Annotated in this window: 40 protein-coding genes, 1 other RNA gene, 1 pseudogene, 1 riboswitch and 1 other annotated feature (2 of these 44 cut by a window edge); of the genes and pseudogenes, 35 read left to right on the forward strand and 7 right to left on the reverse strand. The window is 28.0% G+C overall.

Annotated elements, in window-relative coordinates; all coding sequences use genetic code 11:
• The 8 genes from HCG70_RS02365 to HCG70_RS02400 all read left to right on the forward strand — a co-directional run.
• Positions 1 to 1,902: the 3' portion of a fructose-specific PTS transporter subunit EIIC gene (locus HCG70_RS02365; protein WP_221697448.1), read on the forward strand. The gene continues 30 nt to the left of window position 1, outside the view; the window shows 1,902 of its 1,932 coding nt (coding positions 31-1,932); its start codon lies off the left edge, out of view; the stop codon is at positions 1,900 to 1,902.
• 164 nt (positions 1,903 to 2,066) lie between these two features.
• Positions 2,067 to 3,233, forward strand: coding sequence for a Na+/H+ antiporter NhaA (nhaA, locus tag HCG70_RS02370; RefSeq protein WP_042397827.1), 1,167 nt, complete (start codon positions 2,067 to 2,069; stop codon positions 3,231 to 3,233).
• 101 nt (positions 3,234 to 3,334) lie between these two features.
• Positions 3,335 to 5,011 (forward strand): GH3 auxin-responsive promoter family protein, encoded by a 1,677-nt coding sequence (locus HCG70_RS02375; protein WP_156327822.1) that lies wholly within the window; start codon positions 3,335 to 3,337, stop codon positions 5,009 to 5,011.
• 115 nt (positions 5,012 to 5,126) lie between these two features.
• Positions 5,127 to 5,993: an EamA family transporter gene (locus HCG70_RS02380; protein ID WP_055291278.1), complete on the forward strand. Its 867-nt coding sequence runs from the start codon at positions 5,127 to 5,129 to the stop codon at positions 5,991 to 5,993.
• A 395-nt stretch (positions 5,994 to 6,388) separates the two neighbouring features.
• Positions 6,389 to 8,017, forward strand: a complete 1,629-nt coding sequence (locus HCG70_RS02385; RefSeq protein WP_042397822.1) for an alpha-glucosidase — start codon at positions 6,389 to 6,391, stop codon at positions 8,015 to 8,017.
• Between the two features lie 125 nt (positions 8,018 to 8,142).
• Complete coding sequence (locus HCG70_RS02390; RefSeq protein ID WP_052330649.1) at positions 8,143 to 9,147, forward strand: putative ABC transporter permease; 1,005 nt, start codon at positions 8,143 to 8,145, stop codon at positions 9,145 to 9,147.
• 143 nt (positions 9,148 to 9,290) lie between these two features.
• A complete protein-coding gene (locus HCG70_RS02395; RefSeq protein WP_221697449.1) occupies positions 9,291 to 9,779 on the forward strand; it encodes a hypothetical protein in 489 nt (162 codons plus the stop codon).
• Between the two features lie 141 nt (positions 9,780 to 9,920).
• A complete protein-coding gene (locus HCG70_RS02400; RefSeq protein ID WP_221697450.1) occupies positions 9,921 to 10,823 on the forward strand; it encodes a GNAT family N-acetyltransferase in 903 nt (300 codons plus the stop codon).
• Between the two features lie 148 nt (positions 10,824 to 10,971).
• Here HCG70_RS02400 and HCG70_RS02405 read toward each other — a convergent pair whose 3' ends face one another.
• Positions 10,972 to 11,799: an AraC family transcriptional regulator gene (locus HCG70_RS02405; protein WP_042397814.1), complete on the reverse strand. Its 828-nt coding sequence runs from the start codon at positions 11,797 to 11,799 to the stop codon at positions 10,972 to 10,974.
• A 132-nt stretch (positions 11,800 to 11,931) separates the two neighbouring features.
• Between HCG70_RS02405 and HCG70_RS02410 the strand changes: the two genes are divergently transcribed.
• Together HCG70_RS02410 and HCG70_RS02415 are read left to right on the forward strand one after the other, a co-directional pair.
• On the forward strand, positions 11,932 to 14,118 hold the full coding sequence (locus HCG70_RS02410; protein WP_055275007.1) for an alpha-galactosidase: 2,187 nt from the start codon (positions 11,932 to 11,934) through the stop codon (positions 14,116 to 14,118).
• A 13-nt stretch (positions 14,119 to 14,131) separates the two neighbouring features.
• Positions 14,132 to 15,571: pseudogene (locus HCG70_RS02415) on the forward strand (PTS transporter subunit EIIC).
• A 67-nt stretch (positions 15,572 to 15,638) separates the two neighbouring features.
• On the opposite strand, the gene HCG70_RS02420 reads toward HCG70_RS02415, so the two are convergent.
• The 3 genes from HCG70_RS02420 to HCG70_RS02430 all read right to left on the reverse strand — a co-directional run bounded on the left by HCG70_RS02420 (position 15,639) and on the right by HCG70_RS02430 (position 18,499).
• On the reverse strand, positions 15,639 to 17,339 hold the full coding sequence (locus tag HCG70_RS02420) for an FAD-dependent oxidoreductase (protein ID WP_055275011.1): 1,701 nt from the start codon (positions 17,337 to 17,339) through the stop codon (positions 15,639 to 15,641).
• Positions 17,340 to 17,415: 76 nt separating this feature from the next.
• The gene (locus tag HCG70_RS02425) at positions 17,416 to 17,736 is read right to left on the reverse strand and encodes a rhodanese-like domain-containing protein (RefSeq protein WP_221697451.1); all 321 of its coding nucleotides are present in this window, start codon (positions 17,734 to 17,736) and stop codon (positions 17,416 to 17,418) included.
• A gap of 91 nt (positions 17,737 to 17,827) precedes the next feature.
• Positions 17,828 to 18,499 (reverse strand): Crp/Fnr family transcriptional regulator, encoded by a 672-nt coding sequence (locus HCG70_RS02430; protein ID WP_055275013.1) that lies wholly within the window; start codon positions 18,497 to 18,499, stop codon positions 17,828 to 17,830.
• Positions 18,500 to 18,674: 175 nt separating this feature from the next.
• Here HCG70_RS02430 and HCG70_RS02435 point away from each other — a divergent pair, with 175 nt between their 5' ends.
• From HCG70_RS02435 to smpB, 16 genes are all read left to right on the forward strand, one after another.
• Positions 18,675 to 19,490, forward strand: a complete 816-nt coding sequence (locus HCG70_RS02435; protein ID WP_082425206.1) for a 4Fe-4S binding protein — start codon at positions 18,675 to 18,677, stop codon at positions 19,488 to 19,490.
• Positions 19,491 to 19,743: 253 nt separating this feature from the next.
• On the forward strand, positions 19,744 to 20,358 hold the full coding sequence (locus HCG70_RS02440; RefSeq protein ID WP_260457716.1) for a YeeE/YedE family protein: 615 nt from the start codon (positions 19,744 to 19,746) through the stop codon (positions 20,356 to 20,358).
• 92 nt (positions 20,359 to 20,450) lie between these two features.
• On the forward strand, positions 20,451 to 20,930 hold the full coding sequence (locus HCG70_RS02445) for an NUDIX hydrolase (protein WP_055275018.1): 480 nt from the start codon (positions 20,451 to 20,453) through the stop codon (positions 20,928 to 20,930).
• A gap of 221 nt (positions 20,931 to 21,151) precedes the next feature.
• Positions 21,152 to 22,399 (forward strand): flagellin lysine-N-methylase, encoded by a 1,248-nt coding sequence (gene fliB, locus HCG70_RS02450; protein WP_055275020.1) that lies wholly within the window; start codon positions 21,152 to 21,154, stop codon positions 22,397 to 22,399.
• Positions 22,400 to 22,656: 257 nt separating this feature from the next.
• Positions 22,657 to 24,264, forward strand: a complete 1,608-nt coding sequence (locus HCG70_RS02455) for a family 20 glycosylhydrolase (RefSeq protein ID WP_055275106.1) — start codon at positions 22,657 to 22,659, stop codon at positions 24,262 to 24,264.
• Positions 24,265 to 24,463: 199 nt separating this feature from the next.
• Positions 24,464 to 24,805, forward strand: a binding site (T-box leader).
• Between the two features lie 169 nt (positions 24,806 to 24,974).
• A complete protein-coding gene (locus HCG70_RS02460; RefSeq protein WP_042397789.1) occupies positions 24,975 to 25,457 on the forward strand; it encodes an Lrp/AsnC family transcriptional regulator in 483 nt (160 codons plus the stop codon).
• Positions 25,454 to 26,620 carry an aminotransferase class I/II-fold pyridoxal phosphate-dependent enzyme gene (locus HCG70_RS02465; RefSeq protein ID WP_055275022.1) on the forward strand — a complete coding sequence of 389 codons (1,167 nt, stop codon included), beginning with the start codon at positions 25,454 to 25,456 and terminating at the stop codon, positions 26,618 to 26,620. The genes HCG70_RS02460 and HCG70_RS02465 overlap by 4 nt, the downstream gene beginning before the upstream one ends.
• 128 nt (positions 26,621 to 26,748) lie before the next feature.
• Positions 26,749 to 27,906 (forward strand): alpha/beta hydrolase, encoded by a 1,158-nt coding sequence (locus HCG70_RS02470; protein ID WP_055275024.1) that lies wholly within the window; start codon positions 26,749 to 26,751, stop codon positions 27,904 to 27,906.
• A 204-nt stretch (positions 27,907 to 28,110) separates the two neighbouring features.
• Entirely contained in the window at positions 28,111 to 29,097 is a 987-nt protein-coding gene (locus HCG70_RS02475) for a LacI family DNA-binding transcriptional regulator (protein ID WP_055275025.1), read from the forward strand.
• Between the two features lie 246 nt (positions 29,098 to 29,343).
• Positions 29,344 to 30,582, forward strand: a complete 1,239-nt coding sequence (locus tag HCG70_RS02480; RefSeq protein WP_221697453.1) for an IS256 family transposase — start codon at positions 29,344 to 29,346, stop codon at positions 30,580 to 30,582.
• A 590-nt stretch (positions 30,583 to 31,172) separates the two neighbouring features.
• The gene (locus HCG70_RS02485; protein ID WP_042395695.1) at positions 31,173 to 32,255 is read left to right on the forward strand and encodes an MGDG synthase family glycosyltransferase; all 1,083 of its coding nucleotides are present in this window, start codon (positions 31,173 to 31,175) and stop codon (positions 32,253 to 32,255) included.
• Positions 32,256 to 32,257: 2 nt separating this feature from the next.
• Positions 32,258 to 32,941, forward strand: coding sequence for a polysaccharide deacetylase family protein (locus HCG70_RS02490; RefSeq protein WP_042395697.1), 684 nt, complete (start codon positions 32,258 to 32,260; stop codon positions 32,939 to 32,941).
• Positions 32,934 to 34,010, forward strand: a complete 1,077-nt coding sequence (locus HCG70_RS02495) for a lysylphosphatidylglycerol synthase transmembrane domain-containing protein (protein ID WP_042395698.1) — start codon at positions 32,934 to 32,936, stop codon at positions 34,008 to 34,010. Before HCG70_RS02490 ends, HCG70_RS02495 begins: the two co-directional genes overlap by 8 nt.
• A 109-nt stretch (positions 34,011 to 34,119) precedes the next feature.
• Complete coding sequence (gene secG / locus HCG70_RS02500) at positions 34,120 to 34,350, forward strand: preprotein translocase subunit SecG (protein ID WP_042395700.1); 231 nt, start codon at positions 34,120 to 34,122, stop codon at positions 34,348 to 34,350.
• Between the two features lie 229 nt (positions 34,351 to 34,579).
• Positions 34,580 to 36,835, forward strand: coding sequence for a ribonuclease R (gene rnr, locus HCG70_RS02505; protein ID WP_042395703.1), 2,256 nt, complete (start codon positions 34,580 to 34,582; stop codon positions 36,833 to 36,835).
• 106 nt (positions 36,836 to 36,941) lie between these two features.
• Positions 36,942 to 37,412 carry an SsrA-binding protein SmpB gene (gene smpB / locus HCG70_RS02510; RefSeq protein WP_042395960.1) on the forward strand — a complete coding sequence of 157 codons (471 nt, stop codon included), beginning with the start codon at positions 36,942 to 36,944 and terminating at the stop codon, positions 37,410 to 37,412.
• Between the two features lie 29 nt (positions 37,413 to 37,441).
• On the opposite strand, the gene HCG70_RS02515 is transcribed toward smpB, so the two are convergent.
• Positions 37,442 to 38,353 (reverse strand): amidase domain-containing protein, encoded by a 912-nt coding sequence (locus HCG70_RS02515; RefSeq protein WP_042395705.1) that lies wholly within the window; start codon positions 38,351 to 38,353, stop codon positions 37,442 to 37,444.
• A gap of 388 nt (positions 38,354 to 38,741) precedes the next feature.
• Between HCG70_RS02515 and HCG70_RS02520 the strand changes: the two genes are divergently transcribed.
• The 8 genes from HCG70_RS02520 (at position 38,742) to ssrA (ending at position 55,657) form a co-directional block, all read left to right on the forward strand.
• Positions 38,742 to 39,740 carry a LacI family DNA-binding transcriptional regulator gene (locus HCG70_RS02520; RefSeq protein WP_042395707.1) on the forward strand — a complete coding sequence of 333 codons (999 nt, stop codon included), beginning with the start codon at positions 38,742 to 38,744 and terminating at the stop codon, positions 39,738 to 39,740.
• A gap of 338 nt (positions 39,741 to 40,078) precedes the next feature.
• Positions 40,079 to 41,458: a sucrose-specific PTS transporter subunit IIBC gene (locus HCG70_RS02525; protein ID WP_042395709.1), complete on the forward strand. Its 1,380-nt coding sequence runs from the start codon at positions 40,079 to 40,081 to the stop codon at positions 41,456 to 41,458.
• 145 nt (positions 41,459 to 41,603) lie between these two features.
• Positions 41,604 to 42,260: a MarR family winged helix-turn-helix transcriptional regulator gene (locus tag HCG70_RS02530; protein WP_221697454.1), complete on the forward strand. Its 657-nt coding sequence runs from the start codon at positions 41,604 to 41,606 to the stop codon at positions 42,258 to 42,260.
• Between the two features lie 206 nt (positions 42,261 to 42,466).
• Positions 42,467 to 42,551, forward strand: a riboswitch (cyclic di-GMP riboswitch).
• 196 nt (positions 42,552 to 42,747) lie between these two features.
• Complete coding sequence (locus HCG70_RS02535; RefSeq protein WP_221697455.1) at positions 42,748 to 50,097, forward strand: NPCBM/NEW2 domain-containing protein; 7,350 nt, start codon at positions 42,748 to 42,750, stop codon at positions 50,095 to 50,097.
• Positions 50,098 to 50,355: 258 nt separating this feature from the next.
• Positions 50,356 to 51,327, forward strand: coding sequence for a carbohydrate kinase (locus HCG70_RS02540; protein ID WP_042395712.1), 972 nt, complete (start codon positions 50,356 to 50,358; stop codon positions 51,325 to 51,327).
• Positions 51,328 to 51,329: 2 nt separating this feature from the next.
• Positions 51,330 to 52,757: a glycoside hydrolase family 32 protein gene (locus HCG70_RS02545; protein ID WP_221697456.1), complete on the forward strand. Its 1,428-nt coding sequence runs from the start codon at positions 51,330 to 51,332 to the stop codon at positions 52,755 to 52,757.
• 380 nt (positions 52,758 to 53,137) lie between these two features.
• Entirely contained in the window at positions 53,138 to 54,655 is a 1,518-nt protein-coding gene (locus HCG70_RS02550) for a WG repeat-containing protein (protein WP_042395715.1), read from the forward strand.
• A gap of 668 nt (positions 54,656 to 55,323) precedes the next feature.
• Positions 55,324 to 55,657: a transfer-messenger RNA gene (gene ssrA, locus HCG70_RS02555) on the forward strand.
• Between the two features lie 316 nt (positions 55,658 to 55,973).
• On the opposite strand, the gene HCG70_RS17635 is transcribed toward ssrA, so the two are convergent.
• Both HCG70_RS17635 and HCG70_RS17640 read right to left on the reverse strand, forming a co-directional pair.
• The gene (locus HCG70_RS17635) at positions 55,974 to 56,222 is read right to left on the reverse strand and encodes a hypothetical protein (RefSeq protein ID WP_311776460.1); all 249 of its coding nucleotides are present in this window, start codon (positions 56,220 to 56,222) and stop codon (positions 55,974 to 55,976) included.
• Positions 56,200 to 56,388, reverse strand: coding sequence for a hypothetical protein (locus tag HCG70_RS17640; RefSeq protein WP_311776461.1), 189 nt, complete (start codon positions 56,386 to 56,388; stop codon positions 56,200 to 56,202). Before HCG70_RS17640 ends, HCG70_RS17635 begins: the two co-directional genes overlap by 23 nt.
• Positions 56,389 to 57,144: 756 nt before the next feature.
• Here HCG70_RS17640 and pflB point away from each other — a divergent pair.
• Positions 57,145 to 57,671, forward strand: partial view of a formate C-acetyltransferase gene (gene pflB, locus HCG70_RS02565; protein WP_042395864.1) — the 5' end (the start) only. Its footprint extends 1,726 nt past the window's final position; the window shows 527 of its 2,253 coding nt (coding positions 1-527); its start codon is at positions 57,145 to 57,147; its stop codon lies off the right edge, out of view.

The raw sequence follows: 57,671 nt of genomic DNA on the forward strand, positions 1-57,671 counted from the left end.
GGTATAGCACTTAATCCTAATGTAAAAACAAAGGAAGAAGCTATTAATAAACTTGTTGATTTAATGAATGAAACAGGAAGATTAAATGATAAGGAAGCTTATAAAGAAGCAGTATTAGCAAGAGAAAGCTTAAGCACAACGGGAATCGGAGATAATATAGCAATTCCTCATGCTAAGACAACTGCAGTAAAAGAAGCTGGTCTTAGTGCAATGGTACTTACTAATGGTATTGATTATGATTCATTAGATGGTGAACCGGCAAAATTATTCTTTATGATTGCTGCACCAGAAGGAGAAAATAATCTTCATTTAGATGTGTTAGCAAGATTATCTATGATGTTAATGGATCCTGAATTTAAAGATCAATTAATTAATGCTAAGAGTGTTAATGAATTCTTAGAACTTATTGATTCTAAAGAAAATGATAAGTTAAAGGCTGAAAGTGATAAAGAAGAAGCTCAAAAAGCACAAGCTAGTGGATATAGAGTATTAGCAGTTACAGCATGTCCTACAGGAATTGCTCATACATTTATGGCAGCAGAAGCTTTAGAAAATAAAGCTAAAGACATGGGAATTACAATAAAGGTTGAAACTAATGGTTCAGGTGGAGCTAAAAATGTTTTAACTGATGAAGAAATAGCTAATGCAGATTGTATAATAGTTGCAGCTGATAAGAAGGTTGAAATGGCTAGATTTGAAGGAAAGAAAGTTATTCAAACTAAGGTTGCAAATGGAATTCATAAAACAGAAGAATTATTAACTAGAGCTACTAATGGTGATGCTCCAGTATATCATCATGCAGGTGGAAGTGATAGCGAAGGCTCATCATCAGATGAAGGAGAAAGCTTTGGAAGACAAATATATAAGCACTTAATGAATGGTGTATCTCATATGTTACCATTTGTTATAGGTGGAGGTATATTAATAGCTATAGCATTCTTACTAGATAATTATAGTATAGATCCATCTAACTTTGGTAAGAATACACCAATCGCAGCATTTATAAAAACTATAGGTGAAACATCATTTGGATTTATGTTACCAGTACTTGCAGGATATATTTCAATGAGTATTGCAGATAGACCAGGTCTTGCAGTTGGTTTTGTTGGTGGTATGTTAGCTAACTTAGGTACAACTTATGCAAGTGCATTTGATTCTTCAGTATCTGTTATTAGCGGAGGATTCTTAGGAGCATTATTTGCAGGTTTTGTTGGTGGTTACTTAGTATTAGGATTAAAGAAGATATTTGATAAATTACCACAATCATTAGAAGGTTTAAAACCAACTTTATTATATCCACTAATAGGTATAGGTTTAATGGGAGCAATCATGATATTCGTAAATCCTTTCTTTGGTGGAATAAATGAAGCAATCACACATTTCCTTAACTCAATGGGTGGAACAAGTAAAGTATTATTAGGTATTGTTGTTGCAGGTATGATGTCAATTGATATGGGTGGTCCTTTCAATAAAGCAGCATATGTATTTGGTACAGCATCACTTGCATCTGGAAACTATGAAGTAATGGCAGCTGTAATGGCTGGTGGTATGGTTCCACCACTTGCTATAGCTTTAGCATCAACATTCTTTAAGAATAAGTTTACTAAGAGAGAAAGACAATCAGCTCTTACAAACTATATTATGGGATTATCATTCATAACAGAAGGAGCAATTCCTTTTGCAGCAGCAGATCCATTAAGAGTTATACCTTCATGTGTAATAGGTTCTGCAACAGCAGGAGCACTTACAATGTTCTTTGACTGTCAATTAAGAGCTCCTCATGGTGGAATATTCGTATTACCTGTAATCGGAAATCCATTTGGATTCTTAGCAGCAGTTGTAATAGGTTCTGTAGTAGGAATGGCAATGTTAGCAGTATTAAAGAAAAAAGTAGTAGAATAATTTTAAAAGTCTGAAACATTAATTGAATTTAATTAATGTTTCAGACTTTTTTTATTTAATCATATCCAATATCACAATCACAAGTGTTACGCAAAGGATAAAAAGAAAAGAACTGTGCAAAATATAACAGTAAGGAAAAATAAGAATGTATTAGGAGCACAGTTATGGAAGATAGTAAAAAAGATTATAAAAGTATAGTAAGTTCAGAAGCATTTCCAGGAATATTGCTATTAGGAGCTACAATATTAGCATTAATATTAGCAAATACTGAATTAGATAGATATTATAATTATATTTTATATGATTTGAAAATTGGAGAAGAATTTAATTTACATGTTTTCATAAATGATTTTTTAATGGCTATATTTTTCTTAGTTGTAGGATGTGAAATTAAAAGAGAGATTGTATATGGAAAACTTTCAAATATAAAAGAAGCATCATTTCCAGTGTTAGCTGCTATAGGGGGGATGCTCGTACCTGCATTAATATTTACTTTATTTAATTTTAAAAGTGGATTTGAAATTGGGGCAGGGATACCACTATCAACAGATATAGCATTTGCAATAGGTATTTTTTCAATTCTTGAAAGTAAGCTGAAGTTTTCACTAAAATTATTTTTGCTTACCTTAGCTGTAGTAGATGATTTGCTATCAATAGTTATAATAGGTGTTTTTTATTCTTCTCATATAAGAATTTCTGGAATAATTATTTCATTGATTTTAATAGCAGCTTTATTTTGTGTTAGATTTTTTAATAAAAGAAATAGATTATATCCATATTTAATATTAGGATTAGCATTATGGATAGCTATATTTTATAGTGGAATTCATTCTACTTTAAGCGGAGTAATATTAGCATTTAGTATACCTGTTTTACATGAAAAGGATAGGGATAAGGATTTAAGTTATAAGATTGAGCATAAGTTTGAGCCGTTTTCAAATTTTGTAATACTTCCTTTATTTGCTTTTGCTAATACAGGGATAACTCTAGGAGGAAGTTTGAATTTAGCAAAGGATTACCCTTTAATGATTGGAATAATATTAGGATTGGTTATTGGAAAACCATTAGGAATTATGATTTTTGGATATTTAGGAAGCTTAATAGGCATAACTAAAAAGCCTACAGATGCATCTTGGTATGATGTATTGGAGGTTTCAATACTTGCAGGAATAGGATTTACAATGTCCTTATTTGTATCAGAGATAGCATTTAAAGGAAGAGAAATTGAGCTAAGTGTATCAAAGATTTCAGTTTTAATTGCTGCTGTTGTTTCAATAATATTAGCAAGTATTTTAACATTTGTTGGAGATAGAGTTAAGCATAAAAAGTAGTTTAAATTATATAATAATAAAATGAGTTTGAAATATATAAGCAATTTATAAAGCACTTTCATATATTATTTATGACAAAAATATATAGGAAGTGCTTTATTATGAGCATAATAAGTAAAGTGTTATATCGTACTATGATTTCAGCAGGAGGAATTCTAGAAAAAAAGTTTAATAAATATACATTAAACTCAAAAAGTGTAAATGAAGAAGTATTATTTAAAATAATAAATAAAAATAAGAAGTGTAAATATGGAGAAAAATATAATTTTAGTTCAATAAAATCTATAAATGAATATAAAGAAAAAGTGCCAATTACAGATTACTCAGCTTATGAGCAATATATAAATGAAATGTTAAAGGGAGAAAAAAATATATTGATTAGTGATGAGGTTGAATATTTTGGACATACATCAGGAACAACAGGTAAACAAAAATTAATACCTGTCACTAAAAAATCAAGAGAAGTTGGAAGTAAGTATATGGCTCTTTTAATAGAAAGGTTTGCCTATAATAATCTAAAAAAACAATGGAATTATGGACGAGGGTTGATGTTAGCAGATACTGTTATGACTACTTACTCTGATGGAGGGGTACCTATATGTTCTGCAACGTCAGGTGGGATGGAATCAATAAAAAATATACTGCCTAAGATATATACTTCTCCATATGAAGTAATGAAAATAAAAGATAAAAATGCAGCATTATATTTACATCTATTATTTGCTCTTGAAGATAGAAATTTAACTTATATAAGTGGTGTATTTATTTCAAATGTTTTAGATGCATTAAGGATTCTAGAAGATAAAAATGAGTTATTGGTAAAAGATATTAGAAGGGGAAGCATTAATAGGAATTTAAATATTGATGATGAAACAAGAAAAAAATTAAATAGTTATTTAAAAGCAAATGCAGGAAGAGCTGATGAAATAGAAAAAGAATTTTCAAAGGGGTTTAGAGGGATATGTAGGAGGCTTTGGCCAAAGATAACTTATATCGCAGCTGTAACAGGTGCTAATTTTTCAATATATGATGATATGGTAGATTATTATACTGAATCATTACCAATTTATTCTCCAGCATATGCAGCTACTGAAGCTATGATAGGAGTTAATCCTTATATATCTAAAATAAGATATGTAGTAATACCAGATACAGTATTTTATGAATTTATGCCAATAGGAGAAGGTAATAAAGACAATCCTAAAACTTATTGTATAGATGAATTAAAGGTAGATGAAATGTATGAGGTTATAGTAACTAACTATGCTGGACTTTATAGATATAGATTAGGTGATGTAATAAAGGTAGTTGATTATTATAATAATTCACCAGAAATTGAATTTTTATATAGAAAAAATCAAGTTATTAATATGGTTTCTGAAAAAACAACAGAAGAACATTTAAGATCTTCAATAGATAAAACTATGAAAGAACTTAAGTTATCATTAATTGATTATACAACATTAGCAGATAATACAATAACACCTGGGAGATATGTTTTTTATTTTGAATTAAATAAAGAAATATCTAAAGATAAGATAAAAGAGATTGAAAGGGTTTTAGATTTAGAACTTCAAAAAGCTAATTTAGCTTATGGAAGATTTAGAAAGAATAATAAATTATCATGTATAAGCATTAATATTGTTAGAAAGAATACATTTGATAATATAAAGAAATTTTTAATCTCAAAAGGAGTTTCAAAAAGTCAAATTAAAATTCCAAGGGTGGCAACTAATAAGAAAGATATTTTAAGAATTTTAAATGATAATAGAATATAAATGAAGCAAAGAAGTGGTATAGTTAAATTTTCATATCACTTCTTTTAATTTTAGTTAAGAATAAGATTAATGTAATGTTATAATAAGAATTATGCAAAGAAAGGAAATAAAAAATATGTGGATATTATATGCATTTGGATCTGCATTTTTTGCTGGTGCAACATCAATTTTAGCTAAGATAGGGGTTAAGGATATTGATTCTCATGTTGCTACTGCAATAAGAACTATAGTAGTATTGATTTTTTCATGGATTATGGTATTTATAGTAGGATCACAAGGAACTATAGGAAATATAAGTGGAAAAACATTGACATTCTTAATATTATCGGGATTTGCAACAGGAGCATCATGGTTATGTTATTTTAAAGCATTGCAATTGGGTGATGTAAATAAGGTAGTACCTATTGATAAAAGTAGTATAATCTTAACAATGGTATTAGCCTTTATTTTTCTAGGGGAAAATATAACTATAAACATGGTAGTTGGGATGATTGGTATAGGTATTGGTACTTATTTGATGATTCAAAAAAAAGAAAGCATAGAAAAAGTAGTTAAAGGAAAAGCTTGGTTAGTATATGCATTATTATCGGCTATATTTGCTTCATTAACTTCTATATTAGGTAAAGTTGGGATAGAAAATGTAGAGTCAAATTTAGGAACGGCAATTAGGACAATAGTCGTACTTATAATGGCATGGATTATTGTTTTTGCTACTAAAAAACAAAGTGATGTAAAAAAGATAGATAAGAAAAGTTTGTTATTTTTAATATTGTCAGGAATAGCAACAGGAGCATCATGGTTATGTTATTATAAGGCATTACAAGATGGACTAGCTTCTATAGTTGTTCCAATAGATAAGCTTAGTATTTTAGTAACTATATTATTTGCTTATGTGTTTTTAAAAGAAAAATTATCAAAAAAATCAATAGTTGGGTTAGTATTAATTGTAGTTGGAACATTGATATTATTAATAAAGATTTAGTAAATAACCTTTTTAGATAAACTTATTTTAGTGAGGTAATTAACAAATGAAAAAATTTAATTTAATAACAAAGAAGATACAAAAAAGAAAAGATTAGAGAAAGTTATAGAAATGTTGGAAAAGAAAGAGAAGATGAAGTAAATAGCATTATTGTGTTAAAAAAAGCCTATATTTTGCAAGAAAAATAGTAATATTATTATGTATAATCACATTATAAACTGAATTCTTAGCTTAATATTGATGTTATTTACACATTAAGTTAGAATTTGGTATCTAAAGGCTTGCAAGTTGTTATCTTTTAATTAAATGAGGTGGGAATATTACAATGGCTAGCTATTAGATAAATTAATATGTAAGAAAAAGAATTGAGTTTTTATAATGTGGAGGTAACAAATATGGAAAGACAATGGTGGCATAGCTCAGTAGTGTATCAAATATATCCAAGAAGCTTTAACGATAGTAACGGTGATGGAATAGGTGATATCAATGGGATTAGAGAAAAATTAGATTATCTAAAGGAACTTGGTATAGATGTTATTTGGCTTAGTCCAGTTTATAAATCTCCAAATGATGATAATGGGTATGATATAAGTGATTATTGTGATATCATGGATGAATTTGGAACAATGGAAGATATGGACAACCTTTTAAAAGAAGCTAATGAAAAAGGAATAAAGATTCTTATGGATTTAGTTGTTAACCATACTTCTGATGAGCACAAATGGTTTATTGAAGCAAAAAAATCTAAAGATAATGAATATAGAGATTATTATATATGGAGAGATCCAGTAGAAGGACATGAGCCAAATGAATTAGGATCTTGTTTTAGTGGAAGTGCATGGCAATATGATGAAACAACAGGTCAATACTATTTACATTTATTCAGTAAGAAGCAACCTGATTTAAATTGGGAAAATGAAAAAGTAAGAAATGAAGTTTATAAAATGATGAATTTCTGGGTTGATAAAGGAATTGGTGGATTTAGAATGGATGTTATAGATCTTATAGGTAAAGTTCCAGATAAGATGATAACAGGAAATGGACCAAAACTTCATGATTATCTACAAGAAATGAATAAAGCAGCTTTAGAAGGTAATGATTTGTTAACTGTAGGGGAAACATGGGGAGCTACTCCAGAAGTTGCAAAGCTGTACTCAAATCCAGAGAGACATGAATTAAGTATGGTATTCCAATTTGAACATATAGGATTAGATCAAATTGAAGGAAAAGAAAAGTGGGATCTTAAACCATTAGAATTACTTGAATTAAAGAAAGTTTTATCTAAGTGGCAAACAGAACTTGAAGGACAAGGTTGGAACAGTCTTTTCTGGAATAATCATGACCTTCCTAGAATAGTTTCAAGGTGGGGAAATGATAAGGAATATAGAGTTCTAAGTGCTAAAATGCTTGCTACACTTCTTCATGGAATGAAAGGAACTCCTTATATATATCAAGGTGAAGAACTAGGAATGACTAATGTAAGATTTGAAGATATTAATGAGTATAATGACATTGAATCTTTAAATATGTATAAAGATAGAATTTCAAAGGGATATACTCATGAAGAAATAATGGAGTCTATTTATGCTAAGGGAAGAGATAATGCAAGAACTCCAATGCAGTGGGATAATTCAGAAAATGCTGGATTTACAACAGGAAAGCCTTGGCTTTCTATAAATGAAAATTATGAAGTTATAAATGCAAAACAATGCCTAGAAGATGAAAATTCAATTTTCCATCATTATAGAAAGCTTATAAATATAAGAAAGCATAATGATACTATAATCTACGGAGATTACACTTTATTATGTGAGGATGATAATAATATATTTGCATATGTTAGAGAATTAAATGGTGATAAAATATTAGTTGTTTGCAATTTCTATGATAAAGAAGTTGATTTTAATTTTGAGGGAGATTTCAATCATTCTGAAATCTTATTAAGCAATTACAAGGATTCAAGTACTTTATTAGAAAATTTAACTTTGAGACCATATGAAGCTATAATGTATAGAATTAAGTAATATAAGTTTTTTAATGCCTATAGTATAAACTAAAGAGTTAGATTTATACTATAGGCAATTTTTTTATTTTTAATATAATACAATATATGTTAATATGGTATAAAAAGGAAAGAGGAGGAGGCATATTGTATACAATACACCAATGGCTTTTATTATTTTATTTATATTGCTTTGCAGGATGGATATGGGAATCATGCTATGTTTCATTAAAAAAGCGTAAATGGATAAATAGAGGTTTTTTAAAAGGCCCTCTACTACCTATTTATGGTTCAGGAGCAATAGTCGTATTAGTTTCAACTATAATGGTGCAAAATAATACTTTTTTAATATTTATTATAGGAATGATTGCAGCAACTATATTAGAGTATATTACTGGAGAGTTAATGGAAAGGATATTCCATGTTAGATATTGGGATTATAGTGATAAGCCATTTAATATTAATGGACATATATGTTTATTATCATCTTTGGCTTGGGGAATATTTTCGGTGCTTTTAGTAAAGATAGCTAATCCTAAAATAGCTAATTTAGTTGTAATGATACCAAATCAAGTTTCTGAGATAATAGCTTATCTAGCTACTATTTTTATTACCGTTGATGCAGTCCAATCATTTAATGAAGCAATTAATTTAAAGAATGTATTAGTTAAAATAACTGAAAGAAATGAAACTGTAAGTGTTATAAAAAAGAGATTAGAAATTGTTGAAGCTTTTATTAATGAAGATATCAAGGATTTACAAGGAAGAATACTTGATAAACTTGAAATCCAACAAGAAAGGAAGAGTGAGAAAAAGACAAAAAAAGCAATGCATATAGAAGCTATTATAAGAAAGAATTTATCTATAACTGAAGAAAAAATCAGAGGCTTATCTGAAAAAATATCATTGTATATGGATAAACTTGAGGGTGTGCCTTTCAGGGGTTCAGAAGATACTGAGCATTTAAAGTTAGAATTTAAAGAGTATATTAATAAATTAAGAATGCATGAAAGTAGAATTCATAATACTGAAAATAATGTGTATATAAAATCAATAAAAATATTACGAAGAAATCCAAATGCTAAGGCAAAGAAGTATGAAGAAGCAATGAATGAAGTTAAAAATTTAGATAAGGAATTAAATGATAAATAAAGAAAGATATATAATATAATATAATACTGAATTAAGCTAAATCAATTAGATAGGATATAATTTTGAGTCATAATGGAGTTTATGGCTCGATTTTTTTAGAATAAAAATTATAGATGAAATACTATATTGGGGGTAGGAGAAAAATGAGAAAAAGAATTAAATATTTATTTTTATGTATTGTAACAATAGGATTATTAGTGGGATGTACTAATTCGTCAAAAGAGCAAAATGTAGAAAGTTTTATTAGAAAGTTAGTATCATATGATACTTATAAAGATATATCAAGTCTTGAAGAGTCAGGACGATTCATTGAAGATTGTAAATCAATATTTGGTGAATATATTACTAATGATGCTTTTGATTTATTAATGGCTAATAGAATATTTACTAGATATAGCAGTGTTATATCAGAAGCAAGTGCTGTTACAGATATTAATTTTACAAAAACTAGTGAAACAGAAAATGATGGATATATTCATTTTGAGTATGAGGTTTCATATAAACTAGAACTTAATGGTGAAACTGTTGATATGAAAGATTATATGGCTTTTAATGTACTTGATGAAAAAGGATATAAGATTGAAAAGGTATCAATATCAGATAAGACAAGCAGTATTTTTAAAGCATTTTAAAGAAGAATATATAATATAGTGATAAGGTTGAATAATGATTAAGTTTATGGCTCAACTTATATTATTAAAAGTAATATAGATATGCTTATGAATAATATTAAAATAAAATACTTATAGGGGATATGTTAGGGGAGTGAGAAAATGAATGAGAAAGTATTAATTAATAATAAAGAATATACTTTTGTAAAAGATTATAGAGATGATAAAAACTTAAGAACAAGATTAAATGATTTAACTGATAAAACCTATGGATTTAACTTTAAAGAATGGTATGAAGCTGGTTATTGGGAAGAAGGATATATTCCATATTCATTATTAGATGGAGATAAATTAATAGCAAATGCATCTGTAAGTATTATGAAAATGAATGTTTTAGGTAAAAAGAAAAACTATATTCAAATAGGAACAGTAATGACTGATAATGAGTATAGAAATAAAGGTTTATCAAGATATTTAATTGAAAAAATAATTAGTGAATATAAAGAAAAGAGTGATTGTATTTATTTATCAGCAAATGATACAGTATTAAATTTTTATCCTAAGTTTGGATTTGAAAAAGTTAATGAATATAAGTATTCAATAAGTAAAATTAAAGAAGCTACTAATATTAAGAAGAGAAAATTAAATATAGATAATAAAGAAGATAAAAAAATATTAGAAAGTATTCTTGATAACAGTATAGTAAATTCAAAGCTTTATGTTGAAGATAATAAGAATTTAATTATGTTTTACTGTTTAGGATTTTTAAAAGAATGTATTTATTATATTAAAGAATATAACTCAGTTGCTATTTGTGAGTATGAAGAGGATGTATTAAATATTAATGGTATATTTTGTGATAGAAATTTTGATTTAGATAAAGTAATAAATGTTTTAATGGACAGTAAAACTAAAAAAGTAAATTTAGGATTTACACCTATTGATACAAATGGATATGAGAAAAGTATATTGACTGATGATAATAATACTTTATTTATTTTGAAGGATACAGAAAATATTTTTAGAGAGAATTATCTAATGTTTCCAGTATTATCTCATGCATAAAATGAAATGAGTACTAATTTAGAAGCAATATTAAGAATTAATATTCTAGTTGAGTTACAAGGAAGAGTGTGTTCAATACGTAATTTATTTTAGTATTTTACAATTTCATTAAATATTTAATTTAACAATCATAGCTAGTAGAAATACTCTAGATATGATTGTTAAATTTTCTATATAAAGAAGGTGTACAGCCATTATGTTTTTTAAACGTTTTAGAAAATAGCATAGTATCATTATAGCCTACAGAACGTGATATATCTCCTATAGTTAAAGAAGTTGTTGATAATAATTCAGCAGCTTTTTCTAATCTTAAGTTTAAAATATATTCTTGTGGAGATATATTTAAATTCTTTTTAAAAATCCTATGCAAATAAGATCTATCAATAGATAGATGAGTTGCAATATCAATAATAGAAATATTATCCTGAAAATTTAATTGAATATATAGTAATGCTTCCTCTAAATAAGTTTGTTGAGTATTTTTATTATTATTTGCTGTATTAGGAAATTCATTTAATAACTCAAAAAGAAAATTATATAGTGTGGATAATATTTTCAAATTTTTATTAGTATCAATTTTAGTACTATCAATTATAGAATTAATGGAATTTACCAATAAACTATCATCTCTTAAAGTAAATATAGGATTTGACTTAGAGATTGATGTTTTATTTAAATAATCACAAACCTTAGTACCAACAAGTCCAACCCAAATATATTCCCATGGATCATCTTTATCAGCCTCATAATATATAAGTTCATTAGGATAGATTAAAAAAGCATCTCTAGCAGATAATGTATATACAGTGTTATTAATTTTATAAGTTCCCTTACCGCTTAAAACTATATGAATTAAATGACCACTTCGTATAGCAGGTCCATATGAATGCAAGCTTTTACAAGCTTCATGCCCACAAGTATAAAGATTTAATTCAATATTATCGTAAGGGTTTCTATAGGAAAAATTAAAGGTCATAATATCCTCCAGAATCAAATATTTAGTCACAAAAATCATAGGTTTTGTCAACATAATTCCATATTAATATATTTTAAAAATGTTTACAATAAGTTCGTGGAAAAAAATAAGATATGAAGAAAGAGGGAAGGTATGGGGATTAAGATAGATGATAAAAAATATTTATTCCATATACAAGGGAAAAATACAAGCTACATTATGCAAGTTTTAGAAGGTGGATATTTAGCTCACTTATATTATGGTTCAAGGGTAAACGAATATAGAGGAAGTAATAAGATTATTTACTTAGATAGGGGGTTTTCACCAAATCCATATGATAAAGATAGAACTTTTTCTTTAGATACAATACCACAAGAGTATCAGGGATTTGGGAATGGTGATTTTAGAGTTCCAGCATATCAAGTTAAGCTAGAAAATGGGACAAGGATTTCAGATTTAAGGTATTCGGGATATAAAGTGTTTAAAGGTAAAAGGGGATTAGTGGGATTGCCGTCAACTTATGGGAATGATGATGAGTGTGATACTTTAGAAATATATTTAGAAGATAAAATAATAGGATTGAAAGTAATATTAACTTATTCTGTATTTAATGAGTTAGATGTAATAACAAGAAGTGTTAAATTCATTAATGAAGGAGCAGAAGATTTAAGACTTTTAAGAGCATTAAGTATGAGTATTGATTTTAGAGATGATGATTTTGAAATGATTACTTTATATGGTGCTCATAATAATGAGAAAAATATTGAAAGAAGAAAAATAGTATCAGGAATTCAAATGGTAGAGAGTACTAGAGGAGCAAGTAGTCCTCATCAAGCTCCATTTGTGGCATTAGTTAGAAAAGATACCAATGAGGACACTGGAGAGGTTTATGCATTTAACTTTGTATATAGTGGGAACTTTACCGCACAGGTACAAGTTGACCAATATAGAAATACAAGAGTCGCTATGGGAATTAATCCATTTGATTTTTCTTGGTTATTAAAACAAGGTGAGGAATTTCAAACACCAGAGGTTGTGATGATTTACTCCAATAAAGGAATAGGAGAAATGTCAAGAAAGTTCCATAATCTATATATAGAAAACTTATGTAGAGGAAATTTTAAGCATAAGGTTAGGCCTATATTGATAAATAATTGGGAAGCTACTTATTTTGATTTTAATGAAGATAGGATTATTAAAATAGCAGAAGAGGGTAAAAAACTTGGAATGGAACTTTTTGTTCTTGATGATGGATGGTTTGAAAAAAGAGATGATGATAATACTTCTTTAGGAGATTGGATAGTAGATAAAAGAAAATTACCTAATGGAATAGAAGGTATTGCAAATAAGATTGTAGATATGGGAATGGAGTTTGGATTATGGTTTGAGCCAGAAATGATTTCTATTGAAAGCAATTTATATAAAGAGAATCCGGATTGGTGTATTCATGTGCCAAATAGACCATATACAATGGGAAGAGGACAGTTAGTTTTAGATTTATCTAGAAAAGATGTTTGTGATTATATAGTTGAATCAGTATGCAAGATATTGGATTCAGCACCTATAACTTATGTTAAATGGGATATGAATAGACATATTACGGATATAGGTTCGGCATTATTACCGGCAGAAAGACAAGAAGAAACAAGTCATAGATACATGTTAGGATTATATGAGGTTATGGAGAGAATAACTAGTAGATTTCCTGAGATATTATTTGAAAGTTGCTCAAGTGGAGGAGGAAGATTCGATCCAGGAATGCTTTATTATATGCCACAAACATGGGTAAGTGATAATACTGATGCTATTTGCAGAACTAAAATACAATATGGGACTAGTTTAGCATATCCGCCAATAACTATGGGATGCCATGTATCAACAGTAGCCAATCATCAGGTTGGTAGAATAACACCACTTGAAACAAGAGGAAATGTAGCTATGGCTGGAAATTTTGGATATGAATTAGATTTAACTAAATTAACTGAAGAAGAAAAGGAAATAGTTAAAGATCAAATAAAAGAATATAAGGATATAAGAGAAATAATTCAATTTGGTGATTTATATAGAATATTTAATCCTTTTGATGGAAATGAATCAGCATGGAATATTGTTTCAAAAGATAAGAAACAGTTTGTTGCTACATACGTAAGGGTTTTATCTTTGCCAGCAGCTCAAATTAGAACTATAAAATTTAAGGGATTAAATCCAGAATATTTATATAAGGATGTTGAAACTGATGAGATATTTGCTGGTGATGAGCTTATGAATGTTGGGATAACAATTGAAAGAGTAAAGCAAGATTTCTATAGTAAAAAATGGATATTTAGGGTTATTAGTTAAGGGGGAATTTGTAATGAGTAAGGTTATTAATAAAAATGAAAGATATATAAATATAACTAGTGAAATTATTAAAAATATTGGTGGTAAAGAGAATATTAAAGGGGTAGCACATTGTGCAACAAGGCTTAGAATTGTTTTAGATGATGATAGTAAAATAAATATGAAGGCCTTAGATGAAGTAGATATGGCTAAGGGAGTATTTATGGTTGGAGATCAACTTCAAATAATTTTTGGAGCAGGATTAGTTAATGAAGTATATGAGGTGTTTGCAAAAGTTACTAATATGCAAAATATGTCCCTTGCAGATATAAAGACTAAATCGGCCGAAAAGCAAAATATATTTCAAAAAGGAATTAAATCAATTTCAGATGTATTTATAGAAATAATGCCGGCAATTCTTGCAGCTGCTTTATTATTAGGATTATCAGGTCTGTTAGGACAACAAGGTATCTTTGGTGATCAATCTGTAGTTGAAATGTGGCCTTGGCTTGAAGGAATAAATAGATTTATATCAATAGTATCATCAAGTGTATTTGATATTTTACCATTAATAGTTGTTTACTCAGCGACTAAAAGATATGGTGGTAGACCAGTATTAGGACTTGTTATAGGTGCTATAATGCTTAATTCAAAATTAACAGATGCTTATTCAGCAGCATAAGGAACTATTATACCAGAAACAATTAGTGTGTTAGGATTAAAAATACAATTAGTTGGATTTCAAGGTGGAGTTATTATTGCATTAATGATGGGAGCTGTTGTAGCTTATTTTGATAAATTATTTGAAAAGAAGGTTGCAAACAGTGTTAAATTATTAGTTTCTCCAATGCTTACAGTATTTATTTCTGCATTATTATTATTTACTATAATTGGACCTATTGGTCGTACATTAGCAAGTTTAATCACTACAACATTAGTTTGGGCTACTACAAACTTAGGGATTTTTGGATATATGGTGTTTGCAGGATTACACCAAATTATTGTAATAACAGGATTACATCATATATTTGGAGCTATAGAAAGTCAATTATTAGTTGATACAGGAGTGAACTTCTTAAATCCGATATTCTCAGTAGCTGTTGTTGCTCAAGGTGGAGCAGTTCTAGGATATTTAGCATTACATTGGAATAATGTAAAGGCAAGAGAAATGTGTATTCCAGCATTTACATCAACGTTATTTGGTATATCAGAACCGGCTATTTTTGGTGTTACTTTAAGAAATAAGTATCCATTAGTTTGCGGATGTCTAGCAGCTGCATTAGCAGGAGGATATATTTATATAAGTAAGTTAACTGCAATAGGATTTGGTACAACTGCAGTACCAGGATTTGCAATAGTTAATTCAGCTAATAATGGATATGTTAATTATATAATAGCTCATTTAATTGCAGTTTTAGGTGGTATATTACTAACTATGATGTGGGGAAGAGTTAAGGTTAAAACTAGTAAATAACTATAAAATGCTGAATCATATTTTAATTTATGATTCAGCATTTTTAGGTTTAGAAATAATAATATTATTATTTAAAATTATAATTTGTTAATATACTTTCTCTATTTTTTAATTTATCATTATAAGCTTCATAGAAGGATAAACCTAAAAAGCTTCCAGTTATATTTACTACATTATTAAAGCCTAAATGTTGTAATGCTAGGACTGCATTATAGCTTCTTTGCCCAGTTCTACAATGAAGATAAACTGTTTTATCCTTTGGAATTTCATTTACTCTTTCCCTTAGCTCACTTAAAGGAATATTAATAGCACCTTTAATATGACCATTTTCAAATTCTGCTCTTTCTCTTACATCTACTATATAAGCACCAGATTCAACTAATTCTCTTACTTTATCAACGTTAATTTGTTTAAATGAACCATTTAAAAGATTCGAAGCAACATAGCCAGCATAATTTACTACATCTTTAGCAGTTCCAAATGGTGGTGCATAACATAATTCCAAGTCTTTTAAATCGTAAGCAGTAGCTCCAAACTTAATAGCAGTTGCAATTACATCAATTCTTTTAACTGCATCACCTTTACCAATAGCTTGTGCGCCCAAAACTTTTCCGGTTGGAACTTCAAATAGAAGTTTAAAGTGTAAAGGTGCAGAATTTGGCATTATACCAACTTTATCATTTGTTGAGATTCTCACTATATCATAGTTAATATTCATTCCTAATGAATTAATTAAAGATTCGTTTAAACCTGTTGATGCTGCATTATAATCAAATACTTTAATTGCACTTGATCCAATATAACCTTTATTTGTAGTTACCTGTCCACTTATATTATTAGCAACACTTCTTGCTGCTTTTTGAGCAGGACCTGCTAACGATAATTTAGTAAAACTATGAGTTAATGCATTATATACTTCAATAGCATCTCCAACAGCATAAATATCATTATCACTAGTTTTATAGTTACCGTCAACTTTTATAGCCCCAGTTTGACCAATTTCAAGGCCTGCATTTTTTGCAAGTTCTATTTCAGGTGTTACTCCTATTGCCATAACAACAGCATTAGCTTTAATTTTTGTGCCGGAGGCTAAAACTACTGTGTCTTTTTCAAATTTAGTAACTTTATCATCTACAATTAAATTAACATCGTGATCTGTCATTTCTTTATGAAGTATTTGAACCATATCATAATCAAAAGGTTTTAATATTTGAGGTGTAGCTTCTATTAAAGAAGTATTATATCCACCTTCAATTAAATTTTCTGCTGCTTCAACTCCAATAAATCCACCACCAATAACGGCAATATCTTTAGCTTGCAATTTCTGTATAAATTTATTTAAATTATCTATATCAACAACATTTCTTATAGTAAAAACATTAACGTTTTCTATACCAGGAATATTAGGAATAATAGGTCTTGCCCCTGGAGAAAGAATAAGTTTATCATATTTTTCTTTGTAAATTTCACCAGTTAATAAATTTTTAACTTTAACTTCTTTATTATATTTATCTATTGATAAAACTTCACTACTAACTCTTGCTTCTATATTGTATTGCGATTTGAATTTTTCAGGACTCATTAATACTAATCTATTTGCACTTTGTATTGTTCCACTTAAACGATATGGAAGCGCACAGTTTGAAAATGACACATGTGGACCTTTTTCAAACATTACAATTTCATATTCTTCGCTATTTCTTCTAAGTCTTGCAGCAGCTGATGCACCACCAGCAACTCCACCAACAATTAAAACTCTTTTTTTCATAAATTTATACACCTCATTTGGATATAGTTAATTATTAAGATTTCAATATCTAATGATTAAATTGTTACAGTTAATTTTAACTTCTATGTTTACCTAAATAAGAGCCAACGCCACCTGCAACATTTATTACATTAAAGCCTTTTTGTCTAAGACTATTACAAGCCATAGAACTTCTTCCACCAGATTGACATACTAGATAATATTCTCTATCTTTTTTTAGGTATTTATCAGGATTACCTAAAAGTGTTTGCATCGGTATATTTTTTGCGCTTTTTATAGAACCTCTATTATATTCATTAACTTCTCTTATATCTATTAGTTCAATTTTACCTATTAAATTATCAATATCATTAACATTAATTACTTTGCCATTATTTTTATTAAAAAATCCAAACATATTATCCTCCATTAAATTTAAAAACATTTAAATTTATAATTACTTTATGCTTATATAATAGCTGTTAAGGTTAATTTAGTTTGTGACTATATCACTTTAACAACTCATTTAAATCTTTTTCTATCTGTATTTTTCCTCGGCTTAGTTTTAAATATCCCATTTTTTCTAGCTGCTTTAATTTTCTACTAATTACTTCCCTAGCTGAATCTAATTCAAATGCCAAATCATTATGAGTTACATAAATATTTTTACTGTTTTTAGATATAAGTAATTTAATTAATCTATTTGTTAATGGTTCATGCTTAACTTCTTCTTTAACATTGATTATTACATTAAATTTACTATATAAATCTTTGTATATATATTGTAAAAATAAAGTATTATTAAGCAAATAAGTATTCACAATATCAAAAGGGATGATACATATTTTAGAATTTTGCATAGCTCTTCCTATAATATTTAATGAAGTGCAATTTAGAAAACAACTTAATGCTTCATGACATATTTGTCCTTTTTCTATGTTATAAAGATTAGTTTCTTCACCTTTTTCATTAATCTTTTGAATTTTTATAGTTCCACTTATAACAAATAGAAATCCTACACATTTATCTTCATTAGTATTTAGCAATTCATCTGCTAACAATTCCTTAAATAGAGCTCTTTCAACTAAAGCACCTTTATTATAATTATCTATTTGCTCCAAAATTGGATAAGCTTTATAAAGTTCTTTTATATAATAATTTCTATTATTAATAACTTTCATTTAAATCCTCCAGTTTTATAATAATTATCTTATCTAATATTTTATATGATTATTATATATTTTAAGTGACTTAGTCACATAATACAAATTTTGGGTGATTAAGTCACGTACAGTTACGAATTCAGTATATATACTGTAGTTAAAGTTAGTTATTATTTAATGGAGGATTAATGAGGTGGAAAATAAAATAATAAAGAAAAAGGCTAATGTTGATGAAAGATATTGTGTTGCTTGTGGAAGATGTGAGAAAGAATGTCCATTTAGTGCAATATCTATTTATAAAGGTATTATTTCAAAAGTAGATATTAATAAGTGTGTAGGGTGTGGTAAATGTGCAAAGGCATGTCCTGCAAATGCGATAGAAATTAAACCTATAGAAGTGAGTGATAGCAAAAATAAAATTAATGTGAAAAAGAAAATAAAAAATAAGAAGCATTGGTCAGATTATATGTGGATAGTTTCTACATTATATTTAGTTCTTGGACTATTTAATATTTTATTTGCATGGCTTGGTTTATTATGCTTTTTAATTCCATTACTTATTTCAATCTTTGGAGGGGGAAAAAAATATTGCAATAAATATTGTGGTAGGGGACAGATATTAAATATATTAGGAAATAAGTTTAAGTTATCAAGAAATAAGTCAATGCCTAAATTTTTAAAAGATAAATATTTTAGAGTTGGATTTTTAATATTTTTCTTAGCTATGTTTTTAAATATGTTATTTATTACTTACTTAGTATTTAATAATACAAATAGCTTACGAGAAGTTATAACATTATTTTGGATATTTAAACTTCCATGGAATTTTATAGATTATTCTTATGTAACTCCATGGGTTGTACAATTTGCATTTGGATTTTATAGTATGATGTTAACATCAACTCTTTTAGGGGTTATTACTATGATTTTTTGTAAGCCTAATTCTTGGTGTGTATATTGTCCTATGGGTACAATGACTCAAGGCATTTCAATAATTAAAAATAAATAGTAAAATCATATATGTTTTAAAATAAGAAAGCTAGTATAAAATGATTTCATATAATTGTTTTATACTAGCTTATTTACTATTTTTTTTGATAAAGCAAAATAATAAGTAATTATATTTTTAAGTAATGACATAATATTTCATTAAATACAAAATATATAATATATATGTAAATTTAAGATTTTTATTATGTGATTATATCACTTTAAATATTTGTTTTTAATTGTATAGTATAAACGAATTAGAAATAAAATTTTTGGAGGAATATAAGATGAATAAAAATAATTGGATAAAAGGTGCAATGATATTAGGGTTATCATTTTTTATAGCCATTTTTCTTGTAAAACCAATAGGAGTATCAACTCAATTTTCTGTATTGTCAGGAATTATACATAGCACAATAGATAGTGATGTAATAGTTGAAGATTCAAATAGAGAAAGTGGTTACGCAAGTTCAAATGCATATTATGATAAATCAGAAGGAAAATTAGCTAAAGCTATAAAAAATCCTATAAACTACGACTTTATATTTGTATTATCTATACCAATTGGTGGACTATTAGGGTATATGTTATCTAAAAACAAAAGGAAAAATGGTGAAGAAGATGCTAGTAGAGATATAGAATATTGTACACTAGATGATAATAAAAAAGGATTTCTAGGTAAATATGCTCCAAGCTTTATTGGAGGATTTATATTACTTTATGGTGCTAGAATGGCTGATGGATGTACTAGTGGACATATGATCAGTAGAATGATGCAAGGTAGTGTTAGTGGTTATGTATTTGCAGCTGCTGTTTTTGCAACAGCAATACCAACAGCGATAATAGTAAAAAAGATATTGTATAAATTTTGTACAAAAATATTTTAGTTAGTAGTTATATAATATATTTATAAAAGATAATAAAATTTTAATGATTTATTAGGTTATTAATAAAATTAAACAATATGGAGGTATAGGGAATGGTATTTCCAACACATATAGTAGCAGCAGGAGCATTGGTTACTAATGAAAAGGATGAGGTTTTATTGGTCAAGAATCCACATAGGGGATGGGAGTTCCCAGGTGGACAAGTTGAAAATGGAGAAGATTTAATTGAAGGCATAACTAGGGAGGTATTTGAAGAATCAGGAATAAAAATTAGTGTTAAGAAGCTTGCTGGGGTTTATTCTAACACAAAATCATATATAGGGTGGGATAATAAAACATTTGTACCTACTAAGGTGATATTTGATTTTTTGGCAGTAAAGGTTTCAGGAGAATTGAGAGAAAGTGAAGAAAGTACTGAGGTTGGGTGGTTTAGTAAAGATATAGTTCTAGATATGATAAGGGAGCCTTGGATAAAGGAAAGGGCTAAGGATATGATAGATTTTGATGGACAAGTAGTTTACAGGGTATATTCATCAAGGCCTTATGAAATTTATAGGGATGAATATATTTAATTAATAAATTTAATGGGTGTGTAATTTAAAGTATAAGTTATGCACTCCTTTTTATTATAAGATAAATGTTAGGTTAGGATAATTTATAGATAACTATAAAAAGTTTGATATAATGGTGTTAATATTGGAAATAACTTAATTAATAATAAAAAAGCATGTAAGAAAATATTAATTAACTTTATAACGAGATTATTATAGAGAAAGTTTAAAGGAAGTAAACAATGGTGAAAAATATTAAAAAAATATATCCAAGATATTTTGAAGAGTTCAAATGTATAGGAGGAAAATGTGAGGATAGTTGCTGTATTGGTTGGAATATTGATATAGATAAAATAACATTTAAAAAATATTTTAAAGTTAAAGATCCAGAAATGAAGAGAATGTTTCAAAAGAATGTTCAAAACAATGAAAGATGTAGTAGTGAAGATATTGATTATGGAATAGTTAAATTGAAAAAAGATAAGAGATGTCCGTTTTTAGATGAAGAAAATTATTGTGTCATTCATTCAAATTTAGGTGAAGATTATCTTTCAAATGTTTGCACATGTTTTCCAAGAGTAACTAATAAAATAGATGATACTTATGAAATGTCTCTTGATGTAGCATGTCCAGAGGCAGCAAGACTTATTTTATTAAATAAAGAAGGCATAAAATTTGTTAGTAAAGAAGAATCGATTGGCAAACATATAATATCAGCACAAATAGATAGCAAAATTAAAGAAGTTCAAAATTCACCTTTAAGATATTTTAGAGAAATAAGAGATTTTTGTATAGATATAATTCAAAATAGAGATTTTAAGCTAAATGAAAGATTATATATTTTAGGTGATTTTATAAATAAGCTTGAGGATCAGTTTAATAATAATTTAGAGGACATAGATAAATTTATAAGTACATATAATGTTAAGAGGGTAGCTAAAGAATATTCAAGTGAGGATATAAATTCACTTTTAGGAAACGATAATATGAATTATATTATACAAATGAATTTCTTTATAAAGATGCTTAAGATTTTAAAGGTAGATAAAGAAGTTGAAAGTATTACATTTAAAAAGTATACAAAAGAAATACTAGATGGATATAAGATTGAAAGTGATAAATCTATAAATGAAAATTCAAATTTATACATAAAAGCATTTAAAGAATATGAGGAAATTATAGAAAATGAATATAATTATATATTTGAAAATTACTTAGTTAATTTTATTTATAATAATATGTTCCCATTTAATGAGATATTAACACCATTTGATAGTTATATAATGTTATTGATGAGAGTAGCTTTTATCAAATTTTATTTAGTAGGATTATATTTAAATGGGGAGGATAATAATAAAGAGAAAATAGTTGGGTTTATACAAGTGTTTTCAAAGACTATAGAACATCATAAAGTATTTTTAATTGATGCTTTAGCATATATAAAGAGAAATGAATTTAATAACATGGAATTTGCAAAAAATCTGTTATAGACTAAGATACTGCTAATATTGAATATGATATTAGCAGTTTTTTTATTAGTTATAAGAATTAATATTAAAAAAATGGCAAATAATAAAATTTATGAAAGCTATTAATTAAAAGAAAACTATTCTAATATTCTTCCAAGAAGTACATTGAATGTAAATTAAACTAGCTAAATTAAAGACTTTAAGTAGTTTTGATAAACTAAATTAAATATGTTCCTTTGGGTGAAGTTTAGAATTTTATTTAAGGATGTGAACAAATGATGAAAAGAAAAAAAATTCCTCATTTTTATATTGCATTAGTTCTTATAGTAATAATAACAGTTACCACTTTTGGTACAATGAAAATGCAAGAAGATTTAGATAATGAAAAATATTTAGTTAAAGAGACATTTAATGCAGAAGGAAGTGAAGCTAAAATTAGTATTATTCCAAAACCAATAAGTATTGAAACTAATGAAGGAAGATTTATTTTAACTAATGATACTTCAATTTATGTCAAGGGAATTACTGATGAAGAAACAGAAGAGATACGATGGATAGCTGATTTTCTTAGAGAAAAGTTAAGTGCAGCTACTGGGTTTGAGTTAAATATTATAAAAGGGGATAAGCCACCAGAAGGTAGTATTTACTTAACTACAATTAATACAAATCCTGAACTAGGAATAGAGGGATATAATATATTATCCACTCCTAAAATAGTTAAAATATCAGCATATAAACCAGAGGGAATAGCAAGAGGAGTACAAACATTAAGACAAATGCTACCAGCACAAATTGCTAATAGTACAGTAGTTAATAATGTAGAATGGACTGTTCCAGCATCAATTATTAATGATAAGCCAGTGTATAGCTATAGGGGCTTAATGATTGATGTAGCAAGGCACTTTTTTACTGTAGATGAAATTAAGAGACAAATAGATTTGGCAGCACAATATAAGATAAATAGAGTACATTTACATTTAAGTGATGATCAAGGATGGAGATTAGAAATTAAAAAATATCCAGAATTAACCCTTATAGGTGGAAGTACAGAAGTTGGTGGAGGTCCAGGAGGATATTATACACAAGAACAATTTAAGGATATTGTTAGTTATGCTATGCAAAGATATGTTGAAATAGTTCCTGAGTTTGATATGCCAGGGCATACTAATGCAGCGCTAGCTTCTTATGGATTTTTAAATCCTAATGGTAAAAAGGCTCCTTTATATACAGGAACTGATGTAGGATTTAGCTCATTTATGGCGCATAGTGAAAAAACTTATGAATTTATAGAGGATGTAATAAAAGAAGTTGTTCAAATTTCACCTTCTAAATATATTCAAATAGGTGGAGATGAAGCACTTAATACTAAAAAAGAAGATTATGATTATTTTGTAGGAAGAGTTGCTAAAATAGCTCAAAAGTATGGGAAGATACCAATAGGTTGGGATCCAATAGATACATCCCCAGAAATAAATTCAAGTGTAATACTACAAAATTGGAAAGATTCTAATGAAGAAGCTGTAAAAAAGAATATGAAAATAATAGTATCAATTGCAAGTAAAGCTTATTTAGATATGAAATATAATGAAAAAACACCATATGGACTTGATTGGGCAGGGTATATTCCAGTAGAAACAGCATATAAATGGGATGTAACAGATTATGCACCAAAGAATTTGGCTTTAGGATTAGAAGCACCTTTATGGACTGAAACAATTTCTACACAAGAACAAATGGACTATATGATATATCCAAGACTTCTTGGATATGCAGAAATAGGTTGGACTCCTAAAGAAAATAGAAATTGGGAAGAATATAAAATGAGATTAGAAATGCAAGAAGAAAGACTAGGATATGAAGGGGTGAACTATTATAAAGAAAGTTAGGGGAAGTTAGTAAATGGTAAAATTTAAAGTGAATTATAGAGTTTTATTATTGACTTAAAAAAGGATATAATAGATAATATTATAAAGAAACATCTTAATATTTTAGATAAAAGAGAAAATTTAATTTCTTAAATTAAAAATTCTTGATTTTCTTTAAGAAGTTCTTAAACTTTTAGTAAAATATTATTTAATATTAGAGTTAAAGATTATGATAAGGAAGAGTATTTTAAGCTATTATTTTTAGAGAGCTAAGGTATGGTGAAACTTAGTAATAATACTTTTAAGAAGCAGCCTTTGAATCGCTTTGTTGAGAACTAAGAATTTTCTTAATGTAGGCAAAGTCGTATTTCCTAACGTTATAAGGAATAAAATATGAATGTGTCTCCAAGTTTTACTGAAAGTTATATATGAAATTTGGCAAGACGAATGTACAGCTCACTTATTGATAGAAAAGAGCTTAATTAATTTATATTTTACTGAGTGAGTAAAGCAATTTACTTATTAGGGTGGTACCGCGGAATTTTATAGCTTCGTCCCTTCTATTTTATAGAAGGACGAGGCTTTTTTTAGTTATGAGTTAATAATTAATAGTTAGAAGTAAAGGAATAAAATCAGCTAATGCAGATTTTAAAATATATTAAAAAACTTTTTAAGGAGTTTTAACATTAACTAATAACTCTAAATTACTAACTATTTAAGGAGGGTTTATCATGGAAGAAATTTTAGAGATTTTAGAGCAAAACAGTAGATATACTGATGAACAAATAGCTGTTATGGCAGGTAAAACAGTAGAAGAAGTTAGAGAAGCAATTAGAGATTATGAAGAAAAAAGCATAATTGCGGGATATACAACATTAATAAACTGGGAAAATACAGGAAAAGAAACAGTTACTGCATTAATTGAAGTTAAGATAACGCCTCAAAGAGGAGAAGGATTTGATAAGGTAGCTGAAAGAATATATAACTTTGATCAAGTTAAAGCCTGTTATTTAATGTCTTCAGGAGGATTTGATTTAACGGTTATAGTAGAAGGAAAAACAATGAAAGAAGTTGCAATGTTTGTATCAGAAAAATTAGCAGTTCAAGATAATGTAATAGGTACAGCAACTCATTTTGTATTAAAGAAATATAAAGATCATGGAACTATATTTAAAGAAAAGAAAGCTTCTAATAGGGAGGTAATATTTATATGATGCTAGAAAATATGATAAGAAAAGAAGTTAGAGAAATGCCTCCTTCAGGTATAAGAAAATATTTTGACATAGTAAATGAAATGGAAGATGTAATATCTTTAGGGGTAGGAGAGCCAGATTTTGTTACACCTTGGAATGTTAGAGAAGCGGGAATATATTCTTTAGAGCAAGGTGATACTCACTATTCTTCTAATGCTGGATTTATAGAACTTAGAGAAGAAATAGCTAAGTATTTATATAGAAAATTTGATTTAAAGTATAATCCTAAGGATGAGATTTTAGTTACTGTTGGTGGTAGTGAAGGTATTGATATTGCATTAAGAGCATTAACAGGACCTGGAGATGAAGTAATTATTCCAGAACCAAGCTTTGTTGCATATAAAGGATGTACTGCATTTACTGGAGCAACTGCAAAGATAATAAATCTTAAAGCAGAAAATGACTTTAAGTTAACAGCACAAGAATTAGAAGAGGCAATTACTGAAAAAACAAAGGTAGTTATAATTCCATTCCCAAATAATCCAACAGGGGCAATAATGACAAGAGAAGAATTAGCTCCGGTAGTGGAAGTATTAAAAGATAAGGATGTAATAGTTATTTCTGATGAAATTTATGCAGAATTATCTTATGATAAGCCACATGTATCTATAGCAAGTTTCCCAGAAATTAAGGATAAAACACTTGTTATAAATGGATTTTCAAAATCTTATGCTATGACAGGATGGAGACTGGGATATTTATGTGGACATCACATTCTTTTAGATGCTATGAAGAAAATTCATCAATATGCAATAATGTGTTCACCAACAACAGCACAATTTGCAGCAATCGAAGCATTAAAGAATGGCGATGAAAGTGTTAGTAAGATGGTGAAGGAATATAATAGAAGAAGAAGGGTCTTGGTTGATGGATTTAGAAAACTTGGATTAGATTGTTTTGAACCATTAGGAGCTTTTTATGTATTCCCATGTATTAAGTCAACAGGAATGACATCTGATGAGTTCTGTGAAAAGTTATTGCTACAAGAAAAGGTACTAGCAGTTCCAGGTAATGCATTTGGTGAATGTGGTGAAGGATTTATTAGAGCATGCTATGCATCATCTATGGAAAATATAATGGAAGCTTTAAAGAGAATTGAAAAATTCTTAAATGAAGTTAGATAATGTAGTACACTGGACCTTTGTGGTCCAGTTTTTTTACATATATAAACTATATTATTAAAATATAAATATTTAGAACTATGTAAACGTTAATGGTATAATAAAAGTGATAAAGGTAGGAGGGAGTATTTATGAGAAAATATCCAGAAAAATATTTAGAAGTGTTAAAAAATGAAGTAAATATAATAGAGAATAATGGGGTTAAGATAATATTTAAACCAAGTCCTGGAGAAAAAAGAGATGGTTACTTAGATCCATGTGAAAAGGAAATAATGGATGAACATTGGGCAAGTAAAAGCAATGATAAAGAAGAGAATCAGAAAGATGTAAAAGAAAATGTAGATAAATCTATGGAAAATGATGAAATGACTACATTAGATATGGTAATTTCGACGATTAGAGATAGTATGGGATTCCCTAATTATAACTTAAATACAGTTGAAATTTATACAAAGTTTGAAACTATTACTGATAGTGGAAATGAAGTAGGATTATGGCGTTACTATCCAAGAAATTTAGATAGAAATAAAAATAATAAAGCATTAGTGTTTTTCCATGGTGGTGGATGGATTGGAGGAACTACATATGTAGTAGAAAATTTCTGCAAATTGATTGCAGAAAAAGCTAACTGTGTAGTCTTTAATGTAGATTATTCACTAGCTCCAGAAAAGCCATATCCAAATGGATTAAATGATAATTATTATGCAGTAAAGCATATATATGATAATGCTGAAAAATATAGAATAGATAAAAGTAAAATTGCAGTAGCAGGGGATAGTGCTGGTGGTAACTATGCTGCAGCCATATCATTAAAAGCAAGAGATGAAGAAGTACCTATGATTGCATTACAGGTCTTAATTTATCCAGCAGTAGCAATAGGAAATGCATGTGTTCAAGGATATAAGTGGTCAGAAGATATGATAGAGATTGCTACAGAATTAGAAGAAAAGGTGAGACCATTGACTGGTTTAGGAAGACCTAGCAAAGACTTAAGTGATCCAATGTTGGCAAGCTATTTACCTAGCTTTGATTTAGTTAATGATCCATACGTGAGTCCTATGATGGCAAAATCACATGCTAACTTACCAAAAGCAATTTTAGTAGGTGCAGAATTTGATGGACTTCGTATTCAAACAGAATTTTATGCAAAGCAGCTTCAAGATGCCGGCGTTGATGTTACTTGCTATAGATATAAAGGTATGGCTCATGCATTTATTGATAAGTTAGGATTTGTTCCTCAGGCTGAAGATTTAGCTGATGTAATATCAGATGCGATAAAAAATTTATAAGGTATAAAAAGATATATGAACTGTATTGAAATAAAGAAATTACAAATAGTTTCAATACAGTTAATTTTTTTTAGTAATTTATGTTGATATGATAAATAATATATTTGCTTACTATTAATATATGGTATATAAATATGATATACTTAAAGTTGATTTAATAAATGATTTATAAATAATATTTTAATGAGATAGGTGAATAAATAGATGGCTACGATAGTAGATGTTGCAAGGTTAGCAGGTGTTACTCCAACCACTGTATCACGTGTTATTAATAATAGAGGATATATTAGTGAAAAAACAAAGAAAAGGGTTCATGAAGCTATGGATGAACTGGGATATCAGCCTAATGAAATAGCACGTTCCTTAACAAAACAAAAAAGTAATACAATTGGAGTTATAGTACCTCATATATCTCACCCATACTTTGCAAAATTAATAAGTAATTTAGAAAATGAAGCAGCTAAAAAAGATTACAAGATAATATTATGTAATAGTAAAGAAAAAGCTGAAAAAGAAAAGCAATATTTAGATATGTGTAAAAGTAATAGAGTTGCAGGGATAATTATATGTAGTGGAAATGTTGAATCTAATAAGATTAATACAGGAGGTATTCCAGTAGTATTATTAGAGAAAAATTTTGAAGAAGGTAAGCTTGGAATTCAATGTGATAATTATCAAGGTGGAAAGCTTGCAACAGAGCATTTAATAGAATGTGGATGCAAAAAAATATTACACCTTAGTGGAGTAATAGATGAAGAAATGCCTGCTGATAATAGAGAAAAAGCTTTTATAGATGTATGTAGTAAAAATGAGATTGAGTATTTTATAAAGAAATATGATATAGATACATATAATCAAATGAATTATTACGATTATATAAAAGCAGCACTAAATGAAATAGAAGGTGTTGATGGAATATTTGCAAGTAGTGATTTAATAGCTGCACAGGTTATTCAAGTTTGTAATGAAATAAAAATTAGGATACCGGAAGATATTAAATTAGTTGGCTTTGATGATGTTGATATATCACAATTAACAACACCGAGGATAACTACTGTACATCAGCCAATCAAAGAAATGGCAAGGCTTTCAATTGAATTAATTGATGCTAAATATAATAATATAGAGGTAAATGAAAAAACTATATTACCAATTAAGTTAATTATTAGAGATAGTACAGTGAATAAATAAAATTATCTATGGGGTATTTTAATATAAAAAAACTACCCCAGGTGGATTTACCAGGGGGAGTTTTAAGTGTGCTATGATGTATCGTTCATTATTTATATATTTAAACTTAAGAGAATGAATAGAATTATCTATTATTATGGGAAAGTAGATAGATTTGTGTAAAAAACAAATCTATCTACTCTTTTTTTGTATGATTAGTTGGTAGATTTGGAATAATATACTATATAAATTTTAGGAGGATTTTCTATGGCAAGAAAAAATGATATCAATTTTGATTACAATTCAGAGATAAAAAAGTGTAAAACAATCGATGACGTTCTTGGAAAGAACGGATTAGTTCAAAGGTTAGTTAAGGATGTACTAGAAAATATACTTGAAGCAGAAATGGATGAACATCTTGGTAGAGATAAATACCAACGTCAAAGCAATATTGAGCCTGGCGAAAGAAATTATAGAAATGGATATAGCCAAAAAAATCTAAGAAGTTCATTTGGAGATGTTGATCTCGATATACCAAGGGATAGAAAGTCTGAATTTGAACCTCAAATAGTAAAGAAATATGAAACTGTTTGTAATGAATTAGATAAAAAAATAATTTCTCTTTATGCTAAAGGTATGACTACTAGCGANATTCAGGCTGAAATAGAAGATTTATATGGAATAACAATCTCACCATCAATGGTTTCTAAAATAACAGATAAAGTAATAGCTACCGCTACCGAATGGCAAAATAGAATGTTAGATAAAATATATCCAATAGTTTACTTAGATGCTATGTACTTTAAGGTTAGAAGCAACGGAAAAATAGTTAATAAAGCTGTATATATTTGTTTAGGATATACGATGGAAGGATATAAAGATATTCTTGGACTATGGGTTGATGAAGCCGAAGGAGCTAAGTTTTGGCTAGGTATTTGCAATGACTTAAAAAATAGAGGTGTAAAAGAAATCTTAATTGCTTGTATGGACGGACTTAAAGGGCTACCACAAGCTATTCAGACCGTATTTCCATCAGCTAATATACAAACATGTATTGTTCATCAAATAAGAAATTCTATAAAATACATAGCTTCAAAAGATAAAAAATCATTTATGAAAGATTTAAAAGAAGTTTATAAAGCTCCTACTGAAGAACTTGCGTTAGCGCAGCTAGACAAACTAAAAGAAACTTGGGGAAATAGTTATGGAATGGTTATAGATTCATGGTATAACAACTGGAATAACTTATCTACTTTCTTTGATTTCTCACCTAGAATAAGAAAAATGATCTATACAACTAATGCACTTGAAGGATTCAATAGACAGGTACGTAAGTATACTAAATCTAGAACTATATTTCCTACAGATGAATCTCTAAACAAGTGCGTATATCTAGCGACTATGGAAATCATGGAAAAATGGACTCAACCAGTTCCAAACTGGGGTGCTACGTTAGCGGAGCTAACATTATTCTTTACTGAAGAATTAAAAGATGAATTAGCATAATAGCTTGTACTTTTTATAAATTTTATGCATATTATCTAACTTTTGTTAAATAATATAAAAGAACAGAAAAACACATTATTAGTATTTCTAGATAATAAAAAAATATTACTGGAAATCAAAATTTCCAGTAATATTTGATTTATAAGAAACTATATTACACAAAATTATCTACAGTCTCAATCTTCGATTTAGTTAATCGAACTTGCTTGAAGCTCCAAATTTTAATTTGGCTAGTTGAAAGTACACTTTAGTGTACTCAGCGACTGAAGGGAGTCGAGTTTCCTTTAATTAAGCTTAAACGATACATTTTTATAAATTTTCCTCAAGAAGGTCTGTGCACTTAGGTGTACGGCCTTTTTTCATTTCTTACGAAAATGTAATTATAATGCAATATTAATCGATGTTGCAAGCTTTCATATTTTTATAAAATTAATATTGTAAGAAAAGTTAAAATAAACTGTTTCTAAAATGTTAATAAAATTTTAATAAATAAGTAGATTTACGTAAGCAAATATTAAGATTTAGGTTTGTAAATTCTTAATATTTAAATTTTATAATGTGAATATAGTAAGAAGGTTGGGGGATAAGGTATGAATATATTAATTTTAACAGGAAAATTTGGAATGGGGCATTATTCAGCGGCGGAGGCGATAAAGCAAGAAATAGAAGAAAATTATAAAGATATCAATGTAAATATAAAAATAATTGATATTATAGATTATTTATTTCCAGCCATAAGTAGTTATGTTTATAAAAGTTTTGATACTTTAGTTAGTAAATGGGCTAACCTTTATAATTTTATAAATACTAATAATGAAGAGCGGAATATAAAGACATTTAATTATTTATTTATTAAAAAATTGGATAAATTATTTGATAAATATAATCCAGAAGTTGTTATTTCAACTTTGCCAATAAGCTCTCAATATATTTCAAAATATAAATCAATAAAAAAATCTAATGTACCATTACTAACATTTATTACTGATATATCAAGTCATAGTGAGTGGATTCATAAAAATACAAATTATTATTTTGTTGGAGATGAAAAAATAAAAGGTAGTTTAGTTAATAAAGGTATTAGTGAAGAAAAAATAATTATAACTGGAATTCCAGTGAGAAAACAATTTAGAGAAATTGATATGGATTTAAACAAAAATAATAAGAAAAAAGAAGTTCTTATTATGGGCGGAGGATTAGGATTAATATCAGTAAATGATGAATTGTTTGAAGTACTTAATAATGTAAAAGATATAAAAACAACAATTATAACAGGAAATAATAAAAGTATGTATGAATACCTTAGAGACAAATATAAAAATATTAAGGTTATAGGATATACGGAAGAAGTAAGCAAATATATGAAAAATTCAGATTTAATAATTTCAAAATCAGGGGGAATAACTTTATTTGAAGCAATTTATAGTGAAGTTCCAATGTATGTTATAAATCCATTTTTAGTTCAAGAAATTAAGAACTCAAAGTTTATAGAAAAAGAAAAAATAGGAAAAGTAATTAGAGACAAGGATTTTGATATAGTTTCAGATATTTTAAATCTTATTAATGATGATGATGAAATTACGAAGATGAAAAATAATATGAAAAATATAAAAAGCAGAATTAATCAAAATGAAATTATAAATGTTTTAGATAAATTTATGAAGGGGGCATAATCATGGGAATTATAGTTGTAATACTATTTTTAATATTATCATATAGTGTTATTCCAACTTTTTATTTTAAGATTAAGGGCACACCGATAATTAAAAATATTAATGAAGAAAAATATTTAGCATTAACCTTTGATGATGGACCAGATGAAAATTATACAAAACAATTATTAGATTTACTTAAAAAATATGATATAAAAGCTACATTTTTTTGTGTAGCAAGCTTTGCAGAGAAAAATAGTGAAATAATTAATCGTATGAAAGAAGAAGGACATACTATTGGATTACATTCCTTTGAGCATAAAAATGCCTTAATAAAGGGACCTTTATATACTAATAAGGATTTTAAGGAAAGTTCAAAGATAATGAAAGAATTAGATATAGATATTAAATCTTTTAGACCACCATGGGGGCATTTGAATTTAATGACATTATTTAATATAAGAAAATATGATTTTAAATTAGTTCTTTGGGATGTGATTATTGGCGATTGGAAATCAGATATAACTGCTGATGAAATTTCAAGACGATTATTGAAAGAGTCAAAAAATAAAAATGTTATTTGCCTTCATGATGGAAGAGGTAGCAATGGGGCTCCAGCAAGAACAATAGTAGCATTAGATAAAACAATACCAATATGGTTAGAAGAAGGGTTTAAGTTTTTAAATGTAGGAGAACTTTATGAATAGTATGAGTTTAAAAAAGATTTTAAAAAGCAGTTTGCTTTTTATTGCACTTATAGGCGTTACTTTTTTTGTAGTTTTTAAAGATAATAGTTTAAATAATATAGTTGAAACATTAAAGTCTGTAAATTTAACATATATATATGTAGGAATTTTATTTATGTTTCTTTTTATATGTTGCGAAGCTATTAATATAAGACGTATGTTAAGATTACTTTCATATGATATAAGTATTGTTAATGGATTAAAATATGCATTTGTAGGTTTTTTCTTTAGTTCAATAACTCCATCTGCTTCGGGTGGACAACCAATGCAAATTTATTATATGAAGAAAGATAATGTTGATATTTCACATTCATCACTTGTATTGTTAGTAGAGTTGGCTAGTTTCCAATTTGTTACTATAGTTATTGCATTACTAGCGTTCATAGGAAATTATAAATTTATTATAACTTTAAATCCAGCAATTAAGGTTTTAATCTGGGTAGGAATTATATCTAACACTATAGTATTTCTATTTATAGTTTTAGCTATATTTTCAAAAAAGTTTATATCAAAGACGATAGAATTAATTTTTAAGTTAGTAAGTAGGGTTAAATTTATAAATTTAAATAAGTTAATTAAGAACATTGATGAGGAAATTAATCAATATCAAGAAGGAGCTAAATTTATTAAGGAAAATAAGATGGTTATTGTAAAAGTAATTTTAACAACATTTGCACAAATATGTTTCAATTACAGTATTACCTTCTTTGTATATAAAGCTTTTAACTTATCAACATATTCATTTTTGACTGTTTTTTCTTTGCAATCTATATTGTTTATATCAGTATCAGCAATACCTCTTCCAGGTTCTGTTGGGAGTAGCGAAAGTAGTTTTTTAACACTATTTAAGACACTTTTTCCAGTAAGTACGTTAAGCTCAGCTATGTTATTAAGCAGAGGAATTAGTTTTTATTTATTTGTAATAATTAGTGGTATCGTAGTATTATTCATAGGGATATTTAAGAAGAATTTAAAAGAAAAGTATATGAATAATATGACTTTAAACGATAAAATAGCAATAAGTAAGTAAATATGTTTAATAATGGGGCTATTTGTAAATAATCTTGATATATAGTATATATTATGTTATGATGAAGTATATGAATATGCACGAAAAGTACAATATGGGAGGTGTAACCGTGAAAACTTTTTTATTTGTTTTAGAAGCGGTTTTAGGATTAATAGTTGTTATTTCAATATTAATGCAAAAAAGTAAAGCTGATGCTTTAAGCGGGTTAATTCAAGGTAGCAAAAGTGAAACGTTCTTCACTAAGAATAAATCAAAGACAAAAGAAGCAATGCTAGTTAAAGTAACAATAGTTTCAATGCTTTTATTTGCAATAAATACGATAGCATTAAATTTAGTTTAAGATATTTAGGGAGTGTATCGATAAGTAATTTGATACACTCCTTTTATTAATGTAAAAAGTAAGTTGTAAATTTGCTTTTAATATGTTTAAAGATAAAATTATTGAATAAAATTATAGTATAAGATATTTAATTCGCTGTATTGAATAAAAAAACAAACATGTGGTAGTATAATAAATAGTGTGTATAAGAAAAAAATGGAGATATTATAAGTTAGACGGAGGAAATTAAATGGGAATAAAAGAAACCCTACTTAGCTTCATGAGAGAAGAAGCATATAGACCGATGGATATTCAAGAATTGGTTACAGTTTTTGATATTAATCCAGATGAATATAAAGCTTTTAAGAGAGCTTTAAAAGTAATGGAATTAGAAGGTTCAATTGTTAGAACTAAAAAAGATAAATTTGCAGTGCCTGAAAGACTAGGATTAATAAAAGGAAAACTTCAAGCACATAAAAAAGGATTTGGATTCTTAATACCAGAAGAAGAAGGCGAAAGAGATGTCTTTATACCAAGTTCATTTATTAATGGTGCAATGAATAATGATAGAGTTCTTGTACAAATTACTAGAGATGATATCAACGGTAAGAAAAGAGAAGGGGAAGTTATAGAAATACTTGAAAGGGCAAATACTAAAATAATTGGTGTTTATGAAGATAATAGAAATTTTGGATTTGTTGTTCCAGAGGATACTAGATTAAATCAAGATATTTTTATTTCTAAAAAAGACAAAAATGGTGCAATGCATGGTGATGTAGTTATTGTTGAAGTAACTAGGTGGCCAGATAAAAGAAGAAGTCCAGAAGGAATAGTTAAGGAAGTTCTAGGTAAAAAAGGTGAAAAAGGATTAGATATTTTAACTATAATTAAAAAGCATGGGCTTCCAGAAGAATTCCCTCCTAAGGTACTAGCATATGCTGAAGGTATATCTGAGGAAATAGAGGAAAAAGAAATTAAGAGAAGAAAAGATATAAGAAATCTTAGAATGGTTACAATAGATGGAGAAGATGCTAAGGATTTAGATGATGCTGTATCTATTGAAAAATTAGATAATGGTAAGTATAAATTAGGGGTTCATATAGCAGATGTAACTCATTATGTTAGAGAAAAGAATCCACTAGATAAAGAGGCTTTAAAAAGAGGTACTTCTGTTTATTTAATAGATAGAGTTATTCCTATGCTACCTAAAAAGCTTTCAAATGGAATATGTTCTCTTAACCCTAAAGTCGATAGATTGGCATTAAGTTGCTTTATGACTATTGATAGTAAAGGGAAGGTTTGTGAGCACGAAATAGCAGAAACAGTTATAAGAACTTCAGAAAGAATGACTTATACTGATGTAACTAAGATATTAAGAGATCATGATGAAGAGCTTATTAAGAAGTATGATTATTTAGTTGATGATTTTAAAACAATGGAAGAGCTTTGTTTAATTCTTAGAGAAAAGAGAATGAAAAGAGGCGCTATAGACTTTGACTTTGAAGAATCTAAGATAATATTAAATGAAAATGGTAAACCAATTGATATAAAGCCATATGAAAGAGAAATTGCTAATAGAATAATTGAAGAGTTTATGCTTGTTTGTAATGAAACTATTGCAGAGCACATGTTCTGGACTAATTTACCTTTTGTATATAGAGTTCACGAAAATCCAGATGAAGAAAAATTAGATAAATTTAGAGATTTTATATATAACTTAGGTTATACAATGAAAGTTACTCAAGATATTCATCCAAGAATTCTTCAAGAGGTATTAGAAAAGGTAAAAGGTAAGAAAGAAGAAACTGTAGTAAGTACTCTTTTATTAAGAAGTATGATGAAAGCAAAATATACGCCAGAATGTTCAAGCCACTTTGGATTAGCAGCAACTTATTACTGCCACTTTACTTCACCAATAAGAAGATATCCAGATTTACAAATTCATAGAATAATTAAGGAATATTTAAATGGTAAGATTGATGAAAAGAGAGCTACTAAATTAGCACCAATAGTAGATATAGCAGCTAAACAATCATCTGAAATGGAAAGATTAGCTGAAGAGGCAGAAAGAGAAGTTGATGATTTAAAGAAAGCTGAATATATGATGGATAGAATAGGAGAAGAATTCGAAGGAATTATTTCTTCAGTTACATCATTCGGAATATTTGTTGAACTTCCTAATACAGTAGAAGGTCTTGTTCATATTACTGACTTAGATGATGATTATTATGTTTATGATGAGCAGCATTTAATGTTATTAGGTCAAAGAAATAAAAAAGTTTATAGACTTGGAGATTCTGTAAAAGTTAAATGTTCTAGAGTTGATATAGATAATAGAGAAGTTTTCTTTGATATTTTAGATAGCGAACAAAATCTTGAAGAAATTGTACCAAGTGAAGAAACAGCATCAATAATAGCTGAAGTAAAAAAAGAATTTGGAACAAAACCTGAAGAAATAGAAAATACAGAAACTACAACTGAACCAGAAGAGGAATTTAACGAATAATATTTATTTTTTTCGTAATTACATGAGGTAACTAGATATATTGTGATTATTGGTAGTTCTTGATATAATTAAGAAAAAACGTGTAAGTAAAAAGTGGGTGAGAAGATTGGCAAGAGTTAAGAATAGTAATTCTTTAGCTGAAAATAGAAAAGCTCGTCATGATTATTTTGTTGAAGAAACAATTGAAGCAGGAATTGAGTTAGTAGGAACAGAAGTTAAATCTATTAGAGGTGGAAAGTGTAACTTAAAAGATTGTTATGCAGATGTAAGAAATGGTGAAGTATTTATCTTAAATATGCATATTAGTCCTTATGAGCAAGGTAATATATTTAATGTTGATCCTTTAAGAGCAAGAAAGCTTTTACTTCATAAAGAACAAATAGGAAGATTAGCAGGATTAGTTTCACGAGATGGTTATACATTAGTTCCGTTATCTTTATACCTTAAAAATGGTAGAGTTAAAGTAGCTCTTGGGATTTGTAAAGGTAAGAAAAATTACGATAAGAGAGATTCAATGTTAGAAAAAGCAGCTAAGAGAGATATTGAACGTCAAATGAAAGCAAGTAATAGATATTAATAAAAGGTTAGGCAGTGCCTAACCTTTTATTAATATGATAATTTTATATTTTTCTCTTTCCAACCTAAATCAAATGGCATATTGGTTATATTAAATAAATTACTATCTATTAAAGGATATCCATTTGAATCGTATCCAGATATTATAGCTTTGTGATCAGTAAATAGTGATTTATCAAATCTTATGACATCATCTTTATTAAAACTACTAGAAACATTATAATCAGGATTTATTCTTTTAGTATAAGGTAAAGAAGTTTCGGTTAGTGTGAAATCATAATCATTTAAATCATCATTGAAAATATCACTATAATAATCTTTATCAATAATAAAGTTTTCTTCACCATCTTCATTATTATAAGAATAAATAGTCATTATGTGAGGGATAGTAAAGGAAAATTTATTTGAAGTTACTTGTTTATTATGAAGATAATTAAAATTATAGTATTCATCTAAGTTGACTATTATTTTATTATCATTTCTATTTATTTTATTAATAATAACAGATGAACTAATAGAAGTAAAAATTATAGATCTTTCTATTGACCAATCTCTCAAGTAAGCTATTCTCTTAAATTCATATTCTAATGAATATTTCCCATTGGCTTCTGAAGTTCCATAATAATTGTATAATCTTGATACATTACCGTTTAAAAAACTATTATTACGTTCATTAAAAGCTGATGAAATAAACTTAGTTAGAGCTTCTTCATCAGGGGTAGTAGTTTTAGTATAAAGGTTATTTCTTGATTCAATGCTATCAATATCAGCGCTAGCAGCAACACTACTTAAAATGTTGTTTTGTGAAATATAGTTACTAGGAGGAATCTTACCTATGCAAAAGAAGAAGTAAGCAAACAATCCAATTACTAATAAGTAATATCCTATCATTAAAATATTATTTCTAACTTTGACTTTATTGTTTTTATCTATGGGAAGCATAAAATCACTCCTTTAAGTAAAAATACATAAGCTTAATTATTATAAACAATTACCAAATATACATATATAATTAAGGTAATATAAGTACATTTAGCAAAAAGATCTATTTATAGTATTATCAATTTATAAAAGAATTATTTACCAAACAAAAAAGAACAATTATTTTAATATATAAGAATAATTTTGAAAATATTCCTATAATAAATATATATCTAAATATTAAGTTTACTTAGGTAAAGTTATATAGGTAATTTAGTAAAGTAAAGCAGAAGTAGTTTTATTTATAATTATTACTGAAGAATATTAAGAATAATGTGATAAAATTCTTAAAGAATGTTAAAATGTAATAGATAATTTATAAATATTCATTATATAGGGAGGATAGCTAATGGCGTTAAACATAATTGATATTGCAAAATTAGCAGGTGTTTCAAAATCTACAGTATCTAGATATTTAAATAATGGATATGTAAGTGTTGAATCTAGAGAAAAAATAAAAAAAGTACTTGAAGAAACAGGATTTACACCTCAAAGACAAGCAAAAGGTATGAGAACTAAAAAGACGAACTTAATAGGGGTAATAGTTCCTAAAATAAGCAGTGAAACTCCGGCAAGAGTAGTTGAAGGTATTACAGAGGTTTTGTCTCCTAATGGATATGATATTTTGATAGCAAATACAAATTTATCTATAGAAAAAGAATTAGAATACCTTAATATATTTAAATCAAATCAAGTTGATGGAATAATATTTATGGCAACGAAGGTAACAGATAAGCATATAGAAGTTATAAGAGATTTAGAGGTTCCAATAGTTGTTGTTGCACAAGATATTGAAAAATTTCCATCTGTATATTTTGATGAATTTCAAGCAACAGAAGATATAACTAATTATTTGATTGCAAAAGGTCATAAAAAAATTGGATATATTGGAGTTTATGAAGAGGATAAAGCTGTTGGGCTTTATAGAAAGCAAGCTTATATAGAGACATTAAAAAATAATAATATTGAGATAAATTATGAAAACATTAAGAGTGGTGATTTTGATGAGAAGAGTGGATATATATTAACTAGAGAGATGATGGAGGGGGAAGATGTTCCAACAGCCATTGTTGCTGTAACTGATAATTTAGCTTTAGGTGCAATAGAGTATCTAATAGACAACGATTATAAGGTTCCGGATGATGTAGCAGTGGTAGGAATGGGAGATTCTAAAATTTCTAGAGTTATAAGACCGAGACTTACAACTGTACATTATCATTATAAAACGGCTGGAAGAAAATCAGCAGAGATAATTTTAGAAGAGCTTGATAGTAAGATAGAAAAAAATAATTCTGTAGTAAAAAAAGTAAAATTGAAATGTTTACTTGTCGAAAGAAATAGTGTATAATAAAAATATGAAAAGGTTTTACAAAGGGGTTATATGGGAATATTCCCCTGTAAAACTACTTTTAATTAATAATAAGGTAAAAAGTTCTAGTATAAAATTATAAATAAACTATGGACTTATACAAAATAAAATTATATAATCATATTAAATTTTGAATTAATAATAAATTTAATCGCAATGCACAAGATGATATGAAAACGAGAAACATTTATTTATGGAAAGAGTGGGAACATTACCACATTTTTTTATGAGTGTCGTGGGAACATTACCATAAAATGAATAAGGCCTTTATGGCAAGGTAAATATAAGAACATAAAAATATTTGGGAGGATTAAAAAATGGGATCTAACAAGTATTATGATGCTGCTCAAGATATATTAAAATATATCGGTGGCTCAGAAAATATTGCAAGTGCAGCACACTGCGCGACAAGATTAAGAATGGTATTAAAAGATCAAAGTTTAGCTAACAAAGAAGAGTTAGAGAAGCTAGATATCGTAAAAGGTGCATTTATTAATGGTGGACAATTTCAAGTTATTATAGGACAAGGTACTGTTAATAAAGTTTATGCTGAATTAATTAAAATTTGTGGGATAACTGAAATGAGTACTCAAGATGTTAAAGATTCAGGAGCAGAAAAATTAAATCCACTTCAAAAATTAGCTAAATTATTATCAGATATATTTGTACCAATAATTCCAGCAATCGTTGCTTCAGGATTATTAATGGGAATTATGGGATTATGCTCTAAGTTTGGTATTTCTGCTGAGGGAACTTGGTGGTGGACACTACTTGATATGTTTAGTAGTGCAGCATTTAACTTCTTACCAATATTAGTTGCTATCAGTGCAGCAAAAGTATTTAAATGTAATACTTACTTAGCAGCAACTGTTGCTGGTATAATGATTCACCCAGCATTAATGAATGCTTGGGAACAACAATCAGGTGCTGTAGCTCAAACAATGTCTGTATTTGGAATTATTGATATGCCTCTAAAGGGGTATCAAGGAACTGTATTACCAATATTATTTGTAATATTCCTAATGTCTATAATAGAAAGAAATGTTAGAAAAATTGTTCCTAATATGTTAGACATATTATTAACTCCATTAATAACAGTAATACTAAGTGGATTCTTAGCTTTAGTAGTTGTTGGACCATTTGCTAACTGGATTGGTGATGGAATAAGTATATTCTTACAATATGCATTAAATAATTTTGGTATATTTGCAGGTATAATCTTTGGTGGATTATATTCAGCTATAGTTATTTCAGGTATACATCATAGCTTCCATGCTATTGAGTTAGGACTTATTGCTTCAACAGGATTTAATACATTACTTCCAATATGGGCAGTTGCTAACTTTGCACAAGGTGGAGCAGCTTTAGCAGTATACTTCAAAACTAAGAATAAGAAGATGAAAGCTATATCATTACCAGCAGCAATAAGTTGTACAATGGGTATAACAGAAGCAGCTATATTTGGAGTAAACTTAAGATATAGAAAACCATTTATTGGTGCGGCTATTGGTGGAGCAGCAGCAGGTGCTTATGTAGTATTTACACATGTTAAGATGACAGCTGTTGGTGTTACAGCTTTACCAGCTATAGCAATTACTACAGCAGATACAATGGTTAACTACTGTATTGGTTTAGTTATTGCGGGTGCAGTTGCATTTATAGCTACTTGGATAATGGGAATTAAGGAAGAAGCTTAATAAATTAATATAAATAGAGAAAGAAGAAAATGTAAAATGCATTTTCTTCTTTTTTGCTTTTAAATTAATTAGGTACCTTGATAAAAATATATAGAGGATGTATAATGAAAATAACAAGGTACCTAACTAAAAGGAGTGAATATATATGAATAAAGAAATTAAATATGAAAAATGTCCAATATGTGGTAAAGGTTGTGACGTAAATGAACTAAAATGCTGTAGAGGAAAGAAGTTCATAAGATTATTAAATAATGGAGAAATAACAGAAGAAAAGGTAAAGGAATTAAAAGAGCAGTCTAAAAAGCGTGAAGAATTTAAAAAATTACCTCAAGAAGAGAGACTTATGCTAATAATAGGGAAATGTGGCACTATTTTAAATAATAAACATTGTGGTCACCATGGAAGAGGACGTATATTAAGAGTGCTTTTGGAAAAGGGCACAATGACACAAAGTGAATTACAAAATATTATTGATATTCGTTCAGGATCTTTAAGCGAAATTTTAAGCAAGATAGAGGAAAAAGAATTAATAATAAGAGAAAAAGATGAGAATGACAAGAGAAAAGTAAATATATCAATAACTGAAAAGGGTAAAGAAAGTATTTTACTAAAGGAAGAAGAACTTAAAAATAGGTCAAAGGAATTATTCAATGCGATAAATGAAGAAGAACAACAGCAATTAGAAGTAATATTATCAAAGTTGCTAAAATCGTGGAGAGGAAACATTGCACATGGAGAACATATGAAAAGTCATGGCAGATGTAAACATAAAAAACACATGAAAGAAAAAGAAATAGAATAATTTAAAAAATAATTAATATTAGTTAAGTATGCATAGTATAAATGGAATATAAGTCGAATAAAAGGAAAATAAATATTTATTAATGAAAATTGTGTTGAAAAATATGAAAGTTAATACTTTTTAATAGATTGCTAATGAGAATGGGATATAATTTATATAGTAATTATTTTACTGTAAATAATATTAAGGATTATCAATATTATTGAAAATTTAATAGGCAAACTTAAAGAAATTTAAGGACGCAAAGCTATAGGGACTAAGGTTTAATTACTATGTCAGCCAGTTGCCAAAGAGTACATTAGACTTTTTGTTTTTAAGTAAATAAAGTTTTTATATTTCATTGAAGTGCTTTACTTTCAAGTAAATGCACCCTTACAGCATTTTCGATAAATATTAATCTTTATTAAGACTTATTTTTAGCTACTCTTTAGAGAGTAGCTTTTTTAATGTACTTCTCTTGGGAAATAATATTTCGGGGGGAAAATAAATGTTAAAAAGAAAATTATCAACACTAATTTTAGCTGCAACAATAACAAATTTACTATCTACACCTGTTAATGTATTTGCAGAGACATTAAAACAAAATGATACTATCCAAGTTGATGGAGCGGTGGAAGAAACTGAAAGTAAGGAGGCTACTGTAACTAAATTTAGCTTATATGGTAGCGATTTATTGGAGCGTTATAATGAAGTATTTAAAATGGATAATTCTAATATTGAATCTATAACTAATAATGGTGGGAAATATGGAAGTAGCACCATAGATAAAGCTATAGATGAAAACTTCAAAACTCATTGGGAAACAGGCTCACCTAATAGTTCAAGTTTTACTAATGAGGTCATAATTAATTTAAAAGAAGCAACTACATTAAATAGAATAGTTTATGCAGCAAGACCAGATGCAGGGGGAAAAGGCTTTGCTGAAGAATTTGAAATATATGCATCTAATGATGATAGTGATGATTTTCAATTAGTAGCTACTGGTGAGTATAAAGATTCAACAAGAGATGTTGTAGAAATAAAATTTGATGCAACTGAATTTAAGAAAATAAAGTTTGTATTTAAAAAGGCTAATCAAGGTTGGGCAAGTGCATCTGAATTTATGTTTTATAAAGAAGATAACATAATAGATAAAATGAATAATATATTCACTAATAATTCAAAGAATGAGTTAAGTGAAGAATTTAATACACTAGAAAAATTAGAAGCTTTTGATTTAGAAGCAAGTACACATCCTTTATATAGTGAAATAGCAGAAGATATTAATAATGCTAGAATAATATTAGAAGGAAAGGTATTAGAATTTACAGAGGCTAAGGTATCTAACTTTAAGTCGTTTAATGATGAAAGGTTAGCAAGTTATGATGAATTATTCAAGGTACCATTAGAAAAAGTTACAAGTATAACAACTAATGGTGGACAATATGCCTCTAATGATATATCAAGAGCCATGGATGGAGATGTAAACACAAATTGGCATTCAGGTAAGCAAAATACATCTAGCCATACAAATGAAGTGGTAATAACTTTAGATGAGTTAACTACGATAGATAGAATAATGTATACAAGCCTAGTTTCGAGAGGGTTTGCACAAGAGTTTGAAATATATGGATCTAGAACTTCTGAAGGGGATACATTTGAGAAAATATCAGATGGATCTACAAGTATAACGACTAAAGATACTTTGCAAATAAAATTTAAAGAAACAGAAGTAAGAAGAATAAAGTTTGTATATAAAAAGGGATATGAAAATTGGGCATTAGCTTCTGAATTTGGTTTATATATGCCAGATGAATTAGATCAAAAAATAGATATATTATTTGTAGATGAAAAAATGAATGAAGTTAATCCTGAATTTGGAACAATTGAAGCTATTAATAATTTAATAGCAGAATCTAATGGACATCCATTTAAAGATGAATATATTGAAAAGTTAAATTTAGCTAAAGAGTTAATTGAATTTGGGCAAGTTGAAAGTGGTACTGCAAATGTATCTAAATTTGAACCATTTTATACAGATTATATAAATGAATATGATGATGTATATAGAGTTAAAAACTTAAGTATAAGTAACAATGGAGGACAATATGCTAGTTCTGCAATAAAGTATGCAATAGATGAAGATGCTAATACTCATTGGGAAACAGGAAAGCCTAATAGTGATTCATTTAAGAATGAAGTTATATTAACCTTAGAAGAAGCAGAAGTAATAAGTAGATTAACTTATAAATCAAGATCTGGTGGAAAAGGGTTTGCAGAGCAGTTTAGTATATATATATCGCCAGTTGACTCAGGAGATAATTTTCAAAAGGTGACAGAAGGTAGTTATACAGTAACTAATGATATGTTAGAAATACAATTTGATGCAACTAAAGCTAAAAGAGTAAAATTTGTATTTGATAAGGCGCATGAAAACTGGGCATCAATTTCAGATATAAGATTATATAAAGAAGATTTAGTATCTAAAAAAATGAAAACACTATTTACAAATGGATTAATGGATACTGTTTCAAATGAATTCAATACTATAGAAAAATTAGCAGAACTTGAAAGTGATATTAGTGAACATCCATTAGCACCAGTTTATTTAAAAGATATACAAGTGGCTAAGGATATTGTAAATGGTACTTTACAAACTGTTAAAACTGTTGTCGCAGAACAGTATGGGGATAGAAATGCACATGCCAATAGTAATTTAAAGTTTGGATTTGGTAATAATAATCAGCCTACTGGAGTAGTTGCTAGAGCAGGGGAAACAATAACAGTATATGTTGATGCAGAACCAGGGCAACCATTACCACAGTTAATGTTTTCACAACAAGAAGGAAGTTTTGCAAGTTGGGGAAGGACAGTAAGTTTACATATAGGTAAAAATGTAATAACTGTACCTGCTGTTAGTCAAAATGATGGATGGTATAGACATGATGTAACTCCAGGTGGAGCTGTATATATAGTAAACCCTTATACTGAAGAACAACAAAGTAAAGCTCCAGTTATAAGATTTGCATCTGGTTGTGAACAGTTCCCTATGATGGATAAAAATACTGATGAAGAAGAGTTCTTACAGCTTCTAAAAGATTATAAAGCAAGACTTGATGCGGACAAGGCAGAAAATCCTAATGTTATGGATAGGAAAATGATAGATGTTGTAGAGATAGTTTCAGATCATCTTGTATTTACAGGAACTGCAACAGGGGCATATGAGGCTTATATAAACCAAGAATTTGGTCCAATGAATACTGTAAATATGTATGATGATCATATGGATATGATATTTGAATATTTAGGTATGGATGGAAGTAGCATAAAGAATGATATTAAGTATACTAGAGAGAATATAAGATTAGCTCAGCCATTTGGATATATGTATGCTGCATCTGGGCATATAGGTGTTCAAAGTGATGTAATGGTATCTATGTTAACTAGTGTAGGAGGCTGGGGTGTTGATCACGAAATGGGTCATAAGCTTGATATAGGAGTAAGAACTATAGGTGAGGTTACAAATAATATGATACCTCAAAATTCTTCTTATTATTATAATAATCCAAATAAAAGAATACCTTTCGAAAGTCATGTTTTCAAAAATGTTATATCAACAGATAGTAATTATTATTATGATGGAGGATATTTTGAAAACTTAGCTGTTTATTGGCAATTAGAAATGATATATCCAGGATATTGGGGGAAATTAAATAGCCAGTACAGAGAAAACAACATAGTTTTAGATTCAACAAATTCAGCAAATGATAAGTTAAATCAGTTAGCTAAATATTCTAGTATAGCTTTAGAATTAGATTTAAGCGAGCATTTTGAAAGACATGGATTCTGGGTTTCTGACGAGACAAAAGAGTTATTAAGTCAATATCCAAAACCTGATATAAAAACTTGGTATGCTAACTATGATTATATAGAATATGATGGTGAAGGATTTACTAGTAATCCAGAGTTAAATGTTAATGTGCTTAAAGAAAATGAAAATATAAAATTATCTTTTAGCGTTAATGAAGAGTTTAAGGATGATGTATTAGGTTATGAAATATTTAAAGATGGTGAATTAATAGGATTTACTTCAACTAATAGTTTTGTTGATACAGAATCAAATATAGGAGAGTCAGTAAATTATACTGTTGTACCATATGATAAAAAACTAAATATTGGAGAAGAAGTAGTAGTAAATTCTTTAACACCAAGTTTAAGCGTAGAACAAGAGTCAATAAGTATAAAACTTAGAGAAGAATTCGATCCAATGAATTTAGTTAAAGCATTAAATTACAATGGAGAAGATATAAGCTCAAATATAGTTATAAATGGAGAAGTTAATGTAAATGAAAAAGGGACTTATCCATTAGAATATACTATTGAAGATAATGGAGTGGTTGTTACAAAAACAGTAAACGTACAAGTGGTAAGTAATTATGATTATTTATCAGATACAGCTTGGACAAGCATTACAACTCAATATGGGACTCCAAGAAGAAATAGTAGTATAAAGGGTAGAGTAAATAATGAAATAAAAACTTTTGATAAAGGGTTTGGAATACATGCAAATGGTAAGATAACTTATGATTTATCAAATGTAGATTATGACTACTTTGAAGCATTAGTTGGAATTGATATGGGAATAGGATCTCAAAGCAATTCAAGTGTAGTATTTAAAGTTATTGCTGATGGTGAAGTTCTAGCTACTACAAGTGTAATAAAACATGCAGATAATATGGTTGCTATAAATGTTCCAGTTAAGGGCGTTCAGGAATTAGTTATAGAAGTTAGTGATGGAGGAAATGGAAATACATCTGACCATGCAGTAATAGCAAATCCAAAATTAACTACTAATAATGCAAAACCAGATTTAACTGTTACAGATAAAACTTATAAATTAGGAGAAGTAGTAGATTTTAATGAAGGTATATCTGCTACTGATATTGAAGATGGAGATTTAACTTCAAGTATCGAAATAGTTTCAAATACTTATGAAGCAGAAAAGGTTGGTAGATTTGAAGTTACTTATAGAGTTTCAGATAGTGATAATAATGTAGTTGAAAAGATTTCATATATAACAGTGTATGAAGAGCTAACTACAACTAAATCAAAGTATGGGGCATTTAATAATTTAGAAGCATATAATGAAGAATTCAAAATACCAGTAGCTTCAATTTCTAATAATGGTGGAAACTATGGAAGCAGTGTTATTGGATATGCAATAGATAATAATAGAAATACTCATTGGGAAACTGGAAATCCAAATAGTCTATCATTCCAAAATGAAGTTGTGTTTGATTTAGGTGAAGTTAATGAGATAGATAAAATTGCTTATGCAGCTAGAAATGGTGGGAAAGGGTTTGCAACTAAATTTGCAATTTATGTTTCTACCGAAGCAGAAGGCAATGACTTTAGATTAGCAGGTACTGGTTCATATAATGGTAGTGTAAATGATGTTATTGAAATTGATATAACTAAAACAGAAGCAAGAAGAGTTAAGTTTAAATTCATTGAAGCAAATCAAAACTGGGCAAGTATAGGTGAAATGTCATTCTATAAAACTGATGAATTATCAGATAAAATTAAGAATGAATTATTTACTGACAGTAATCAAAATGAAGTAAGTGAACAATATAATACTTTAGAAAAGTTAAATGCATTAAGAGAAGAGGTTAGTGCTCATCCAGCAGAAGAACTTTTCCAAGATGATTTAAATAGGGCTGAAGAAATTATAAGAAATAAATTCCCAAGCTTAACTGTAGGTGAAACAGAATATGTTAAGTTAAGAAGTGAATATGATTTAATGTCATCTGTAAATGCTAGCGATCAAGAAGATGGAGATATAACAAATAAAGTAGTAATTAATTCAAATAATTTTACAACTAATAAAACTGGTGACTATAAAGTATCATATACAGTAACAGATAGTGATGGAAATATTGCTACTTCAGAAAAAACTATTGTAGTTTATAGTGATTCAGAGTATTTATCTGATATCGATTGGGATTCTGCAAGAACTGACTATGGACAAGTAAGAAAAGGTTTAGCATCAGGTGGAGCTAAAATTAAGTTAAGTGTAAATGGTGAAGAAAAAGTATTTGATAAGGGTATTGGAACTCATGCAAATTCAGAAATAGTTTATAACTTAGAAGGTAAAAATTATGAATACTTTGAAACTTATGTTGGTATAGATAGAAATATTGCACAACAAAATAATTCAAGTGTAATATTTAAAGTTTATGCTGATGACGTAGAAATTTATAATAGTGGAATAATGAAATGGGCAGATGATGCTAAGTTAGTAAGAATCCCATTAGAGGGAGTATCAGAGTTAAAGATTGTTGCAGATAATGCTGGAAATGGAAATGCATCAGATCATGCTAGCTTTGGTGATGCTAAATTCTTAATATTAAATGCGGCACCAACACTTTCTATACCAAAGTCAGTGTCTACAAAGGTAGGATATCCTATAGAGTTAAATGAAGAATATTCTGCAAGTGATGCTGAAGATGGAGATTTAACAAATAATATTGAAGTAGCAGGAGAAGTTAATTTTAATAAAGCTGGAAAGTATGAATTAACTTATAAAGTAACCGATAGTGATGGGAATACAACTACAAAAACAAGAACTATTGCAGTAGTTGATATGAATGATTACACTTACTTAACAGAATATGATTGGAATTCAACTAATAACAGTTATACTGCTCCAAAGAAAGATATATCAATAAGTGGAAGAACTTTAAGATTAACAGGTGAAAATGGACAAGAAGTATCTTATGAAAGAGGTATAGGATCACATTCAACATCTACTATAATTTATAATTTAAGTGATAAAGATTATGCATATTTCACTTCATATATTGGTGTAGATAGACAAATGTATGGAACTGTTGGGTCTGTAAGCTTTGAAGTTTGGGTTGATGGTGAAAAGAAATTTGATAGTGGATTAATGACATCAAGAGATTCACAAAAGTATGTTGAAGTAGATATTAATGGAGCTAAGGAGTTAAAACTTGTTGTAACTGATGGTGGAAATGGTAATGGTTCAGACCATGCAACATGGGGTGATACTAAATTACACTTTGCTAATAATAATGGTTTTGAAATAAATAGAGCTGAATTAGATTCATTAATTGAAACTATAAATAACTTAAATAAAGATATTTATACAGGAGAAAGTATTGATAATCTACAAGAAGTGTTAGAAGTTGTTAATGTAGAGTTAGCTAATGGATATACTCAAGAAGAAATTGATAACTTGTTCATTAAATTAAATGAAGCATATGAAAAGTTAGAAAAAGCTGTTGATTTATCAGAAGTAGTTAATATTTCAGATGAATATTTAAAAGAAGCTATTAAGTCAGAATTAAATATATCATCAAATGATATAACTATAGGGGATATGTATAACCTTACTGAATTAAATGCTATGGGTTATGGAATTTCAGATTTAGAAGGGTTACAATATGCTAAAAATTTAGAAACATTAAATTTAGATTATAATGAAATAAATGATTTATCTAAACTTAAGGGGTTAGAGAAATTATTTAATTTACAAGCTATGTACCAAAATATAGTGATAGGAAGTCTTTATAAAGAAGATAATAAAATAACTGTGAAATATGATGCTGTTAATAGAGAAGGAAAGACAGTAGAATTATCAGATATAGTAGTTAGAAATAATATAACATTAGAAGATGTTTCTCTTCATATAGATGAGTGTGTAGATGAAAATGGAGTAGTATCATTTGATACAACTAACTTTAATAAAGCTTATCATACATTATATTTAGTATATGAAGATAAAGAAAATAATTATTTAGCTCAAGTGACATATATGTTTGACAATAGATAAATAAAAAATAGATACCTATAATTTATAGGTCTTTATAGTTAGAGTTTTATGTTTTAACTTTATACTATAAAGGTCATATAAGGATAATAGGTATCTTTTTTTATTAAATCAGGATATTTATTAGAAAAAATATATAGACTAAGAATGAATAAATGTTATAATAATATCGTAGAAAAATGATATAAAAATATTTATTTAAATTAATATATTTTTTAAATAATGAGGGAACGTTCCCGTAAGTGTAGAGGAGGAAGAGTTATGAAAAAAGTAATTTCAATAGGTGAAGCTTTAATTGACTTTATACCACATGAAAAAGGACAATCTTTAAATAATGTAAGTAATTTTTTAAGAGTAGCAGGAGGAGCTCCGCTTAATGTAGCAGCTGCAGTTGCAAAGTTAGGTGGTAATGCACAAATGCTTACTAAGTTAGGTGTTGATAGCTTTGGAGATCACATCTTAGAACAAGTTGAACCTTTAGGAGTAGATATATCAAAGGTTTTAAGAACAAAAGAAGCAAATACTGCATTAGCATTTGTTTCATTAAGAGAAGATGGAGAAAGAGATTTTTCATTCTACAGAAACCCAAGTGCAGATATGTTATTAAATGCAGAAGAAATAGAAGAAGAAGTATTTGCACAAGGTGGAATATTACACTTCTGTTCAGTTAGTTTAATAGATGCACCAATAAAAGAAGCCCATAGAAAAGCTATAGAATTTGCTAAAAGGAATAATTGCTTAATAAGTTTTGACCCAAATGTTAGATTACCATTATGGGAAACACCAGAAGCTTGCAGAGAGGCAATTTTAGAATTCTTGCCATTTGCTAATATAGTTAAAATAAGTGATGAAGAATTAGAATTCATAACTGGAATTGCAGATGAAACTGAAGCATTAAACTTCTTATTACAAGGAGATGTTGAAGTTATAATCTACACAAAAGGAACTAATGGTGCAGAATTTATAACTAAGGAAAGAAAAGTATTTTCTCCATCATTTAAAGTGGAGGCTCAAGATACAACAGGAGCAGGAGATTCATTTATAGGATCATTCTTATATCAAGTTGCTGAAGGCGATAATACTTTAGAAAGTTTAGTTAATTTACCAGAAGAAAAGGTAAAAGAAATATTAACTTTCTCAAATGCAACAGCTGCATTAACAGTTTGTAAAAGAGGAGCTATAGGTGCTTTACCGACTAAAGAAGAAGTTTTAACATTAGCACAAGGGAGATAGTTATGTTAAGAGTTGATTTTGATAAGCAAATAAATGAATGTATGAACAAGAATTTAGATGCTGTAAATAGTGACAAATGGAGAAATAAATATCATATAATGGCTCCAATAGGATGGATAAACGATCCTAATGGATTATGTGAATTTAATGGAGAATATCATTGCTACTATCAATACTCACCATTAACGCCAATGGGAGGATTAAAGTTTTGGGGGCACGCAGTTTCTAAAGATTTAGCTAACTGGGAAGATAAAGGAGTTGCTCTTTATCCAGATATAAATGAAGATAAGGATGGGGTATATTCAGGGTCAGCTTTTGTAAAAGATGATACAATTTATTTCTTCTATACAGGGAATGTAAAGCATGCAGGAGAGCATGATTATATATTAACAGGAAGAGAACAAAATGTTATTTTAGTAACTAGTAAAGATGGTATAAACTTCTCAGAAAAGAAAGTACTTTTAAGAAATACAGATTTCCCAGCTGATATGTCACTACACGTTAGAGACCCTAAGGTTTGGGAAGAGGATGGAGTTTATTATATGGTTCTAGGAGCTAGAACTACTGATGATAAAGGATGTATCTTATTATATAAATCAAATGATCTTTATAATTGGGAATTCCACTCAGTACCAGCAGGTAAGTTAGATGATATGGGATATATGTGGGAATGTCCAGATACATTTAAGTTAAGTGATAAAGATGTATTAATGTTTTCACCACAAGGTATGGAAGCAGAAGGATATAAATATAATAATGTATATCAATGTGGATATGCTGTAGGGAATTTTTTGAATGATAAGAAAGAACTTAAACTTGGCGAGTTTGTTGAAATAGATAGAGGATTTGATTTCTATGCTCCGCAAACTTTTGAAGATTCTAAGGGAAGAAGAATAGTTATAGGATGGATGGGAGTGCCAGATGCTGTAGAACATAAGAATCCAACTATAAATAACTTCTGGCAACATCAATTAACAATTCCAAGAGAGTTAGTTTTAAAGAATAATAAGGCATATCAAATTCCTGTTGTTGAATTAGAGGCTTTAAGAAAAGGTGATTCAATAAAAAAAGAGGTTTCTTTAAATGAAGCTAATACTTTAGAAATATTTGAAAGCAATACTTTTGAATTAAATATTGATTTTATAAACACTACAGAGTTTGAAATAGCTTTAAGAGAAGATTGTAAGCTTTCATTTAATAATAAGGTATTTAAATTAGAACTTGGAAGATCAGGCTATGGAAGAGATATGAGAGCAGTAGAAATTGAAGCTGTTACTTCAATGAGAATATTCTCTGATAATTCTTCTTTAGAAATTTTCTTGAATAATGGAGAAGAAGTATTTAGTACTAGAATCTATAATGATTTAGTTGATTCTACTTTAACATTAAAGGGGAATGGTACTGCAAGAATTGAAAAATGGAACTTCTAAAAATATATTTAGAAAAGAGATATTTTTAGAAGATATTCATAGATTAAATTAGAAAATGAATTATTTATAAAATTTATTCAGTAATTTGTACTAACTATAATGGATAGAACCTTTTAGCACTACTTAGTTCACTATATATTAAAAATAAACTTCTAAAATTTATTGAACTTTTACTACCACTATTTGTTTATTTTTTATTTTAGAACATTTACAATAAATTTGAATAGTATATATTATCTAAGAATAAGAGATGGTAAGGCTTACGAACGCATAGGTCTTATCATTTTTTATTTTGAAAGAAAATATAAATAGTATTAAAATAGCTAATTGACATATATAATATAAAATGTAATTAATTATAATAAGAAGGTGAACTGCAAATGGGCAAAAGTGATGAAACTCATCGATGTGATGTGCAGAAAATTGCAGAGGAAAAATATATAACTCAAAAAGCAGCTAGCAAAAGAGCTGTTATTATTTTTATTACTGCTTTTTTAATAGTAGGAATAGTAATAATAGGTATAGTATATTATTTACTTAGTGTGAAATTTATAAGTAGTAATATGGGGAGAACTTTAGGAAGTGTTGAAATAAAAATTGAAGATAAGCCACAAGTAGAAACTGATGGTAATAATGTTTTTGTTAATAATATAAAATTGTATCAGTATGAAGAAGAGAAGGAACTAGATTTATATCCATTTGTTGATGAAGAAGGAAGGTATGGTTATATTGACAGTAGTGGAGAAGTTATAATTGAACCACAATATGGATATGCAAACTTTTTTTCTGAGGGGATGGCCTTTGTAGTTATAGATGAAAAAGGTGCGTACATAAACGAAAAAGGTGAAGTGATTACTAGTGGTGATTATTTTTATGGAGATAGTTTTTGTAATGGATTAGCAGTTGTATACTATTATGATATTAAAGGTAATGAAGAGGATGATGAAATTAGTGCTGTTATTAATAAGGATGGAAAAGAAGTTTTAAGGGATAAATATGATTATGTTACTACAGAATATAATGGGTTTATTGTAGCTGAAAAAGATAATAAAGAAACTTTATATGATGTAAATGGTAATGAAATTTCTTTAAGTAATAAGTGCTCTATATATAGAGGATATATCGATGGATATGCTGTTATACAAGATAATGAAAGTTATGACTATTATATTTTAAACGAGGATTTAAAAATTATTAATTTTAACGAGTATAATATTACTGATATATCTAATAGTTTTTATGAATTATATAATGAAGATAAAGGAGAATATGTATATTTAAATAATAAACTAGAACCAATATATTTAAAGGATGATTATAGCTATTTAACTTGTTTTGATAATGAGAATGAAATTGCATGTGTATATTATTATGGAAGCAATGAAAGAGTATATACCTATATAGATTATTGTGGAAATAAGTTATTTGATTCTAAATATGAAATTGATAGTTCTTTTGTAGATGGAATTGCTAGTGCTTATTTAGTTAATGAGGATAATTATAGTTATGGGATAGTTGATTCAAAAGGAAATTTAATAGAAGAGGGATTTTATTATGTAGAGGTTGCAAATAAAAATAGATTAATAGTATATGATGAAAATTATACTAATGTTGGAGTAAGAGATTTAGAAGGAAATTGGATTATTGATGATGAATATGATTCAATTACAGCTTTTAATAATGTATTTATTTGCAAAACTATAGATGGTGATAATGAAAGTTATGATGTATATACTATTAATGGGAAAAAGATAAATGATAAATCTTTTGGAGCTTCTTTTTTTAGTTATTCTAAAATGATATATATTTATGATATTAATAGAGATGATTATGAAAATGACTATTATATAAACTCTGAAAATTATGATGTAATACAGTTTGAAACTAAAGATGATTAGAATTTTAAGCAATGTCTTAATGATGTTGCTTTTTTTATTTTATTAGTATGTATATGAGTATATAAAAGAGCTAGTTTTGTGCACTTATGAACAGTTAAATGGGAAAAATATGAATAAAAGTGTGAATAGTTTTTTATTTCATGTGTATAACTTTTTAAATTTTATTGTAAAAATAAAGTAGAGCCTAGCATCCGGCGAAGGACAAACTAGACTCTACGGTAATTAGCACTTTACGTACCAACTGCTAATTTAGAATAACACCTTTCGACAAAGAATGCAAGAGTTTTTATTTATAACTTAAAATTATATTGAGTATTAAGGTTATAATAATAAAAGATTAGTATATAATATAAAAAGTAATTAGTTTATAAATTCTATTTATATTTATGATTTAAATAATTAATTGTAAATTATAAAGAAGTTAAGTTTAATAATTGGAAAAGAACTATTAAATTTAAAAAATTTTATGGTAGATTTAGAAAATTTGTTTTAAGAATAAATAAAATTTCTTGTAAAAGAATAATATTATCAGTTTACCAAAGGTTTAATAGAATAGTTAAGTTGACAGTTCAAACTGTATGTTTTATAATAAAATCACGATGTTAATCATCGATTGAAAATTTAATAGGTAAAGGCGTTTATGACCTATTAACCTTACATGGGGGCGTTTTGGCTTCGACGGGGGTGTGATGGGTTTGATAAGCGGGCCGAGTAAAGCATGGACGACTCGTTAATAAGCTATGCATTAAATATAAACGCAGAAGACAATTTTGCATTAGCAGCTTAATATAGCCGCTCATCCGTCCAGGTTCCCCATGACTTGGGTAGCGGGTGTCATAGAAGTGGGAAACGAAGTTTAGCAAAGCTTTGAGCTAAAGGGGTATTTATGAAGCTAGGGAATTAGGAGTTTGTTTGTGAGCGAACTAAGGACCGAAAATTTAGTCACTAAACTACGCTCGTAGAAAGTCAGGCTGGTCTGCTTTCGGACAGGGGTTCGATTTTGAAAGAAAGTCGCCTTAAACAGTGATGTTTAAGTGATAACTTGGCTTTATCGGTGAAACCGTAACAGAGAATGCTGACGGCAATACCGAGAGGTATGTGAAGAAATTCAACAGCCTCGTATCGACTCATAGGTTCCTAAGGAGTAATCTCTATGGAATACTAGGATAGAAGATATAAACTATACTAAGCTTCTATAATATGCCAGGCTACTATTTAAGTAATAGTAGAAGATATAGTCAGTGCCATATAGAAATAATGGATGCACATGACCCCTCGCCTCCACCAAACAAAAACCGTACAAATTATTTGTACGGTTTTATTGCTTAATAGAAATAAATTCATTATAAAAATCAATCTTAGATTTAAGCATTTCTTCAGAATACCTACCATTTCTAGGGGTTACAGCCTTATATTTTAAAAGTATTAATTGAGCTCTACTCTTTTTAGTTGGAATAATTAGATAAGTATAAATATCTTCAAGTAATTTAATGGCATCATTACGTTTTACTATGTAACTATAGCAGTTTTGATGTCTTTTAGTATCATAATTTTTTTTTCTTAACAATAACACCTTTTCCAATAGTTTCTTTTATCCATTTTAATAATTCGAGTGTAGTTGAAGCTATTGATACACAAAGTGATGGGTATTCTTTTTTGTGAAATTTTTGAAGCATTATACTTCCTTCACTATCGATTATTCCAGCTATATAGGCTTTTTCTGTTTCTGTCATAATTTATAGTTCCTTACTTGGTTTTATAATTATAATCAAAGTATTACCTAATATTAAAAAAGTATGAACTAAAATGCTAACTAGAGTAAATGATAGTAAAACTATTATAATAGAGAAAATAGGGAAAAGAAGAAAGGATGATGAGTTCCCTTTAAAATAAGTTGTTTTAAAGAGAATTTTAGATTCTAGGTACCTTTAGTAAGTTTGAGTATTTGTATACCATTTAGTTAGATCTTCGTTAGTTAGTGTACATTTTTACTGGTTAATGAACTAATGAAAAAAGGAAAGCTTTTTATATTAAATTTCACATAATTGCTATTAAGCATAGGGTTTCATGAAAAATATATACAATGTAATCGGTATAAGAGTTAATATTAATAAAAAAAATAGTAATATTTTTACAAAAAACGAAAATATAAAACTTTTATCAAAAAATTGACAATAAATATATAATAAGGTAATATATTTATTGAAATCAATTTTCCAATCATATGTTGTATAGTTTTATGAAATGCATAGGCTACAATGTTAAAAAAATAACAAAGTGAATTTGTTTTATAGCGACTCTTTTGAATCATTTTGTAATAATATTTGTACAAGTATTTTTATATGGATAATCAATTAAGAATTATTTTTAAATACTAGAGCATTTTATAAAACAATCTACATAGATTATCAAAAATTTAAGTTTACATTATACCAAATTAATAGTTAAATTGTAAAAATATATGTATATACGTACAAGGAGGAATGAACATGTTAGAAAATGAACAATGGGCTGGTTTTGAGGGCAGAATATGGAAAGAAGAAATAAATGTTAGAGATTTCATTCAAAAAAATTATAAACCATATGATGGTGATGAAAGTTTCTTAGCAGATCCAACAGATGCTACAAATAAGCTATGGGGCAGATTGCAAGAATTACAAAAAGAGGAAAGAGCTAAAGGCGGAGTACTTGATATGGAAACAGAGGTTGTTGCTGGACTTACAGCTTATGGCCCTGGATATATTGATGAATCTTTAAAGGAATTTGAAAAAGTAGTAGGTCTTCAAACAGACAAGCCTCTTAAGAGAGCTTTCATGCCATATGGTGGTATTAAAATGGCTGAGCAATCTTGTGAAAACTATGGATATACACCAAATCCAGAATTACACAAGATATTTACTGAATACCATAAGACACATAATCAAGGAGTATTCGATGCTTATACACCAGAAATGAGAAAAGCTCGTAGCAGTCATATTATAACAGGACTTCCTGATACTTATGGACGTGGACGTAT

The sequence above is a fragment of the Clostridium sp. K04 genome, from assembly GCF_019734375.1.
Taxonomy (GTDB): Bacteria; Bacillota; Clostridia; order Clostridiales; family Clostridiaceae; genus Clostridium; species Clostridium saudiense.

What these genes read in the sequence shown, in the direction of transcription:
- HCG70_RS02550 (WP_042395715.1), top strand. Translation starts at nt 53,138, where the DNA reads ATGGGCAAAAGTGATGAAACTCATCGATGTGATGTGCAGAAAATTGCA.
- HCG70_RS02530 (WP_221697454.1), top strand. Translation starts at nt 41,604, where the DNA reads ATGAATAAAGAAATTAAATATGAAAAATGTCCAATATGTGGTAAAGGT.
- HCG70_RS02425 (WP_221697451.1), bottom strand. Translation starts at nt 17,736, where the DNA reads ATGTTTGGATTTTTTAATAAAAATAATGGCAAAGTAATTAATGTTAAT.
- HCG70_RS02495 (WP_042395698.1), top strand. Translation starts at nt 32,934, where the DNA reads ATGAATAGTATGAGTTTAAAAAAGATTTTAAAAAGCAGTTTGCTTTTT.
- HCG70_RS02520 (WP_042395707.1), top strand. Translation starts at nt 38,742, where the DNA reads ATGGCGTTAAACATAATTGATATTGCAAAATTAGCAGGTGTTTCAAAA.
- HCG70_RS02490 (WP_042395697.1), top strand. Translation starts at nt 32,258, where the DNA reads ATGGGAATTATAGTTGTAATACTATTTTTAATATTATCATATAGTGTT.
- HCG70_RS02515 (WP_042395705.1), bottom strand. Translation starts at nt 38,353, where the DNA reads ATGCTTCCCATAGATAAAAACAATAAAGTCAAAGTTAGAAATAATATT.
- HCG70_RS02405 (WP_042397814.1), bottom strand. Translation starts at nt 11,799, where the DNA reads ATGACCTTTAATTTTTCCTATAGAAACCCTTACGATAATATTGAATTA.
- HCG70_RS02375 (WP_156327822.1), top strand. Translation starts at nt 3,335, where the DNA reads ATGAGCATAATAAGTAAAGTGTTATATCGTACTATGATTTCAGCAGGA.
- HCG70_RS02430 (WP_055275013.1), bottom strand. Translation starts at nt 18,499, where the DNA reads ATGAAAGTTATTAATAATAGAAATTATTATATAAAAGAACTTTATAAA.
- rnr (WP_042395703.1), top strand. Translation starts at nt 34,580, where the DNA reads ATGGGAATAAAAGAAACCCTACTTAGCTTCATGAGAGAAGAAGCATAT.
- HCG70_RS02465 (WP_055275022.1), top strand. Translation starts at nt 25,454, where the DNA reads ATGATGCTAGAAAATATGATAAGAAAAGAAGTTAGAGAAATGCCTCCT.
- HCG70_RS02380 (WP_055291278.1), top strand. Translation starts at nt 5,127, where the DNA reads ATGTGGATATTATATGCATTTGGATCTGCATTTTTTGCTGGTGCAACA.
- fliB (WP_055275020.1), top strand. Translation starts at nt 21,152, where the DNA reads ATGGTGAAAAATATTAAAAAAATATATCCAAGATATTTTGAAGAGTTC.
- HCG70_RS02525 (WP_042395709.1), top strand. Translation starts at nt 40,079, where the DNA reads ATGGGATCTAACAAGTATTATGATGCTGCTCAAGATATATTAAAATAT.
- HCG70_RS02455 (WP_055275106.1), top strand. Translation starts at nt 22,657, where the DNA reads ATGAAAAGAAAAAAAATTCCTCATTTTTATATTGCATTAGTTCTTATA.
- HCG70_RS02475 (WP_055275025.1), top strand. Translation starts at nt 28,111, where the DNA reads ATGGCTACGATAGTAGATGTTGCAAGGTTAGCAGGTGTTACTCCAACC.
- HCG70_RS02410 (WP_055275007.1), top strand. Translation starts at nt 11,932, where the DNA reads ATGGGGATTAAGATAGATGATAAAAAATATTTATTCCATATACAAGGG.
- HCG70_RS02545 (WP_221697456.1), top strand. Translation starts at nt 51,330, where the DNA reads ATGTTAAGAGTTGATTTTGATAAGCAAATAAATGAATGTATGAACAAG.
- HCG70_RS02485 (WP_042395695.1), top strand. Translation starts at nt 31,173, where the DNA reads ATGAATATATTAATTTTAACAGGAAAATTTGGAATGGGGCATTATTCA.
- HCG70_RS17640 (WP_311776461.1), bottom strand. Translation starts at nt 56,388, where the DNA reads ATGACAGAAACAGAAAAAGCCTATATAGCTGGAATAATCGATAGTGAA.
- HCG70_RS02470 (WP_055275024.1), top strand. Translation starts at nt 26,749, where the DNA reads ATGAGAAAATATCCAGAAAAATATTTAGAAGTGTTAAAAAATGAAGTA.
- HCG70_RS02540 (WP_042395712.1), top strand. Translation starts at nt 50,356, where the DNA reads ATGAAAAAAGTAATTTCAATAGGTGAAGCTTTAATTGACTTTATACCA.
- HCG70_RS02535 (WP_221697455.1), top strand. Translation starts at nt 42,748, where the DNA reads ATGTTAAAAAGAAAATTATCAACACTAATTTTAGCTGCAACAATAACA.
- HCG70_RS02385 (WP_042397822.1), top strand. Translation starts at nt 6,389, where the DNA reads ATGGAAAGACAATGGTGGCATAGCTCAGTAGTGTATCAAATATATCCA.
- nhaA (WP_042397827.1), top strand. Translation starts at nt 2,067, where the DNA reads ATGGAAGATAGTAAAAAAGATTATAAAAGTATAGTAAGTTCAGAAGCA.
- HCG70_RS02460 (WP_042397789.1), top strand. Translation starts at nt 24,975, where the DNA reads ATGGAAGAAATTTTAGAGATTTTAGAGCAAAACAGTAGATATACTGAT.
- HCG70_RS02395 (WP_221697449.1), top strand. Translation starts at nt 9,291, where the DNA reads ATGAGAAAAAGAATTAAATATTTATTTTTATGTATTGTAACAATAGGA.
- HCG70_RS02400 (WP_221697450.1), top strand. Translation starts at nt 9,921, where the DNA reads ATGAATGAGAAAGTATTAATTAATAATAAAGAATATACTTTTGTAAAA.
- HCG70_RS02445 (WP_055275018.1), top strand. Translation starts at nt 20,451, where the DNA reads ATGGTATTTCCAACACATATAGTAGCAGCAGGAGCATTGGTTACTAAT.
- HCG70_RS02420 (WP_055275011.1), bottom strand. Translation starts at nt 17,339, where the DNA reads ATGAAAAAAAGAGTTTTAATTGTTGGTGGAGTTGCTGGTGGTGCATCA.